General features: G+C 70.5%; 40 protein-coding genes. 15 read left to right on the forward strand and 25 right to left on the reverse strand.

The annotated features are described in order from the left end of the window. Nucleotides 1–278 precede the first annotated feature (278 nt). The 6 genes from secA to HV824_RS15780 all read left to right on the forward strand — a co-directional run bounded on the left by secA (nucleotide 279) and on the right by HV824_RS15780 (nucleotide 8,587). Entirely contained in the window at nucleotides 279–3,101 is a 2,823-nt protein-coding gene (gene secA / locus HV824_RS15755; protein ID WP_176419216.1) for a preprotein translocase subunit SecA, read from the forward strand. 378 nt (nucleotides 3,102–3,479) lie between these two features. Continuing rightward, nucleotides 3,480–4,478: a 30S ribosomal protein S2 gene (gene rpsB, locus HV824_RS15760; RefSeq protein ID WP_176419217.1), complete on the forward strand. Its 999-nt coding sequence runs from the start codon at nucleotides 3,480–3,482 to the stop codon at nucleotides 4,476–4,478. A gap of 158 nt (nucleotides 4,479–4,636) precedes the next feature. Next, entirely contained in the window at nucleotides 4,637–5,290 is a 654-nt protein-coding gene (tsf, locus tag HV824_RS15765) for a translation elongation factor Ts (RefSeq protein ID WP_176419218.1), read from the forward strand. Nucleotides 5,291–5,508: 218 nt separating this feature from the next. Continuing rightward, the gene (pyrH, locus tag HV824_RS15770) at nucleotides 5,509–6,261 is read left to right on the forward strand and encodes a UMP kinase (protein WP_176423639.1); all 753 of its coding nucleotides are present in this window, start codon (nucleotides 5,509–5,511) and stop codon (nucleotides 6,259–6,261) included. Nucleotides 6,262–6,299: 38 nt separating this feature from the next. After that, nucleotides 6,300–6,857, forward strand: coding sequence for a ribosome recycling factor (gene frr, locus HV824_RS15775; RefSeq protein WP_176419220.1), 558 nt, complete (start codon nucleotides 6,300–6,302; stop codon nucleotides 6,855–6,857). Beyond that, complete coding sequence (locus HV824_RS15780; RefSeq protein WP_176423640.1) at nucleotides 6,854–8,587, forward strand: diguanylate cyclase; 1,734 nt, start codon at nucleotides 6,854–6,856, stop codon at nucleotides 8,585–8,587. The genes frr and HV824_RS15780 overlap by 4 nt, the downstream gene beginning before the upstream one ends. Here the strand turns inward: HV824_RS15780 and cyaY are convergent. Next, complete coding sequence (cyaY, locus tag HV824_RS15785; protein ID WP_176419222.1) at nucleotides 8,575–8,907, reverse strand: iron donor protein CyaY; 333 nt, start codon at nucleotides 8,905–8,907, stop codon at nucleotides 8,575–8,577. The two genes, HV824_RS15780 and cyaY, sit on opposite strands and share 13 nt — an antisense overlap. A 13-nt stretch (nucleotides 8,908–8,920) precedes the next feature. Next, nucleotides 8,921–9,418 (reverse strand): histidine phosphatase family protein, encoded by a 498-nt coding sequence (locus HV824_RS15790; RefSeq protein WP_176419223.1) that lies wholly within the window; start codon nucleotides 9,416–9,418, stop codon nucleotides 8,921–8,923. Between the two features lie 189 nt (nucleotides 9,419–9,607). Between HV824_RS15790 and HV824_RS15795 the strand changes: the two genes are divergently transcribed. Beyond that, a complete protein-coding gene (locus HV824_RS15795; protein ID WP_176419224.1) occupies nucleotides 9,608–10,273 on the forward strand; it encodes a hypothetical protein in 666 nt (221 codons plus the stop codon). A gap of 22 nt (nucleotides 10,274–10,295) precedes the next feature. On the opposite strand, the gene HV824_RS15800 is transcribed toward HV824_RS15795, so the two are convergent. The 4 genes from HV824_RS15800 to HV824_RS15815 all read right to left on the reverse strand — a co-directional run bounded on the left by HV824_RS15800 (nucleotide 10,296) and on the right by HV824_RS15815 (nucleotide 18,157). Continuing rightward, nucleotides 10,296–14,075 carry an FAD-dependent oxidoreductase gene (locus HV824_RS15800; RefSeq protein WP_176419225.1) on the reverse strand — a complete coding sequence of 1,260 codons (3,780 nt, stop codon included), beginning with the start codon at nucleotides 14,073–14,075 and terminating at the stop codon, nucleotides 10,296–10,298. An 88-nt stretch (nucleotides 14,076–14,163) separates the two neighbouring features. Continuing rightward, nucleotides 14,164–14,982 (reverse strand): dolichyl-phosphate beta-glucosyltransferase, encoded by an 819-nt coding sequence (locus HV824_RS15805; protein WP_176419226.1) that lies wholly within the window; start codon nucleotides 14,980–14,982, stop codon nucleotides 14,164–14,166. A 152-nt stretch (nucleotides 14,983–15,134) separates the two neighbouring features. Continuing rightward, entirely contained in the window at nucleotides 15,135–15,920 is a 786-nt protein-coding gene (locus tag HV824_RS15810; protein ID WP_176423641.1) for a hypothetical protein, read from the reverse strand. After that, nucleotides 15,917–18,157 carry a glycosyltransferase family 4 protein gene (locus HV824_RS15815; protein WP_176423642.1) on the reverse strand — a complete coding sequence of 747 codons (2,241 nt, stop codon included), beginning with the start codon at nucleotides 18,155–18,157 and terminating at the stop codon, nucleotides 15,917–15,919. Before HV824_RS15815 ends, HV824_RS15810 begins: the two co-directional genes overlap by 4 nt. A 47-nt stretch (nucleotides 18,158–18,204) precedes the next feature. Between HV824_RS15815 and HV824_RS15820 the strand changes: the two genes are divergently transcribed. Both HV824_RS15820 and HV824_RS15825 read left to right on the forward strand, forming a co-directional pair. After that, nucleotides 18,205–19,290, forward strand: coding sequence for a glycosyltransferase family 1 protein (locus tag HV824_RS15820; RefSeq protein WP_176423643.1), 1,086 nt, complete (start codon nucleotides 18,205–18,207; stop codon nucleotides 19,288–19,290). A gap of 8 nt (nucleotides 19,291–19,298) precedes the next feature. Further along, nucleotides 19,299–19,859: a hypothetical protein gene (locus HV824_RS15825; protein WP_176419230.1), complete on the forward strand. Its 561-nt coding sequence runs from the start codon at nucleotides 19,299–19,301 to the stop codon at nucleotides 19,857–19,859. Nucleotides 19,860–19,862: 3 nt separating this feature from the next. On the opposite strand, the gene HV824_RS15830 is transcribed toward HV824_RS15825, so the two are convergent. Further along, the gene (locus HV824_RS15830; protein WP_176419231.1) at nucleotides 19,863–20,384 is read right to left on the reverse strand and encodes an NADAR family protein; all 522 of its coding nucleotides are present in this window, start codon (nucleotides 20,382–20,384) and stop codon (nucleotides 19,863–19,865) included. A gap of 84 nt (nucleotides 20,385–20,468) precedes the next feature. On the opposite strand from HV824_RS15830, the gene HV824_RS15835 reads away from it, so the two are divergent. Then, entirely contained in the window at nucleotides 20,469–21,209 is a 741-nt protein-coding gene (locus HV824_RS15835; protein ID WP_176423644.1) for a hypothetical protein, read from the forward strand. Here the strand turns inward: HV824_RS15835 and HV824_RS15840 are convergent. Next, a complete protein-coding gene (locus HV824_RS15840; protein WP_176423645.1) occupies nucleotides 21,188–22,045 on the reverse strand; it encodes a metallophosphoesterase in 858 nt (285 codons plus the stop codon). The genes HV824_RS15835 and HV824_RS15840 overlap by 22 nt on opposite strands. Before the next feature lie 66 nt (nucleotides 22,046–22,111). After that, complete coding sequence (locus HV824_RS15845; protein ID WP_176419234.1) at nucleotides 22,112–22,903, reverse strand: hypothetical protein; 792 nt, start codon at nucleotides 22,901–22,903, stop codon at nucleotides 22,112–22,114. 271 nt (nucleotides 22,904–23,174) lie between these two features. Between HV824_RS15845 and HV824_RS15850 the strand changes: the two genes are divergently transcribed. Continuing rightward, complete coding sequence (locus HV824_RS15850) at nucleotides 23,175–24,611, forward strand: hypothetical protein (RefSeq protein ID WP_176419235.1); 1,437 nt, start codon at nucleotides 23,175–23,177, stop codon at nucleotides 24,609–24,611. 96 nt (nucleotides 24,612–24,707) lie between these two features. Then, nucleotides 24,708–25,394, forward strand: coding sequence for a hypothetical protein (locus HV824_RS15855; protein WP_176419236.1), 687 nt, complete (start codon nucleotides 24,708–24,710; stop codon nucleotides 25,392–25,394). A gap of 12 nt (nucleotides 25,395–25,406) precedes the next feature. On the opposite strand, the gene mtnK is transcribed toward HV824_RS15855, so the two are convergent. The 13 genes from mtnK to gmd form a co-directional block, all read right to left on the reverse strand. Continuing rightward, nucleotides 25,407–26,699 carry an S-methyl-5-thioribose kinase gene (gene mtnK, locus HV824_RS15860; protein WP_176423646.1) on the reverse strand — a complete coding sequence of 431 codons (1,293 nt, stop codon included), beginning with the start codon at nucleotides 26,697–26,699 and terminating at the stop codon, nucleotides 25,407–25,409. A 3-nt stretch (nucleotides 26,700–26,702) separates the two neighbouring features. Next, the gene (locus HV824_RS15865) at nucleotides 26,703–28,427 is read right to left on the reverse strand and encodes an FAD-dependent oxidoreductase (RefSeq protein WP_176423647.1); all 1,725 of its coding nucleotides are present in this window, start codon (nucleotides 28,425–28,427) and stop codon (nucleotides 26,703–26,705) included. Nucleotides 28,428–28,429: 2 nt separating this feature from the next. Next, nucleotides 28,430–29,494, reverse strand: coding sequence for a glycosyltransferase family 9 protein (locus HV824_RS15870; RefSeq protein WP_176419239.1), 1,065 nt, complete (start codon nucleotides 29,492–29,494; stop codon nucleotides 28,430–28,432). Nucleotides 29,495–29,512: 18 nt separating this feature from the next. Further along, nucleotides 29,513–30,838, reverse strand: a complete 1,326-nt coding sequence (locus HV824_RS15875) for an aspartate aminotransferase family protein (RefSeq protein WP_176423648.1) — start codon at nucleotides 30,836–30,838, stop codon at nucleotides 29,513–29,515. Nucleotides 30,839–30,846: 8 nt separating this feature from the next. Beyond that, on the reverse strand, nucleotides 30,847–31,422 hold the full coding sequence (locus tag HV824_RS15880; RefSeq protein WP_176423649.1) for a hypothetical protein: 576 nt from the start codon (nucleotides 31,420–31,422) through the stop codon (nucleotides 30,847–30,849). Then, nucleotides 31,419–32,270, reverse strand: a complete 852-nt coding sequence (locus HV824_RS15885; protein ID WP_176419242.1) for an inositol monophosphatase family protein — start codon at nucleotides 32,268–32,270, stop codon at nucleotides 31,419–31,421. The genes HV824_RS15880 and HV824_RS15885 overlap by 4 nt, the downstream gene beginning before the upstream one ends. Further along, nucleotides 32,260–32,919 carry an SIS domain-containing protein gene (locus HV824_RS15890; RefSeq protein ID WP_176419243.1) on the reverse strand — a complete coding sequence of 220 codons (660 nt, stop codon included), beginning with the start codon at nucleotides 32,917–32,919 and terminating at the stop codon, nucleotides 32,260–32,262. The genes HV824_RS15885 and HV824_RS15890 overlap by 11 nt, the downstream gene beginning before the upstream one ends. Further along, nucleotides 32,920–33,483 (reverse strand): HAD-IIIA family hydrolase, encoded by a 564-nt coding sequence (locus tag HV824_RS15895; protein WP_176419244.1) that lies wholly within the window; start codon nucleotides 33,481–33,483, stop codon nucleotides 32,920–32,922. Continuing rightward, nucleotides 33,474–34,700, reverse strand: coding sequence for an FAD-binding oxidoreductase (locus HV824_RS15900; RefSeq protein ID WP_176419245.1), 1,227 nt, complete (start codon nucleotides 34,698–34,700; stop codon nucleotides 33,474–33,476). The genes HV824_RS15895 and HV824_RS15900 overlap by 10 nt, the downstream gene beginning before the upstream one ends. 3 nt (nucleotides 34,701–34,703) lie before the next feature. Beyond that, nucleotides 34,704–36,194, reverse strand: a complete 1,491-nt coding sequence (gene hldE, locus HV824_RS15905) for a bifunctional D-glycero-beta-D-manno-heptose-7-phosphate kinase/D-glycero-beta-D-manno-heptose 1-phosphate adenylyltransferase HldE (protein ID WP_176423650.1) — start codon at nucleotides 36,192–36,194, stop codon at nucleotides 34,704–34,706. Next, nucleotides 36,191–37,663, reverse strand: coding sequence for a hypothetical protein (locus tag HV824_RS15910; protein ID WP_176419247.1), 1,473 nt, complete (start codon nucleotides 37,661–37,663; stop codon nucleotides 36,191–36,193). Before HV824_RS15910 ends, hldE begins: the two co-directional genes overlap by 4 nt. Before the next feature lie 211 nt (nucleotides 37,664–37,874). Then, on the reverse strand, nucleotides 37,875–38,801 hold the full coding sequence (locus tag HV824_RS15915; protein ID WP_176419248.1) for a GDP-mannose 4,6-dehydratase: 927 nt from the start codon (nucleotides 38,799–38,801) through the stop codon (nucleotides 37,875–37,877). Continuing rightward, the gene (gene gmd, locus HV824_RS15920; RefSeq protein ID WP_163779986.1) at nucleotides 38,802–39,776 is read right to left on the reverse strand and encodes a GDP-mannose 4,6-dehydratase; all 975 of its coding nucleotides are present in this window, start codon (nucleotides 39,774–39,776) and stop codon (nucleotides 38,802–38,804) included. Between the two features lie 142 nt (nucleotides 39,777–39,918). On the opposite strand from gmd, the gene HV824_RS15925 reads away from it, so the two are divergent. The 3 genes from HV824_RS15925 (at nucleotide 39,919) to HV824_RS15935 (ending at nucleotide 43,625) form a co-directional block, all read left to right on the forward strand. After that, nucleotides 39,919–41,172, forward strand: coding sequence for a myxosortase-dependent phytase-like phosphatase (locus tag HV824_RS15925; protein ID WP_176419249.1), 1,254 nt, complete (start codon nucleotides 39,919–39,921; stop codon nucleotides 41,170–41,172). Nucleotides 41,173–41,217: 45 nt separating this feature from the next. Further along, a complete protein-coding gene (locus tag HV824_RS15930; RefSeq protein ID WP_176419250.1) occupies nucleotides 41,218–43,005 on the forward strand; it encodes a bifunctional UDP-sugar hydrolase/5'-nucleotidase in 1,788 nt (595 codons plus the stop codon). A gap of 221 nt (nucleotides 43,006–43,226) precedes the next feature. Then, nucleotides 43,227–43,625: a hypothetical protein gene (locus HV824_RS15935; RefSeq protein WP_176419251.1), complete on the forward strand. Its 399-nt coding sequence runs from the start codon at nucleotides 43,227–43,229 to the stop codon at nucleotides 43,623–43,625. 74 nt (nucleotides 43,626–43,699) lie between these two features. Here the strand turns inward: HV824_RS15935 and HV824_RS15940 are convergent, their stop codons facing one another. The 3 genes from HV824_RS15940 to HV824_RS15950 form a co-directional block, all read right to left on the reverse strand. After that, a complete protein-coding gene (locus HV824_RS15940) occupies nucleotides 43,700–46,477 on the reverse strand; it encodes an Hsp70 family protein (RefSeq protein ID WP_176423651.1) in 2,778 nt (925 codons plus the stop codon). 27 nt (nucleotides 46,478–46,504) lie between these two features. Next, on the reverse strand, nucleotides 46,505–48,367 hold the full coding sequence (locus HV824_RS15945; protein ID WP_176423652.1) for an Hsp70 family protein: 1,863 nt from the start codon (nucleotides 48,365–48,367) through the stop codon (nucleotides 46,505–46,507). A 61-nt stretch (nucleotides 48,368–48,428) separates the two neighbouring features. After that, on the reverse strand, nucleotides 48,429–48,851 hold a 423-nt coding region (locus tag HV824_RS15950), incomplete at its 5' end, for a DUF2760 domain-containing protein (RefSeq protein WP_176423653.1).

Raw genomic sequence — 48,851 nt, forward strand, 5'->3', positions numbered from 1 at the left:
GCCTTCACGACGACCTCCCTCCCGCCACCCGGGGCGCCCCGGGTGGCGGGAGGGAGGTCGTCGTGAAGGCCGGGAGGGGCCTCGGCGTTGATTTCGTGTGGGGGACATTGCGTGGGCCGGGTTCCGCTTTACTCTGAGCCGCTGCGTGGTGGGCGGCCTGCCGAGTGGAAGTTTCGGCGGACGCACGTGGTTTCCATACGTTTCTCCCTTACACCTCCAGGGATTTCCCTTCACTCGCCGCCGTCCTTCGAGGATTCTCCGGCGAGAGAGCCGACCGAATGATCGAATGGACGCTGAAGAAACTGATTGGGACCAAGAACGAGCGTGAGCTCAAGAAGGCTCACGCGAAGGTCGCCCGGGTCAATGAGCTGGAAACCCGCATGCGGGCCCTCAAGGACGAGGACTTCGTCTCCGAGACGAACCGCATGCGGCAGGAGATCCAGAACGGCCGTTCGCTGGACGACCTGCTCTTCGAGGCCTTTGCCATCACCCGCGAGGCGGCGCGCCGCGTCATCGGCCAGCGTCACTACGACGTGCAGCTCATTGGCGGCATGTTCCTCCACGAGGGCTGCATCGCGGAGATGCGCACCGGTGAAGGCAAGACGCTGACGGCGACGCTGCCCACCTACCTCAACGCGCTGTCCGGCCGGGGCGTGCACGTCGTCACGGTGAACGACTACCTGGCCCGCCGCGACGCGGAGTGGATGGGCCGCGTGTACCGCTTCCTGGGCATGACGACGGGCTGCGTGCTGCACGAGCTGAACGACAAGCAGCGGCAGGAGTCGTACCGCTCGGACATCACCTACGGGCAGAACAACGAGTTCGGCTTCGACTACCTGCGCGACAACATGAAGTTCCGCCTGCAGGACTACGTCCAGCGCGAGCTGAACTTCGCCATCGTCGACGAGGTGGACTCCATCCTCATCGACGAGGCCCGCACGCCGCTCATCATCTCCGGCCCCACCGAGGACAGCACCGACAAGTACTACCGGGTGGACCAGGTCATCCCCGGGCTGGTGCCGGACCAGGACTACACCCTGGACGAGAAGCACCGCTCCGTGTCCCTCACGGATGACGGCATCGAGAAGCTCCAGAAGCGGCTGGGCGTGGGCAACCTCTACGACCCGGGCGAAATCGAGATGCTGCACCACGTGGACCAGGCCCTGCGCGCGCACACGCTCTACAAGCGCGACAAGGACTACGTGGTGAAGGACGGCGAGGTCGTCATCGTCGACGAGTTCACCGGCCGCCAGATGCCGGGACGCCGCTGGTCCGACGGCCTTCACCAGGCCATCGAGGCCAAGGAAGGCGTGAAGATCGAGAACGAGAACCAGACGCTCGCGACGGTCTCCTTCCAGAACTACTTCCGCATGTACTCCAAGCTGGCCGGCATGACGGGCACGGCGGACACGGAGGCGGAGGAGTTCGCCAAAATCTACAACCTCGACGTGCGCGTCATCCCCACCAACCGTCCGCCCATCCGCAAGGATCTGCAGGACGTGGTGTACAAGACGGAGCGCGAGAAGTTCGAGGCGGTGGCGGCGGAAATCGAGGAGCTGCACAAGGCGGGGCAGCCGGTGCTCGTGGGCACGGTGTCCATCGCCAAGAGCGAGGTGGTGGCCAGCTTCCTCAAGAAGCGCGGAATCCCCCACAACGTCCTCAACGCCAAGCAGCACCAGCGCGAGGCGGACATCGTCGCGCAGGCCGGCCGCAAGGGCGCCGTCACCATCTCCACCAACATGGCCGGCCGCGGGACGGACATCCTCCTGGGCGGCAACGCGGAGGTCCTGGCCAAGTCGTCCATGGGCCCGCCGCCCGAGCCGCCCACGTCGGCCCCGGACGGGCAGCCGCTGGACCTGACGGCCTACGAGGCGGAGCTCGCGGCGTGGCAGCAGAAGCTCGCCGACACCCAGGCGAAGCTCGAGGAGCAGACGAAGAAGGAGCGCGAGGAGGTCCACGGCGCCGGCGGCCTCTTCATCATCGGCACCGAGCGCCACGAGTCGCGCCGCGTGGACAACCAGCTGCGTGGCCGCGCCGGCCGCCAGGGTGACCCGGGTGGCAGCCGCTTCTTCCTGTCGCTGGAGGACGACCTGATGCGCATCTTCGGGTCCGAGCGCATCCAGGGCCTGATGGAGCGGCTGGGCATGGAGGAGGGCGAGGTCATCGAGCATGTGTGGCTGTCACGTGCCATCGAGGGCGCCCAGAAGCGGGTCGAAGGCCACAACTTCGACATCCGCAAGAACCTCCTCGAGTACGACGACGTGATGAACCAGCAGCGCCGCACCATCTACAAGCTGCGCCGCCAGGTGCTGGCCGCGGGCGCGGGCGTGCCGCTGGTGGAGTACGAGGAGGATCCGAAGACGCGCATCAAGACGCGCTCCGAGCGGACCATCAGCTGGGCGGACTTCCGCGAGCTGATTCTGGACTCGATGGAGGACGTCATCGTGTCCCTCACCGACACCTACGCGCCCACCCGCGGCGTGGAGGGCTGGGACATCGCCGCGCTCCAGCAGGGCGTGAAGGAGACCTTCAACCTCGAGATGAACTTCGAGGGCGTGGGCAACCGCGAGGAGCTCCAGGAGCACATCTACAAGGCGGCGGAGAAGATCTTCCAGGCGCGCGACGAGGAGTTCGGCGAGAACTTCATGCGCTTCCTCCAGTACAACTACCTGGCGACCATCGACCGGCTCTGGAAGGACCACCTGCTGGCCATGGACCACCTGCGCCAGGGCATCGGCCTGCGCGGCTACGGCCAGAAGGACCCGAAGCAGGAGTACAAGAAGGAGGGCTACCAGGGCTTCATCCAGATGCTCTCCGCCATCAAGGCGCAGTTCGTCACCCAGCTCATGCACGTGCAGCCCCGCTCCGCCTCCAGCGCGGCGGAGGAGGCCGCCCGCATCCAGCGCCAGCTCGCGCAGCAGCAGCAGAAGGCGGTGGCGGGGCGCGCCACGGCGGACGGCAAGCTGGATGAGGGCTCGGTGGCCGCGGCGGCTCGCCCGGCGGGGGCCAGCAAGCCGGCGGTGGGCCGCAACGACCCCTGCCCCTGCGGCAGCGGCCGGAAGTACAAGAAGTGCCACGGCGCCTCGGAGGCCAGCGTCTAGGACGCGGGCTGTCTGACAGGTCACCGTGCAGGACGCCGGCGCGGCGCCACCCCCTGGGGAGGCACCGCGCCGGTGCTGTCCTGGCGGGGTAAGAGGGCCTCGCTGGGACGGGAGGAGGGCAGGGGTGCGGCGGGTGCCGTCCCTGCCCAGACGGGCGGTGCGGCGAAGCTTGCGCGGCCCGGAGGGGTTCTGTTAAGGACCCCCCGCCCCAAGGTATGGGGTCGGGGGGACGTCCACCCCAGGCAGTACCCACTACTCACACGTTCGTGCCGGTCGCCGGTGCTTCCGTGGGTGAGCGCCTCTCTTCGGAGAGGGACTCCCCCGTGGTCGTTTCGGCCGGAAGGTTTCTCGAGCGTGGCGGAACAACCGGAGAGACACATGGAAACGCAGGACACGCAGACGCAGCAGCAGGCGATGGCCGCCGCCGGTGGCATCACGATGAGGCAGCTCCTGGAGGCCGGTGTTCACTTCGGCCACCAGACGAAGCGCTGGAACCCGAAGATGAAGCCGTTCATCTTCGGCGCCCGCAACGGCATCTACATCATCGACCTGCAGAAGACGGTCGTGATGGCCCGCTCGGCGTTCCGCTTCGTGGCGGACATCACCGCGCGCGGTGGCTCGGTGCTCTTCGTCGGCACCAAGAAGCAGGCGCAGGACGTGGTCCGCGAGGAGGCCGCGCGCGCCGGTCAGTACTTCGTCACCAGCCGCTGGCTGGGTGGCACGCTGACCAACTTCAAGACCATCAAGCAGGGCATCGACCGCCTGAAGACGCTGGAGAAGATGTCCGAGGACGGCACCTTCGAGCGCCTCCCCAAGAAGGAAGTCGCCCTGCTCGAGCGTGAGCGCGAGAAGCTGGAGAAGAACCTGGGCGGCGTGAAGGAGATGTCGAAGCTGCCTCGCTGCGTCTTCGTCATCGACCCGAAGAAGGAGCACATCGCCATCCACGAGGCGAGCCGCCTGGGCATCCCGGTCATCGGCCTGGTGGACACCAACTGCGATCCGGATGGCATCGACTTCGTCATCCCGGGCAACGACGACGCCATTCGCTCCATCAAGCTCTTCACCTCCAAGATCGCCGAGTCCTGCATCGAGGGCGCCGCGCGTTACCGCGCCTCGGGCGCCGCCGAGCGCGACGAGCAGGAGGAGCGCGAGGGCCATGACCGTGGTGACCGCCGCGACGACCGCCGTGGCCCGCGCCGTGGTGACCGTCGCGACGACCGTCGCGACCACCGGGGTGGTGACCGTGGTGGCGACCGTCGTGGCCCCCTCGTTGAGATGAGGACCGCGGCCCCTGTCGCCGCTGCCCCCGAGGCCGCTGCTCCCGAGGCCGCGGCCCCCGAGGCCGCTGCTCCCGCGAGCGAGACGGCGGCCGAGTAGCCGTCCCTTCCTCACGTCAGTGCCGAAGCGGCCGGGTGGCGCCTGTTCGGGCCAGCTCCCCGGCCGCCTCTGTTTCCCTGGTGCCGCAGTATCCCCTTGAACTTGCAATGCTTCGCCCGGCGCAGTGCGCCCTGGAGTGGCGGAGGCAGGAGACGACGATGGCCGAAGTTAGCGCCCAGATGGTGAAGGAGCTCCGCGAGCGGACCAACGCGGGCATGATGGACTGCAAGAAGGCGCTCGCCGAGTCCGGTGGCGACTTCACCAAGGCCGAGGAGTGGCTGCGCAAGAAGGGCATCGCCAAGGCCGCTGGCAAGGAAGGCCGCGTTGCCGCCGAGGGCGTCATCGGCACCTACGTTCACGGTGGCCGCATCGGCGTCATCGTCGAGGTGAACTGCGAGACGGACTTCGTCGCTCGCAACCCCGACTTCCAGGAGCTGGTGAAGGACGTGGCCATGCAGGTCGCCGCGGCCAGCCCCAAGTTCGTCCGTCGTGAAGAGGTCCCCACGGACAACCTGGACAAGGAGAAGGACATCCAGCGGGAAATCCTCAAGCAGCAGGGCAAGCCTGAGGCGATGCTGGAGAAGATCCTCGTCGGGAAGATGGAGAAGTACTACGAGGGCGTGTGCCTCGTGGACCAGCTCTGGGTGAAGGACGACAAGAAGAAGGTCGGCGAGATGATCTCCGAGCGCGCCGCGAAGATTGGCGAGAAGGTCTCCGTGCGCCGCTTCGTCCGCTACGAGGTGGGTGAGGGCATCGAGAAGAAGAAGGACGACCTCGCCGCCGAAGTCGCCAAGACGCTGGGCCAGGCGTAAGGCCTCCGCGGTCCCCATGGGGCCGCGAGCCTGGACGCAGGGCTGACAAGGGCCGCGCGCACCGGAATCACCCCACACGGGGCGTCCGGGCGACGCGGCCCTCGCTTTTTGCGGGTCTGATTGGCCCCTCCCCGTGCGACCGCCAGCGGACGATGTCGGGCGGGCCCACCGACTCCAGCGTTGATCCCTCGCGGAGCGGGGGATAGAAGCGGTGGCGCATGTCCTCCGACACGAAGAAGCCGCTCCCGTATAAGCGCATTCTCCTCAAGCTCTCGGGCGAGGCCCTGATGGGGGAGGGGAAGTACGGCATCCATCCGCCCACGCTGATGGGCATCGCCGAGGAAGTCATCGAGGTGGCGCAGGCCGGCGTGGAGGTCGCCCTGGTGATTGGCGGCGGCAACATCTTCCGCGGCGTCGCGGGCGCCACGGAGGGCATGGACCGCGCCAGCGCTGACTACATGGGCATGCTGGCCACCTGCATCAACTCCATGGCCATGCAGGACGCGCTGGAGAAGAAGGGCCTGCACACGCGCGTGCTGTCCGCCATCAAGATGGAGCAGATCGCGGAGCCGTACATCCGCCGGCGCGCGGTGCGCCACCTGGAGAAGGGCCGCGTGGTGATTTTCGCGGCGGGCACCGGCAACCCGTACTTCACCACCGACACCGCCGCCTCGCTGCGCGCCATGGAAATCAACGCGCAGGTCATCCTGAAGGCGACCAAGGTGGACGGGGTGTACAACGCGGACCCGAAGAAGGACCCCACCGCGCGACGTTACCGGTCGCTGACGTACATGGACGTGTTGAAGCAGAATCTCAACGTCATGGACTCCACGGCCATCTCGCTGTGCATGGACAACAAGCTGCCCCTCATCGTGTTCGACCTGACGCAGCGGGGCAACATCCGCCGCGCGGTGCTGGATGGCGGGGACATTGGTACGTTGGTGGGTGGCAACGAGACGGTCTGGGCCTGAGCCCCGACCCACCGGCAAGCACTCAAGGAGAGAACGCAATGAGTGGAGACGTCGTCGCCGAACTGAAGGGCCGTATCGACAAGTCGCTCGAGGGCCTGCGCACGGACCTGACGAAGGTCCGCACGGGCCGCGCCAGCATCGCCATCCTGGATGGCGTCCGGGTGGACTACTACGGCACGCCGACGCCGCTGTCAGGCGTGGCCAGCGTGAACGCGCCCGAGCCCCGGCTCATCACCATCAAGCCGTGGGAGAAGAGCGTCCTCAAGGACATCGAGAAGGCGCTGCGCGAGGCGAACCTGGGCATCAACCCGATGAACGACGGCGAGATGATTCGCCTGCCCTTCCCGCCGCTCACCGAGGAGCGCCGCAAGGACATCGCCAAGCAGGTGAAGAACAAGGGCGAGGAGTTCAAGGTCGCCATCCGCAACCTCCGCCGCGACGCGAACGAGGCGCTGAAGACGCAGCTGAAGGACAAGAAGATCACCGAGGACGACCACAAGCGCGTCACCGAGGTCGTGCAGAAGCAGACCGACGCGGGCATCACGCAGGTGGATGAAATCGTGAAGAAGAAGGAGAAGGAGGTCATGGAGGTTTGAGGTCCTCCATTGTCCTCGCCGAGCCCTCCGCACCGGTGGCGGGCGCTCTGCGCCGCTACCTGGAGGCCGCCGGTCACGAAGTGTCCTGGGTGGGCAGCGTCGACGAGGCGCTGCGCGCGGTGCGGGAACGCACGCCCACCGTCCTGCTGGCGTCCGGAACGGGCGCCCTGGACGGTGAGGCGCTGTGCAGGAGTGTGCGGGCCGAAGGCCTCGCCGCGCCGGTGTTGCTGCTGTACCCGCCGGAGGAGGAGCAGGCGGACACGCGTGCCGCCCAGGCGGGCGCGGACGGGTGCCTGGTGGGGCCGCTGAAGCGCCCCACGGTGCTGACGTGTGTGTCCCTGCTCGTCCAGCGCGAGGAGGCGCTGCGGCGGGTGGCTTTCGTGGGCACACCGCCGCCGCCCCCTCCGTTCGCTGGGGCCTCTCACGAGGGCGGACCTCCGCCGCTGCCGGGCGCGTTGGGCGGGCGGATGGTTCCGCCACCGCCGCCGCTCGACGACGTGGGGGTGCCCGTCGAGCGCGCGGAGGCGCGGGGCGTGCCCCCTCCGCCGCCGCTCGCCGAGGAGGCCCCGGAAGCCGAGAGCGCGCAGGCGCTGGTGGTGTCACCTCCGCCCGAGGCGGATGCTCCGTTGCCCGAGGGTCGCGGCGCGGAGACCGCGTCACTGCCACCCGAGCTGGACGAAGAGCCCATCACGTCGCCGTCCTCCGGGGCGGGCAGTACGGCCCCGGATGTGGGCGCGGCGCCTGCTTCGGCCGCTGCGGAGTCGCAGGCTGTCGAGGAAGACGACCTACCGCTGCTCCACGCGGAGCCCGCGGACGACGAGCCGGGTGACGCCGGGCAGGCGTCCGAGGACAGGCCCGTGGCCACGGAGGCCGTCGCCGCGCCAGGAGTCGGTGCCGAGACGTCGCCCGAGTCGACGCGCCTGCCTGAAGCGACGACGGGTTCAGCGCCGCGGTCCGCGGACGCGGTCGCTCCAGCGGGGGACGAGCGACCGGCGTCGTCCGCGCCGGCGTCACCGCCCGAGGCCGCGGCTGCCTCGGCGACGAATCCCGCGGACTCTGGCGCCGCATCCACGCGCGTGCCTGACGCCTCCACCGCGACGCCAGCGGCCAGTGCTCCGCCTCCCTCGGTGGGGGCCCGGCACTCCGGCGCCTTCCCCGCGCTGGCGCCCACGCCTGTTCCGGGCGGCAGCCGCATCAGCCGGTCCGACCTGGCGGCGATCGGCGCCTCTCCGGACTTCGAGTTCCTCAAGCGGCTGATGTTGATGGAGGTGAAGCGCAGCCGGCGCTACCGCTACCCCATCGCCGTGCTGTTGGTGGACATCGACAAGTTCGCGGAGAAAGCGGCGCCCCTGGCCCCCGCCGCGCGGAAGCTCGCGCTCGCCGAGGCCCTGGGCCTGCTCGTGTCGGGCGTGCGCGATATCGACGTCGCCGTGCCCTTCGCGGACAGCCGCTTCGTCGTCTTCCTGCCGCACACGCCGCGCTCCGGCGCGCTGGTGGTGGGGCAGCGTCTGCGCGAGCTCATCAAGTCCCTGACGGCCTTCGAGGGCGCCAGCGCCTCCGTGGGCGTCGCTGTCTCCGAGCCCCCGCCGGGTCGTGGACCCGTGGCGGGCGCGCTGACTCAGGTCAGCTTCGGCAGCCTCCTCAAGGAGGCCGGTGAAGCCCTGCGCCGCGCTCAGGCCGCGGGTGGGGATTGGGTGGAAGCCGCGAGCGGAAGGACTCAGCCGGGGTAGACGAAGTCCGCGCCGGCGATGCCGCGGACAACGTCCGCGACGAACGACATCAACTCCAGGCCTCGGCCCTTGTCGTCCTTCCAGGTGCCGGTGGCCGCGTCGTAGTCGAAGTGGATGCCCTGACCCCGGCCCGCCACCCAGACCTGCCGAACGGCGCGCTGGGTGTTGACGATGCACTTCTCCCGCGAGGCCGCGGTGAGCGTCACCATGTCGCCGGTGCTGTCGGCTTCCAGGATGTCGGGGTCGATGGCATCCGCCGCGCCGAGGATGCGCTTGAACGCGGCGGAGACCAACTGGTTGTAGCGAGCTTCGTCCATCATGGCCGCGACGGCCTCACTGGATGATGTCGAGCACCTGCTGACCCGGGGCGGCGTAGAACAGGAACTTGAACGACGGTGAAGATTCCCCCTCCGCGCGCTCCAGGCCGATGACGGTGCCCGGGTTGACGGGCTTGGGGAAGGACTGCATGCCGAGCAGATGGGCCGCCAGGGCGCCCATGGACGGCTGGTGACCCACGAGGACGAGGTTCTCGTCGGCGTACTCGGTGAGCACCGGCTCCACCGCGCCCACGGGCATGTCGGGCAGCAGGCAGCGATGCACCTTCAGCGGGCCCTCGAACCTGGCGGAGATGGAGAGGATCTGCGCTGTCTGCACCGTGCGAACCAGCGGGCTGGTCAGGATGCGCCCCACGGGACCAATGCGCTCGGTCAGCGAGGCGAAATGCTGGGCGGTGCTGGCGCGAGACTTCGCGGTGAGGGCGCGTGCCTCGTCACCGAGACCCTCGGGGATCTCCGCGTCCGCGTCCGCGTGCCTAACCAGGAAAAGCCTCAAATTCCCTCCACCGCTTTCGACAGAACCGCGGTTCGTACACGAGCGCGGCGGGGTTGGTCAAAGGTAATGCGGCGATTGTTCAGTGGCCGGAACAACCCCACCGTGACAGACAGAGGCGGGACGCCTCTCACCGCCCAGGTTGCAGGAGCATACATGAGGGGCTGACATGTCTCGTCTGGAGGAACGCGCGTGCGCAAGCTGCTGTGGGGACTGTGGGTGCTCGTGGCCTTCTCGGCCTGCAAGAAACCCGAGGACGCCTCCGGGTCGCCCGCCGGGGTGGTGGACGAGCAGGCTCCCAGCGCCGCCGACAGTGTCGTGGAGGCCGGCCCCTACCCGGTGACGAAGGAGAAGCTGGACGCGTACGTGGGCTACCAGCGGCGCATGCTGGAGGTGTACGGCTCGCTGATGAAGGGCCTGCAGAACCTGGGGGCGCTGGTGGACGCCGGTACCCCGGAGGCCATGGCCGCCGCGCGCGAGGGCCTGAAGGTGGTGGAGGCCAAGGCCAAGGCGGAGGCCGAGGCGCGCCGCGAGGCCCAGCTCTCCGAGGCGGACGTCAACGGCATCGCCGAGGTCGTCACCGCCGTCATCAGCCAGCGGCAGCTGGGGCGCACGCTCCAGTACGAAGAGGAGCTGAAGAAGCTGGAGGCGCTCCAGGCGAAGCTGCCGCCCGAGCAGCAGCAGGGCATGGCGCCCCAGGTGGCGTCGATGCGCGCCCAGGTGGAGGCCTTCCAGACGCTGGCCGACGCCCGCAGAGCGCATGGCGATGCGAACGTCGACGTCGTCCTGACGCGCGAGGAAGACCTCATCCAGAACTATCAGGAGATGATTCGCGTCTTCACCGGCACGCGCCGGTGAAGACGGGCACGGCCCGCTTGCCTCAGACGCGCTTGAGGTGCGGGGCCTGCTTGAAGAGCTGCGCCAGGTAGACGTCGGCGACCTTCTCCATGACGGTGTTGCCGCGCAGGCGCTGCCGGAGGTTGACGAAGTCCACCTGGTCCAGCCGCTGGTCCTGGTTGTAGCAGGAGAACACCCACGTCTCCTTGCCCGTCACCGGGTCCACGTGCCGCTGGAGGCACTGGGCGCAGATCTCCTTCATCATGCACTGCATCGGCGAGTTGATGGAGCCGATGGCCTCATGCCCCGGCTTGAGGTGCGGCTGGAGGACGCCGTGCCGGGCCTCGGCCACCGCGCGCATCATTCCATCCGAGCCAATGGCGATGATGCGGTCCACGTCCGCCAGGGGGACGACGGGCGCGGGGCCCAGCTTGCCCTCCGCGTAGGCCACCATCGCCTGCACCACGTTGCCCCGGAACGTCGAGTCCTGCGGCCGGCGCGGCGCAATCGTGTCCCCGGTGTCCACGGACCACACAATCTGGTCCGTGCCGGCCTCGATTTCGTCGTGCTTGAAGGAGTCCGACTTCTGCCGGTAGCCGGCGAAGTACACGACGCGGCAGCCGGCCGCCTTGAGCGAGCGGGCGATGGAGAAGAGCACCGCGTTGCCCAGGCCGCCGCCCACGAGCACCACCGTCTCGTCGTGGCCAATCTCCGTGGGCGCGCCGGTGGGGCCCATCAGCACCACGGGCTCACCGGGCTTGAGCGCGGCGCACAGGCGCGAGGACGAGCCCATCTCCAGCACGATGGTGCCCATCAGCCCCTTCTCCTTGTCCACCCAGGCGCCGGTGAGGGCCAGGCCCTCCATGGTGAGGCGCACGCCGTCCACCACGGGCGCGTTCCGCTCGAAGTTCTGCAGCCGGTAGAACTGGCCGGGGGAGAAGTGGCTGGCCGCGAAGGGCGCGCGCACCACCACCTCGACGATGGTCGGCGTCAGCCGGTTGACGGCCACCACGGTGGCGGTGAATGCCTCGTCCAGCTTCGCGAAGTGCTCGGCGCGGCGCGCGTCACGCGCGGCCTGGGCCCCCTCGTCGGTGAAGTCGAGCGCGGCCACTTCCTTCGCGTACAGCCGCGCCACCTGCGGGTGCCCGTCCTTCGCGCTGGCCATGGCCTTCACCACGTTGCCCGCGTAGGTCGGGTGGTTGTCGCCGTAGAAGGAGATGAAGCGGCCGTCCTGCTGGTACGACGTGAAGAAGCCCGTCTTCGCCGCCGGGTCCTCCTTCGCCTTCACGGGCGCCAGCGAGAAGCCGTCCTGCGCATCCACCAGCTCGTGGCTCTGGAAGTACTCGCCGCGCGCGTCGAGCTGGAAGGTGCCCGGGTATTCCTTTTCGTAAGTGACGTTGGGGGACGTGCCGGCGGCGACGCACACCGTGCGCGCGGGCAGCTCGAAGAACTGGCCGCTGCCCTTGAGCTTGCCGTCCACCGTCACCATGCGCTCGAAGCGCAGCGCGCGCACCGCGCCGGAGGCGTCCGGCAGGGCCTCCACCGGGCTCATGCGCTCGATGAAGCGGATGCCTTCCTCCAGCGCCTTCGACACCTCCTCATGGTTGAGGCGGTAGGCGGGGGACTCGGTGAGGCCACGGCGGTAGACGAGGCTGACGCCGCCCCACGCGCGCACCAGCTTGATGAAGTCCGGGTCGCGGCCCAGGGCCTCCGCCTTCTGGCGCTCCTCGCGCACGGCGCGGCCGTGCTCCAGGAACGTCTGGTAGGTGACGCGCTCGTCCGCGTCGAGGCGGGCCAGCACGGCCTCCTCGCCCACCTGGGACACCAGCTTCTCGTGGCGGGCGAGCGCCTTCTCCACCTGCACCGGGTAGTACGCCATCAGCTCCGTGGCGGTGTCGACGCCGGTGAGGCCGCCGCCGATGACGATGGCGGGCAGCTGCACCTGGAGGTTCGCCAGCGAGTCCTTCTTGAACGCGCCGCTGAGCTGGAGCGCCATCAGGAAGTCACTGGCCTTGCGGATGCCCCGGATGAGGTTGTTCTTCATCCCGATGATGGTCGGGCGGCCCGCGCCAGCGGCGATGGCGATGTGGTCGAAGCCCAGCGCCCACGCGTCCTCCACCGTGAGGGTGCCACCGAAGCGCACGCCGCCGTGGATGCGGAAGCTCTCCCGGCGCGCCAGCGTGAGGTGGATGAGCGTGAGGAAGTTCTTGTCCCAGCGCACGGTGATTCCGTACTCGGACACGCCGCCGAAGCCCTCCAGGATGCGCTCATCCAGCTCGGTGGTGAGCGCGGACCAGTCACGGATGGGCCGGAGCGCGTGGCCGTTGCGGCCCACGAGCGCGTCGGGGAAGGGCTCAATCTTGAGGCCGTCGATCCCCGTGACGCCGAAGCCCTCGTTGAGCAGGTAGTGCGACAGCGTGTAGCCGGCGGGGCCCAGGCCCACCACCAGCACGTTGCGGCCCACGTAGGGCAGCGCGTACGGGCGGCGGACGTTGAGCGGGTTCCACCGCGTGAGCAGGCCGTAGATTTCGAAGCCCCACGGCAGGTTCAGCACGTCCGTGAGCGTGGCCGTCTCCGCCAGGGGGATGTTCACCGGCTCCTGCTTCTGGAAGATGCAGGCCTTCATGCAGTCATTGCAGATGCGGTGACCGGTGCCGGGGCACATCGGGTTGTCGAGCGTCACCATGGCCAGCGCGGCCACGGAGTTGCCTTCCCGCTTGAGCAGGTGTGCCTCGGAGATGCGCTCGTCGAGCGGGCACCCGTTGAGGGGGATGCCCAACGGGTTCTTCTTGTAGTGGTGCCCCTCGGCCACCGGGTCCTTGGCGGGGAAGCCCTTGGTGCACGAGTCCTTCTGCCGCTCGTGGCAGAGCACGCAGTAGTCCACCTCGTTCATCACGTCGCGCGAGGTGCCCCGGCGGTCGGTGAGCTTGAACCCGTCGCGGTGGCGCAGGTGGTGCTCCAGGCCCTCGGTGGCCTCGGGCAGCGCGTTGTCCGGACGCTGGAGGTGGACGAGCTGGTCGAACACCAGCGGCTTGGGAATCCGGTGGGTGGGCCAGGCGTGGAAGAGGTCCTTCGTCTCCGGGTGGAGCGCCCGCGCGTACGTCCAGCGGTCCGCCAGCGACAGCAGCGCGCGCACCGACTGGAGCTCCGCGGCGTCATCGCCCTGCGTGACGAGGCTGGAGCCGAAGGCGTCCTGGCCCTCGGGCGTGGACAGCAGCACCTCACGCAGCGCGGACCAGCGGGCGCGCAGGGCCTCCGCCTCCCCCTGCCGCTCGGCGGGCAGCGCGTTGGAGAACAGGCGCTCCAGGTCCATCAGCGATAGGACGGACTCCGCCAGGCCCCGCTCCAGGTCCCCGGTGGCCAGCGCCTCCGGGAAGCCCAGCTGGAGCATCAGCCGCATGCGCGCGTCCAGCGAGGGGAACTCCGCCAGCGCCGGGCGGTCCGCGGCGCCCTTCTTGAAGACGCGGCGGGTGATGAACTCGCGCTTGAAGTCGAAGAGCGGCAGCTCGCCCTTGAGGCGGCCGGACAGGCGCTCCAGCTCCTGCTCCACGCGGAAGAGGCGCGAGACGAAGCGCGACACGTGGCGCGACACGCGGACGAGCAGGTCCGACTCCGCGGCGCCGCTGACGCTCTTGCCGCCGGACTCGCGGTACGCGGCGAAGGCCTGGAAGAGCTCGGGCTCAGCCTCGGCGAGCTGCGCGTCGAAGCGCTCCGCCAGCCGGCGCAGCCCAGCGGGGCGATACAGGTCCTCGAAGACAAAGCCCGGCAGGCCCAGGGTCAGAGGAGGGGTGGGGTCGGAGGGCAGGTCAGTCAAGGCGCGCATGTCACGAACAGTGTGGGAGGAACCTGGGGAAACAGCTTCCAGGCGGGACCTATTTCGCGGGGTGCCGTCCGGAAATCAAGCGGGCTTGTCACTGTACGTGAGGCTCGCCTTCGGGCAACGCGTCCCGGTGGGTAGGCAGGGACACACGCTCCAGGCGCTGACGCAGCTGCAGCAGTCCCCAGAACATGCGCGCCGCGTCGAGCCCCGGGATGACCTTGGAACCCCCGAAGTCCTCCCAGTCGATGGGGACCTCCAGGAAGCGCGCGCCCTGGCGCTTCAGCAGCACCAGCAGCTCCACGTCCAGCAGCCAGCGCTGCTCCTGGAGTACGTCCAGGAGTGGCCGCAGCAGGTCCGCGCGGATGAACTTCACCCCGCACTGGGTGTCGTAGAAGTGGAGCTTGAAGTTCGCATCCGTGAGCGTGGCGAAGACGCGACCCTGTAGGTGCCGGTGGAGGCTGCGCACGACGCGGCGTCCGGCCATGAGGATGCGCGAGCCGGCCAGGACGTCCACGTTCCGCGCCATCTCCGAGGCGCTCAGCGCCACCAGCCGGTGGAACTCCTCGGCGTTGATGGCGCCATCCGCGTCCAGGAAGGCCAGCCACGTGACGCCCGCTGACGCGTGACGCCAGCCGAGCCGGATGGCCGAGCCCTTTCCCTGGTTGCGAGGCGCCGCCACGTAGGTGAACTGGTGCCGTGCCCCCGTGCTGGCGAGGTGGGCCTGGGCCGCCTCTACGCTGGCGCGCTGGCGTTCGGCGTGCTCGGGCGCGCTGCCATCGTCGACGACGACGAACTCCACCGGCGGGGCGCTCCGCTCGAGGAACACGCGCGTGAGCTCCGCGACGAAGCGAGGCAGCCGCTGGCCCTCGTTGTAAGCGGGGATGACGACGCTGACGGAGGGCCCATGCACGCGTTCGATTGAGCACAGGTGCGGATGAGCCGTCAATGCAGGGGGGCGGCATATCCCCGCCTCGCACGCACCAGCTCACACGGCCCGCCGTCCGGGCGCGCGCCCTGTTCTGGCGGCCTGGGGCAGGCGCCGTGCCCCTCATGGGGGTGTGCTCAGTGGGCCTTCTTGCCGCGGCGCTTCTTCTGGCCGGAGGCGTTCCGGCGCGGCGAAGCCTCCGCCGAGGGCTGTGCGGGAGCGGAGGGCGCGGCCTTCTTCGCGCGGGCCGTTTTGCTTCGGGTTGGCGCACCCGCGGCGGGCGCCGGTGCCTGCGCGCGGGCGGCCGGCGCACGGGGCGCCGAGGTCGAGTCCACTTCCGGAGAAGCCGCGCCCACTGGCTGCTTCGGCCGCGCTGGCTTCCGTGGATGGGCCTGGGGGGCACGCGGCTTGGGCAGCACGGTGTCGACCGCGGTCGCCGGCCGCGCCACGGGGGATGGCGTCGCTTCGTGCTCGCGCCGCTGTGCGCGCTCCTGCTGCCGCGGCGGCACCGCCGCTTCGGCGACCGCGGGGACTGGACGTGCCCGGAGCGCCTCCACCTCGCGACGCAGGCGGAGCACCTCGGCGGACAGCTGCGCGTAGGAGTCGCGCACGTGCCCGTTGAATACGCGCTGCCTGCCGAGCGCCTCGTTGATGAACACCTGGCACGACTTGCGGAAGGCCCACTTGGCCAGCAGGACGACTTGTCCCACGCCACCCCGGTGGGTGTGCAGGGGGAGGGCGCGCGTGGCGTCCGCGTATTCCTCCAGCGCATGCAGGTTGAACGTCAGCGGCTCCACCCGGGGCTCCACGCCTTCGGCAGGCAGCTCCACTTCCTCGGAGGTGGGGAGGCCGCGCGTGCGCAGGCGCTCCTCGATGCGGGCAATCAGCTCCCGCGCGGGGATGTCCCGTCCCAGTAACTTCATTGGCGCTTCTCCTCGAGGATGCGTTGCATTTCTTCCCGGTAGGCCGCCACCACCTGCGGCCAGCCCTGCTTCTTCACGTACGCCAGGCCCCGCTTGCCCATGGGCCCACGCTCCGAGCCCACCTCGCGCAGGCCCTGGATGAACGACTCCAGGTCCGTGTACGCGCGGCCCGCGCCGCTGCGCTCCACCTGTCCCACCAGCACGTCCGAGCGCCCATTCACCAGCACGGGGGTGCCCTGGGCGAAGGACTCCAGCGTCAGCAGCGACAGGCTCTCGTAGCGGGACGGCACCACCACCGCCAATGCCCCCGCCAGCGCGTCGTGTTTGTCCTGCTCGTCGATGCGGCCCAGGTAGCGCACGCCCTCGCCGGACAGCGCCATGTTGGTGTCTCCCGCGAGCACCAGGTCCGGCGCGTCCTCGAACCGCTCCTTCAGGGCCTGGTGGTACCCCAGCAGCTCGGGCACGCCTTTGCCCGGCTCCTGCCGGCCGATGTAGAGCAGGTAGTGCCGGTGGAGGCCGTGCTTCTCCTTGAAGCGCGCGCCGTCCGCCCGAGGCCGGTCCACGCCCACGCCCACCACCCGCGTGGGCGCGTGATTCGGGAAGAGCTTCTCGATGAGCGTGTGCTCCTCCGGCGTGAGGCAGAGCAGGGCGCGCGGGCGCTCGAAGACGTCCCGGTACACACCGAAGCGGACGGGGGCCTCGTCATGCGTGGTGGGCACCAGCAGGGCCCGGTCCGCCACCAGCGGCAGTCCCCACACCGTGGGCGCGTAGAGGTAGGTGAAGAAGAGATAGCCGTCGTAGGCGTCGCGCTCGGTGGCCAGGTGGTGCAGCAGGCCGGGGCACATGGGGCCCTGCTCGGCCACCCACTGCTCTTCGCGCAGCCGCTCGTTGCGCTTGTCGAACACCTGCCGCGACAGGCCGTTGAAGCCTCGGATGTTGCGCACCCGCGTGGACGGGAAGCGCAGCACGTTGATGCCGTCCACGACGTCGGGCCCGGGGGCAAAGGCGTTGTCCCACTCGAGGTGGTTCTTCGCGCAGGTCGTCAGCACGGTGAGGTCCCAGTGCGGCGCCAGGTGCTCGGCCATCTGCGCGGCGAGCTTCTCCGCGCCGCCCGTCACCTCGCCGTAGCGCTGCACCACCAGCGCCACCCGGGGACGCTCGGGGACCTTCCGCGGCTTCGTGGGCGCGGGGCGGGGGAGCACCGTCTCCAGCGCCTTCGTGAAGGCGGTCTGCACGGAAGGCGCGGAGAAGTGCTCCAGCCGCCGCGTCTGGCCGGCGATGACGGGGCCTCGCAGGGCCGGGTCCTCGCTCAGGTCCACCGCCAGCTCCGCGAGGAAGGCGAAGCGCTTCTGGTCGAAGGCCACGCCCGCGCCGCCCAACGTCTCCGGCACCGCGGCGGCCGCGTAGGCCAGCACGGGGACCTCGGCGGCCATGGCCTCGATGAGGGGGACGCCGAAGCCCTCATGCTCGCTCATGGAGACGTAGACGGAAGCGGAGCGGTACGCGGCCACGAGCTGCGCGTGGCTCAGGCGTCCCAGGAAGCTCACGCCGCGCAGGCCGCGCGCCTCCCGCTGGAGCATGCGGAAGTACCGGCTGCCGGGCTCGTAGCCGCCCACCATCAACAGGCGCGCCTGGGGCCGCAGCCGCAGCACTTCGCGGTGGAGCGCGAGCAGGTCCTCGAAGCGCTTGTGCGGCATGACCCGGCTCACGCCGAGCAGCACGGGGCCTGGACCCTGAAGCCGCTGGAGCAGCTTCGCGTCCGCGCTGGCGCGGGAGAATCGCTCCGGTTCGATGAAGAGGGGCACCGTGTGGACGTTGCGGTAGCCCGCGGCGCGCAGCTCGGCGGCGTTGAAGTCCGACACGCCGATGGCCACCTCCGCGAAGGGGGCCATCGCGGCGAGCTGGGCCCGCCCCGCCACCAGCGCGTCCGCCAGCGGCAGCCCTTCGTAGAAGCGTGCGGGGCTGATGTTGTGGAAGACGACGCCGCGACGGCAGGGCAGGTGCATCAACCGGCTGCTGAGCGGAGAGGCGATGCCATGGTGGTAGAGGACCAGGTCACCGGGTGCGGGGCGCAGCGCGGACGCGGGGCTGGCCAGCCCTTCGAGCCCCGGGCCCACCTCGTCCGCGTACAGCGCGCCCGCGTGCCCCATGCGGCGCAGCAGGAGCTGCAGGTGCAGCGCGGCCTGCCCGGTGGCGTCGCCGGGGACAAAGCTCGGTATCAACTGGTGGATCGCCATGCGGGTCCTGCCTATCACACGCTCGTGGTATGAGGCGCACCGTGTCCATGAGCCCCATCGCCTTCGACGCGACACTCTGGGACGAGCCGACCACCGGCATCGGCCTGTACACCCGTTGCCTGGCCTCCGCCCTGGAGGCGCTCGGCGTCCAGCTCATCCGCATGGGGGCGCAGTCCTCTGGCGAGGCGCCTCGCGCGAAGGCCGGGCGCACCGCCTGGACGCTGGGCGGCTTGCCGCGCGTGCTCCAGGGCTCGGACGCGCCGCTGTACCACGCACACGGCAACTTCAACCTGCCCCTCATCCGCGCGCCCGGCATGAAGTACGTGCTGACGGTGCACGACTTGATTCCGCTGCTGATGCCGGAGACGGTGTCGTCCGCGTTCCGCTGGCAGTTCCGCCTGTGGCTGTCGCGCAGCCTGATGGTGGCGGACCAGGTGGTGTGCGTGAGCGAGCGCACGCGGCAGGACCTGCTGGCTCGCTACCCGGAAGCGGAGTCGCGCACGGTGGTGGTGCCCAATGGCGTGGACCACGTCCATGCGCCAGCCCTGGACGACACCAGCAAGGACTTCCTACGCGCGCTCTCCCTGCCGAAGGAGTACGTGCTCTACGCGGGCTCGCTCGACGTGCGGAAGAACGTGGACCTGGTGCTGGACGCGTTGGAGTTGCTGCGACCGCGGGGGCGGCCCGTCTCGCTGGTGCTGGCGGGGCAGCGCTGGTTCGGCGCGGGTCGCGTGGAGTCGCGCATCTCCCGGATGCGCTCGGAGGGGTTCGAGGTGCGCTCGCTCGGCTATCAGTCCGACGCCGTGTTCTACGAGCTGATGCGCCGCGCGGCCGTGTTCGTGTTCCCCTCTCGCTACGAGGGATTCGGACTGCCTCCGCTGGAGGCGATGCGGCTGGGGACGCCCACCATCGTCTCCACCGCGGGCTCGCTGCCGGAGGTCTGTGGCGACGCCGCGCTGAGCGTGGGGCCCGACGACGCGAACGGGCTCGCGAGGGCGTTGGACCGGCTGCTCCACTCGCCGGAGGAACGGCGGGCGCTCGCGGAGCGAGGAAGGGCGCAGGCCGCGAAGTTCACCTGGAAGCGGACCGCCGAGGGCACCTTGGCGGCGTATGAGGCCGCGCTGCGGCGATAAGGAGACGTATGCGAACGCTCGTCTGGAGTGGGGTGATGTTGTGCGGACTGCTCGCGGGCTGCGCGAGCCGGCAGGAGATGGGCACCGCTCCGGTGGAACCGCCGTCCACCGAGGCCGAAGCCGGGGCCAGCGCCGGGGTGCCAACGCCGGCCCCTGAGGACACGCAGGCCACTCCGACGTCGCCTGCCGGGGACGGCGAGGCGAAGGCCGCCGTCCAGCCGTTGGTGGTGATGCCCAAGCCCGAGCCGAAGGACCCCATCAACATCCGAAGCGCCCAGGTGGACGGCGGCATCCTGTCGCTGGCCGTGATGCATGGCGGAGGCTGCGCCGAGCACACGTACACGCTGGCCTGGGACGGAACGCTTCAGCCGGGCGCGGACGGGACGCCGGTGGCGAACCTGGTGCTGGTACATGACGGGAACAATGACATGTGCAAGGCGCTCCTGCGGGCCACGCCTCGCTTCGACGTGTCCTCGGTGTCGCAGCGCTTCGGGGCGCAGTTCGGGAAGACCTCGGGCACGGTGAACCTGGTCCTGCCGGACCAGGCTCCCCTGCGCTACGACTTCTGAGCCCTACGCTTCAGCGGGGGACGCCTCGGTGACGCCCTCCGCCAGCAGGTCCTCACGCAGCTTCGTGAGGACCTTGCCCAGCAGATTCAGTCCTCGCCACTTCGCGGGGTGATGGATGCGCGGGTCCTCCGCACTCAACCCCACACCCCAGATGCGATCCATGGGGCTGGCTTCCACCAACTCCGTGCCCGCGGTGACCAGGAGCGCTTTCAGCAGCGCCGGGCTCTGGGTGAACTTCGCGCGGTTGCCCTCGTAGACGATGCGCTCACGCGCCTTCTCCCAGCGCACGTTGTCGAAGTCTCGGACCTTGCGGCCCAGGGCCTTGTGCGTCTTGGGCGACCTCGATGACAGGATGCTCGCCAGCGCCTCGTTGTCACCGAAGAGCCGCGCCTTGCCCGCCATCATGTACTGCTCAGCGCACACGTAGCGCGCGCCGTCCACGACGAAGTCGGAGCGGTGCCACTGCGAGAAGGGGGAGTGCGCCTGCCAGAAGAAGGTGAACCGCTGCTGTCCTGCTTCACTCATGGGCGACCTCAGGAATGGTGTTGATTGTACACTAACGATGGTGGCCCGGCGACCTGACAAACGTCGCTACACTGCCCTACCTTCATGACGCTCTCCGACGCCCTGGCGCTGCTGGAACACTGCTTCACCGGGCTCGCGGAAGGCGCCCCCCGGCTCCGCGAGCAGGAAGACGGCCGCTTCGCCCTCCGCCCCAGCGCCGTGTGGCTGGAGTACCGCTGGTACGTCCATGAACGGGGGATGGCGGAGGTCTTCCTCAAGTGGCCTCGCGTCTCCACCGAACAGCGTGTCGCGGCCGAGGCCACGGTGCTGCGCGTCCATGTGCTCGGCGTGTCACCCACGCTTTCCGAGCGAGCGGGGAAACTGCTCGTGGGTGGAAAGCCATCGAGAGATCGCATCATGGACCTCTTCGGTGATGACGGCGTGCGCCGGGAGTGCGTCTGCGTGGGCCGGACGAACGTCACCGTGGAGCACTGGGAGCCGCGGCCCGGCCCGCGCCCGCTGCTGGACGATGCGCGCTTCACCGCGCTGGCCGAGGCGCTGGAGGCACCGGACGCCACGCCCGAGGCACGTCATGAGGCGGTGCAGCGGCTGGCCGACGAACGAAGCCCCCGCGTCGTGGCGGTGCTGCTCGCGCTGGTGGCGCGCAAGTCCTCGCTGATGGCGCTGCGGGTGTTGTCGGAGTGGGGCGTGATCGAGGCGCGCGGGGCACTTCAGCGGGACCTGGCCCTGGTGCGGCCCGACAACCCCGCCGACCTGTGGACCTTCACGGCGCTGGAGCGGCGGCTTCAGGCCTGGGCGGCCCTTCAGGGGAATGGGGGGACCTGAATCGTCCCTCCCGTCACCTGTCCGCTCTCAACGTCGATGAGCCAGTAGCCTTCACGGCCCGCCTGCGTGGAGGAGCCGGCGCCGAACACGTGGGGGTGCTCGGCGGTGGCCGGGTGGTGGAAGCGGTGGTGGATGTGGCCGTGCAAGATGGCGTGACGGGGCCCGCGGAGCAGCTTGCAGAGGTCGGGGCCGTCACTCAATCCCCAGGGCCCCAGGGCCGCCGTGCCTTGGGGCTTCAAGGGCGCGTGGTGTACGACGACGAGGAGGGCCCGGCTCGCGAGCCGGACGTCGCTGACAATCGCCGCCAGTCCGTCCAACTGCTCGGGGCCGATGACCCCGCGAGAGAGGCCCGGCAGCGGTGGCACCCGGGCCGAGCAGAGGCCAACGACGGCGGCGTCCTCGCCCACGAGCCGGACGAAGGGAAAGGCACCTTCCCGTTGGTGCTCGGGCAGGTCGCTCTCCAGCAGGTGCCCGAAGTAGCGCTCGAAGCGCCTGCCGCGAGCGCTGCCCGGTGTGTACACGTCGTGGTTGCCGGGGATGACGGTGCAGCGGCCGCGGTCCTCCGCCAGCGCACCCAGCGCGTCCCGTGCCCCCTGGAACTCGAGGTCGAGCGCGCAGGCCGTCAGGTCTCCCGAGAGGATGAGATGGTGCGCGCCGTGTGCCGGCATGGCGCGCGCGATGGCGGAGAGCGTGCGAGGCGCTTCGTCGTAGGCGCGCGCCCGCCCCGCTGCCAGCAGCTCTGGCAGCGCCAGCCAGCGCCGCCAGCCCAGCCGGCGCAGGGGCAGCGCCCGGTAGTCGGCGGTGACGTGGACATCCGAGCAATGAAGAAAGCGCATGGCGGGCGCTGGAGGCGATGCCGGGACACCACGGTCATGAACCGGCACCGCCGTGTCAGCCGGTGATTAGAGCGCCTGACAGAGGGCGTTGCCGAGGGTGCGCGTATCCCAGTAGCGGATGCCGCAGCCGTAGCCCGGGCCGTCCATGGCGCCGCCACCCGCCAGACGCGCGACGTCCCACGTCCCCAGCAGCGCGCAGACCTCGCTCTGACGGGCCTCGGCCTCGGTCGGCGCCAGCAGGGCCGTCCCCGGGGCGCACGGCTGGTCTCCCACGACCTCGACGAACGTCAACTGCGCGCAGAGGGTCTCCCCCATCGAGCGGGTGTCGACGTCACGGATGCCGCAGCCGTAGCCCGGGCCGTCCATGGAGCCGCCGCCAGCGAGCCGGACGATGTCCCAGGTGCCCAGCTGCGAGCAGATGTCGCTCTGGCTGGCACGGGCGACCATCGGGCTGACCACCGTGAGCCCCGCCGGACAGACGCCGTCGCCGGTGACCTCGCTGAACTGTTGCACCTGCTTGCAGAGGCTTTCGCCCATGCCGCGCGAATCCACCGTCCGAATGCCGCAGCCGTAGCCCGCGCCATCCATGGAACCGCCGTTGGCCAGTCGCACGATGTCCCACGTGCCGAGCATGGCGCACAGGGTGGATTGGTTCTCCCGCGCCTCTTCGGGAGAGGCCAGCGTGTAGCCCGAGGGGCACGCCGTGTCGCCCAGGACGTTGTAGACCTGCCCGGCGAGCGACGCCTGCGCCTCCTGGGTCGTGTCCGCGGGCGTGTCCTGCGCGGGCGTGCCGCATCCGGCAAGAGAAAGCGCCAAACCAAAACCAGACAACAGGACGGAGATTGCGCGCTGATTCATATTGACCTCGTGAAGGGTGGTTGCATGCGGAGCCCGGGGATGTGCCTCGGGGTCCGGGGCGCCGACATGAGCAAGACTCATACCGTGAGTGTGTTGCTGTTTGTCTTGGGAGCATGGGCCTGCGAAGTCTTGAAGTGGATGGCGGGCGCGTCCGTGGGGGACGCAATCGCGTTCTCCGGGAACGCCTCATGTATGGGGTTTCCCGTGCAACGAAAGACAGAGTGCGCGCGCACGGTTCGTGAAAGGAAATCTCCCAGGACAGGGGGAGCGCATGCGGGTGCGGCACGTCGCCATTGGGGCGAGTCATGAGGTGTATGCATCGGGAGAGGCCGCGCTGGCGGCAGCCGTCACCCGGCGCGTGGGGGACCGGTTGGCGCGGGAGCGTCAGGCGCGGCTGCCCCCGCGCTATCGAAGATGGCGGGTGTTGGAGACCACGCCCCTGCTGCGTTCAATGGAAGGCGGGCTGGATGACACCAAGTTCCTCTACCCGGTGCTCGACAACCTCCCGCTCATCGTCTTTCCGCTGCTGGCCCATGCGCTGACGGGGGGCCAGGTCAGCGTCCATGGGCCTCGTGAGGTCTGTCACGTGGTGGAGGTGGTCCGCGACTTCCTCCTGGAGGAAGGCCACATCGACGAACGGAGCCGCGTCGTGGCGGTCCAGGAGGACCTGGGCGATATCTCCCTCTTCCGCTCACTCCAGCGGTCCACCGAGGGCCTTTCCGCCAGCGCCGAGGCGCCCCTGCTCTGGTCCGCCGGAGACCTGGTGCTGGCGTACAACGCCTATCCCTGGCTGAGGGACCGGCATCTCGCCAGTCATGCGCTCATCCTCAACCTGAACGCGCGCCAGGTCGTCTTCCCTCCGAGCCGCGCGGAGCTCTTCGCGCGCAACTATCTGGACCGCATGCGGCTGGACGACGGGAAGGAAACCCTCGTCGACGTGAAGGAGCCCAACCTGCTGCTCTTCACCGGCGCGGGGCTCCAGGGGCTGGCGAAGGTGGACGGCTTGCGCAAGCCACCACCCGGAGAGACCTATATGAAGGTGCTGCTCCGCGGTGTGGGCAGGGTGGGGTGTCACGCGCCTCTGCGGGCGACGCTGGCCTTCCTCCGCTATGGCCTGAAGCGGGTGAAGGACAGGCTGGACGACGCGGAGGGCGTGTCACAGCGCCATGTCACGGCGCTTGCGAGCGCCTTCTTTGGCGTGCCCACCGTCGTGAAGGCGGAGAACACCGACCCCTTCTCCGTCAGGGACGGGGACAGCCTGGAGGACGTCTTCGGGTACTACCGCGCCTTCCTCCAGCCCATCGTGGACTCCAGGCCGACGAAGGAGGCGGGGTACCGCGAGCTGGCGCACTACCACCCGCACGCGGAGCTGCTCTACCGGCTCTCCCTCCGGCTCCGTCCGCTTCAGGCCGAGCTCCCGCTCTGGAGGCAGTGGCCGGAGCTCATCCGCGACAAGTGTGCCTCGCTGAACCAGCGCCTGGTCGCGGAGTTTCGGGGGCTGGGGTTGGCGGATGCGACGCCGCTCGTGCCTGAGTACTTCGATGCGACGGGAACCTTCCGGTGTCATCCCTTGCCTTCGGATGACCTGCGGGCCACCGGAGCCTTTCTCAGACAGGTCTACCTCCCTGCCTATGAGAGAGACAGGGCAAGCGCTCCGGGGCCGCGGGGAGCGCGCTTGCGGCTCGCACGCAGGCGCGTCGCGGGATGACGCGGGCAGGGGTGGGAAGGGCGGTATGTCCAAGCCCGCATGCTCGGACGGATTGTGAAGCGTGGCTTGGTATGCGGACTGCAATGCCAGCTGGTCATGGCCTTCAGAAAAGACGTGTTGACCCAGATTGCTGGCAGCTACTCGAATTTCTCCGAGCACCATAAAGACATCCGTTCGTTCTTCGAGATTGTCGGCGTCCGGTTCGCCATCCGCGAGTATGGCGTCAGCTTGAAGTGCCTCGCGGGCAACAAGCTGTTCTCCAACGCGAGCGGCTACCTGCTGTCGGATGACAGCTCGTATCCGTTCTACCTCTGGCTGCCGTCCTGGCTTGGCCGCTTCTATGTGGACCCGCTCCACGTCCCCGCGGGCACCGCGGTGGATGACAGCCGGGCACGGGACGTGAAGCTGCTGGCCTTCATCTGGATATGGCTGGGCTTCAATGACGCCTACGTGAGTGACGCCGCGGGGCCGGAGTGCTGGTTCGGCGTCGCCGAGCCCCGTCCCGAGGACCCGGACGAGCCGGTCGTCTGTACCGCGGACAAGATATGGAAGTACTTCCGCATCGAGCGCACCAGCCAGGGCGAGAGTGACGGATGGCTGAGCGGCGGCTTCCAGAAGAACGCCATCGGGTGTGACCTGAATGGCCGTTGGCACATGCGGCGCGTCCCGTTGGAGCAGCTCTCCAGCTACTACGCCATCGAGAAGCACGTCATCCGGCCGCTGGGGGAGAAGTTCAACGAGCTGTCGGGCGCCCTGGCCCCCATCGCCAAGACGGGGACGTGACGGGCGCCGCGCCTACCCGCGACGTTTGGGTCGGAGGTGCTCCGCGAGGTCCCTCGCCACCGTGGTGACGTCGGTGATGGCGCGGTAGCGCCCGGGGGTGAGGAGGAGGGCCCGTCCCAGCTCGACGCAAGCGCGCTCACAACCGGCGCGGCGGTCAGGGTCGGCGATGCTCTCCAGGTCCAGGTTGTGCGCGAGCCCGAAGATGCGGCGGAGCATCTTCGCGCCCGCGAACGCCAGGCTTTCACTCAGCAGCCCCTGGAGCCAGCGCCGGCGCTCCTCGGTGAGCGCGCGCCGGTCGGCCGGTGAGGTGAACAGCGCGGAGGGATAGGCGTCGCCGCGGCCGTGCGCCTCCCAGAGCGCCAGGAACCCGTCGTGGAAGCCTGACCACATGTCCTCCAGCGTCTCCAGGACCCAGGCCTGATAGGGGGCGCGCGGCGCCGCATCGGTGGTGTGGCCCTCCTGGCAGAAGTAGTTGATGAGCAGGTTGGCCATCAGGGCGCCCACGTCGAACCCCATGGGGCCGTAGAAGGCGAACTCCTGGTCGATGACCCGCGTGTCCTCCTGCGTCACCATGATGGAGCCGGTGTGGAGGTCACCGTGGATGAGCGCCTCTGCCCGCGTCAGGTACTGGTGCTTGAGGCGGGACGCCGCCAGCTTCAGGTCCACGTCCTCACGGACCTCGGCCGCGAGGCCATCCAGCTGGGGCGAGGTCCACCGGTTGCGCGGGTGAAGCTGGTAGGGCTCCGTGAAGACCATGTCCTCCATGATCTGGCACATCGCGCTGTTGGCACTGAAGGTGGCCACCCGGCGCCGCTTCTCCGCCGCGGTGAGGGCCAGGTCGGAGGAGAAGAACAGCGAGCGGGCCAGGTAGTCCGCCAGGTGTCCGGCGAGGCGTGGGTAGCAGACGCCGGCGGTCATCCCCTTGCGGAGGATGATGTGCGGCGTCAGGCATTCGAGGACCAGGACATATTGCCTGGCGTCATGGTGGAGGACCTGGGGGACGCGCCCAGGGACATGGCGGCCGTGTTCGAGCAGCGCCTGATGTTCGAAGTGGATGCGCTCCAACGTCAGGGGCCAGGACTCACCCACCAGCCGGACGTAGGGCAGGGACTGCTTGACGCAGACGCTGCCGGCGGGGCCGTGGACCAGGAACACCTGGTTCACGTTTCCGTCGCTCACCTCCTGCGTGTGCCAGTCCGTCGCGCCGCCTCCCAGTTGCTTCGCGAGGTGGGGGTGGCTGGAGAGGTAGTCGGGCAGGCTCTGTTTCTGGAGAGGGCGGTAGCCCTCGGGCACGCTCAGCGCCATGGTTCAAACGCCTCCTCGTGAGGGGATTCGCTTCGCTGTCCCGCGCGGACCCAGGCGGGTGCCTTCGTGCCGGAGCCAGCCGGGCCAGCCGAGGCCCAGGTGGTCCTGCAGGGTGCACTCCGCGGTGGCCAGCGTGCCGTGCACCGAGCCCGGGTCATGGGACCAGCAGTCGCTGACGATGAAGACCTGCTCATCGGCGAGCGGCTTGCGCATCGCGGGGATGATGTCACCGGAGACGTGGTGCTCCCGCCAGACGTGCCAACCGCCTCCGTGGGGCGCGTCGGACCAGTCCTGGCAGCGCGCGGCGACGGGCCAGGGGGCGTCCTCGACGCCGTGGAACTCCAGCAACATCGCGTGGGCACGCTCGACCATCTGACGGCTGGCGGGCGCATCGGCGGGCAGGGCCGGCGCCTCCAGCGGCCCCTTCGAGTCCGGATACAGCTCGCCCGCGCGGAGGCGGCTCCAGTACGCCGCGTCGGTGCCGCTGGTGTACGACGCCAGGAGCACGGCGGGAGGGTGCCGCGTGTCGCCGCCGGCCCAGTACCAGAGCTGACGCAGTGGCAGGTCGGTGGTGCTGCGCCCTCGGGAGACGCCCGTCTGCTCCCACCAGGGAGACGGGTACGCGAGGAACAGCTTCACGGCCGGGACGGCGCGCACGCCGCGGAGGTTGCGATTCAGCGCCGCGTCCTCGAAGAGGAAGCTGTCCGGGTCGAGCGACTCCAGGGCGTGCTGCGGTAGCGCGAGCAGCACGCAGCGCGCCTTCACCCGGCGCGACCTGCCTCCCTCCGGCGCCGCGAAGCGCAGCGTGTAGGCGGGCATGTCACCGGCGCCCGGGTGTCTGTCGAGCCGGCGCAAGTGGTGGTGCGGCCACGTGGTGCCTCCCGCCGCCCGGTAGCGCGCGTGTAGCGCCAGGGGCAGGGCGTCGAAGCCGCCCCGGAGGCGCCGGTAGCGGCCGTCGATGGGGGCGTGGAAGAGCACGTCCAGCCAGTCCGCGATGTTCCCGTTCTCGGCGAGGTTGTCGTAGCCACCCGCATCCTTCACCAGTTGGATGGCCTCCTGTCCGAGCACCTGTCCGAGCAAGGTTCGCCACGACAGCGCGTGCAGCGGTGCGCCGTCGATTCGGGCGGCGGCCTTGCGTTGGGTGTACTCCCGCTCCGAGGCGGTGACGTCCTCCCAGGACTGACGCTCGAAGGCGGCGTGGTAGCGCGCGCGCAGGCCGCTGAAGCCGGGCAGCGCGGTGTCGGTGACGTGTTGCTCCAGGCCCGACGGCCCCAGGAGCCGCTCGGCCGTGCGCAGCCGGTAGGGGAGGGGTGTGGTGCTTCGCGCGAGCGCCGTCGTCTCCAGCTCCCGTTGCCGGAAGCGCTTGCCCCGCAGGTACGCGAAGTTCTCCGGCTGGCCGAACGAAAAGTCCGTCACCTGGTCCGCCAGCCCCAGGTGCTGGATGAGGTCGGCCACGAGGTGCAGTTGGTCGTGGAAGCGCATGCCTCCGAGGTCCGCGGCGACGTCCGGCAGGCCGGGCAGCCGGACCGACCACAACCGGCCTCCAAGGCGCCCCGTGCTTTCGTACAGCCCCACCCGGAGCTGCTCCCGGCCCTGGCGCAGCGCCGCGAGGGGGGAGTGCCCGTGGGGCGTGACACCTGCGAGGAGCCGGTAGCCGAGGTAGCACCCGCCCACGCCACCACCGACGATGGCGACGTCCACCTCATCCTGGGGGGCGTCGGGCGCCACGTTCAAACCGCTCCGACGGCGCGGAGAATCTGCTCGGGGGACAGCAGGTCCATGCAGTCGCGCTGGACGCAGCCCGCATCGAAGTCCTGCTTGTAGCACATGAGGCAGGGCACCTCCGGTTCGAGCACCGTGCCCCGGCCATACATGTAGAACTCGTGCCGGTTGAACGTGTTGTTCAGCAGGACGATGCGCTTGCGCAGCCCCACGGCCGCGTGGAACGCGAACGTCACCGACGTCACCACCACGTCGGCCAGGCTCAGCAAGCCGATGAAGCCGTCGAAGGGCTGGACGCCGAAGTAGCGGACGCCGGCCCGCGCCGAAATCTCCAGGTTGCGCTCGTGCTCGTCGGGCCCGCCCACGAGCACGACCTCGCGGCCCGTCTCCTTCAAGCGCCTGGCAAGCGTCGCCCAGTTCGCGGGCGAGTAGAGCCGCGGCTTCCATTGGCTCCCAGCGCCTGTGTTGAGCATCACCACCTGCTTGCCCGGCTCGAGCTCCACCTGGGGCGGGGTGTAGTCGGGCAGGATGTACTCCTCGCCCTGGAAGGCGAAGCCGCAGATGTCGAACAGCTCCTGGACGTAGTGCCGGGTGTTCGCCTTCATCAAGTCGTCGAAGACGCCCGTGCGCCACTTGCGCTGGCTGTCCCCGTCGAAGGGCAGGATGACGCCGTCCTTCTGCGTGAAGCCCTTCTTCACCCGGCCGTCCACGCGGTTCGCCAGCGCGCACGCCTCCACGTCCTTGTCCAGGGACAGCACGAGGTCGAAGCGCAGGTCGAGCACCGTCGTCACGCCCGCGAGGTCGTAGCGCAGCACCTTGAAGACCTCTCGCCGGGGCACCAGCTCCGGGTAGTGCGTCAGCCAGAAGATGCGCGCCCCCGGGTGCCGCTGGCGGATGGCGTGGAGCAGCGGCGTGTTGCGCACCACCTCGCCCGCGGCCTGGAGCTTGATGATGAGCACGTTGCCGGTGGCGGGTTGGTAGTCGGCGCAGCCGTCGCAGTGCGTCCCTCGCGCCTTGTGCGGGCCGCAGGGCTTGTAGCCGTTGAAGTGCTGGCAGTCGGTCCGGATGTCCATGGTGGCTCGCTCCCGGGGCTACGCGGCCTGCCGAGCCAGGGACTGGGCGTCGGCGTCCAGCTCCGCGAACGTGTCGCGCAGCACGGCCACCATGGCCTCCAGCTCCTCGGGGGTGACGGTGTAGGGCGGCATCACCAGGATGGAGTCGCCGCTGCCGTCCGGCAGGTAGCCAATGGAGAAGTAGAAGTTGCCTCCCCGCCGCATGGCCCGTTGCAGCACCTGCTCCGCCAGCCGCGCCGTCCTGGGAAAGGCGCGGCGGGTGCGCTTGTCGGCGACGAGCTCGAGGCCGCAGAAGAGGCCCAGTCCGCGCACGTCGTCCACCCAGGAGAAGGCGGTCAGCTCCCGCAGCTTCGCGCGCAGGGCGTCCCCCTGGCGTTGGACGTTGTCCAGCAAGCCCTGACGCTCGATGACGTCGAGCACCCGCAGGCCCACCGCCGCGGAGAAGGGGTGATTCGTGAAAGTGAACCCGTGGGCGAAGTTGGCGCCATCCCGATGGAGGCCGTCCACGATGCCGCGGCTGGCATAGACGGCGGATAGCGGAAGCAGCCCCGCGGCCATCCCCTTTCCCTGGACGATGATGTCCGCCTGGACGCCTGAGTGCTCGGACGCGAACCACGTGCCGCAGCGGCCGAAGCCGCACATCACCTCGTCGAAGATGAGGGTGACGTCGTGACGGTCGCAGATGTCCCGGACGCGCTGGAGGTAGCCTGGTTTCGGGACGCTGACGCCCATGGAGGCGCCAATCACCGGCTCGACGATGAAGGCCAGACAGCTCTCGGGACCCTCTTCCAGAATCTTCCGTTCCAGCGCTTCGGCGCAGGCCTCGCCGGACTCTGGCCGGCGGTAGGCGTCCGGCGCGGGGATGAAGCATTGCTCGCGCAGCAGCCCGTCGAACAGCAGCCGGTCGCGAGGCTTGCCCGTCACGGCCAGGGCCAGACCGGTGGCGCCGTGGTAGCCCGGCTCGGTGGCAATCACCTTGTGCTTGCGCGGGCGCCCCGTCTTGCCCAGGTGGAACTGGTACGCGAGCTTGATGGCCGTCTCCACCGCGTCGGAGCCGCTCCCCATGAGCAGGACGTGGGAGATGTTGGCCGGGGCCAGGGCCACCAGCCGCTCGCCGTAGGTCTCCAGCTCGGGCGTGGTGAACTGCATGCCGTGCAGGTAGCTGACGTGCCGCATGGACTCGGCGGCCTGCCGCGCCAGCTCCTCCAGGCCATGTCCCAATACGGCGACGCCCGCGCCGCCCACGGCGTCCAACCAGGCGTTGCCCGCGTCGTCGTACAACCTCGCGCCGCGCCCGCGGACGATGCGCGGATAGCGGTGCTCGAAGCGTCGGTGGAAGAGCATGGCGACTCCTAGGCGTCCAGGACGTACTCGAGGGCGCGCCTGGCGCAGGCCTCGGGGGAATGGCGGAACCACGTCTCGATGACCTGATGGGGAACGGGCGGAGGCACGAAGCGCGCCTTCACGTCGAGGTACTCTTCCAGCGTCGTGCAGCCGCCGCAGTACCCGGCGCGGGCGCGTTGACTCAGCAGTCCTTGTACGGCCTGGGGGGCGTCGTCCGCGGGGCGGAGCCAGAGCACCTTGAGCCGCGCCTGCGCATGGGGCCCGAGCACGCGCAGGAGGTACTCCCAGCTCGAAGGCCGCGAGTAGGTGGTGACCGCCACGAGCGAGCGCGGGGGCCGTGCGACCTCCAGGTGGATGCGCACGGCCTGGTGGAACAGCTCATAGGCCATGGTCATCCGGTTCAGGTTCCGCTGCCGTCCCGCCTCCGTGGCCTCCCAGTCGGGCTCCGGCGGACCGATGCCCGCTCGGGCGAGCACGTCGATGTCGATGACATGCGCTCCCAGGGGCGGGCCCAGCAGCGCGGCCGTCTCGCTCTTGCCGGAGAGGGGCCAACCACACAGCACGGTGACCGTGGCCGCCATCACGTCTCCCTCCGTGCCAGGCCCGCGTCCGCCAGGTGCGTCAGGAGGGCGGCGTGCAGGTGCCCGTTGGAGAAGAGCAGCTCGGTGCAGCGCGTGAGTGACCAGGGCGCGCCGTCGAAGCACGTCACCTGTCCACCGGCCTCCTCGATGAGGCCAACGGCGGGCAGGTGGTCCCAGGGCTTGTTGTCGATGGCCAGGACGGCGTCGATGCTGACGGGCAGGTGATGGCCGCGCGCCAGCCGCGTCCCCGCCCAGCAGAAGGCGCCGAAGTTCCGGATGCGCGTCACCCCGGCGACCAGGGGCGGGTGGTAGAGCCGCCCCACCGTGGGCGTCGTCCCGTCGACGGCGATGGAGGCCCGCGCCAGTTGCTCCACGGAGGAGACGCGCAGTGGGATGGCCGTCTCTCCCCGGAGGATGACGATGGCGCCCTGGCCGCGCCTGCTGACATGGAGGCCCCCGCCGCCCAGCCGCTCTTCGGTGGGCAGGAAGATGACGGCCTCCTCGACACGGCCTCCCACCACGCTGGCGAACTGCAGCCCGAAGAGGGGCGCGCCCAGGAGGAGGCTGTTGGTGCCGTCCACCAGGTCGACCACGCAGCAGTCACCCTGGGGCGGCCATGGGGACACCCCCTCTTCGTTGATGGGCAGGCCGGGGTATCGCCTGGCCAGGAACGCGGACGTGCGCTCGCGCAATTCGTCGACGACGCCGTAGACGAGCCGGTCATCCGCGCGCGCGGTGTGCGCCCCCACCGCGCCCTCGAGCAGCCGGGTCCAGAGGGGCCGCAGGTCTCCGGCCAGGAACTGCCACAACGTGCGCGTCTCCACGTGGGGGCCCGCCGCGTCACTTCTCATGGCGAGCGCTCCAGTCCGTCCCGGCCTCGGCGAGGACCGCCCATTCCCGCTCCACCAGCATGCACAGGACGTGGGCCAGGGTGATGTGACACTCCTGGATGTGCTGCACGTTGCCGCTGGGCACCCGGATGCAGACGTCACTCAGCCCCAGGAGCTTGCCTCCGCCGCTTCCGGTGAGCGCCAGGGTGCGGATGCCCAGCAGCCGCGCGCAGCGGAAGGCCCGGACCACGTTCTCGGACTCGCCGCTGGTGCTGATGCCGAGCAGCACGTCCCCGGGGCGCCCCAGCGCCTGGACCTGACGTTCGAAGATGTGGCTGAAGCCGAAGTCGTTCGCGTGGGCGGTGATGAGCGAGGTGTCCGTCGTCAGCGCGATGGCGGCCAGCCCCGGCCGCACGAGGTCGTGGCTCAGCGCGCTGACGAACTCCGCCGCCAGGTGCTGGCAGTCCGCGGCGCTACCGCCGTTTCCACAGAGCAGCACCTTGCCGCCTGATTGCAGCGCCTGCGCCAGGAGGTTCGCCGCCGCCTGGATGTCCTGCTCGCAATGCTCCAGCAGCCGCTGCTTCGTGTCGATGCTGCCCTGGACGTGCTGCCGGACGAGGCGGGTGCCCGGCTCGCTACGGTCCTCTACTGCCTTCAGCGCTGTCTCCATCTACATCCTCCCCCGCTGGTGAATGTGCCGTTGGACGAACTCCGAGGCGTGAAGCAAATCGTCGACGACGTGGTGGGCTCGGGCGCCGGGAGCGCCCTCTTCCGCCGCGCCATGGCCCGTGCGGACCAGGAAGGTCATGGCTCCCAGGTGCAGGCCCCAGGCGATGTCGCTGCGCTTGTCCCCGATGACGAAGCTGCGCGACAGGTCGATGCCCAGCTCCGTCGCTGCCCGCAGCCCCAGCCCGGGCCTGGGCTTGCGGCACGCGCAGCCCGCGTCGGGCAGGTGGGGGCAGACGTAGATGCCGTCCAGGTGCAGGCCGTCTCGTGCCAGCCAGGCCCGGAGCCGCTCATGAATCGCATCGAGGGCCTGCTGGTCGAAGTAGCCCCGGGCCAGTCCGGATTGATTGGTGACGAGCACCAGGCCCAGCCCCAACGCACGGAACCGGCGCAGCGCGGCCAGGGTGTTGGGGAGCAGCCGCAACCCGTCCGGGCCGCGCAGGTAGTCCCGCTCCTCGATGAGCGTGCCGTCACGGTCCAGGAGGACGAAGGCCCGGGTCAGTGCCATGCCGTCACCTCGTCCCAGGGCGACAAGCCCACGGTCGGACGTGGCCAGCGCCTCGTATCGAGGAGGAGCTGGTGGCCGGGGCGCACGCCTCGCTGCGCGAGCCGGGCCGCCACCTGCTCCGCCACGAGCGGCGCGAAGGCCAGCTTGGTGGGCCAGAGCTGCGTGACACCATCCGAGTGGTGGAGCACGGGCCCGTCGGGCCGGAGCCCGGCGGCTTGCCGCCCCTCGGCGCGCTCCACATCCAGGACCGCCAGCGCGCACGCGGACAGGTCCACACCTGGAAGCTGCGCGGCCAGCGCGTCCCGTGCCGTGCGTGCGTGGGCGAGCGGCTCACGGTCCAGGCCCGCTTCGGCCAGCGCTCCGCCCAGATACCAGACGGTGCGGCCCACGCTGTCGCGGTGGCTGGTGACGGTGACGCGTGGCGTGGCGCCTGCTCCCAGCCAATGCGCGTAGAGGTCTGGCAGCGCGCCTCGGAGCATCACCATGCGCAGGGGCCGGCGCTGCATGGGGGCCGCGCCGGTGGGCATCAGCCGCCCGAGGGCCTCATTCCCGGCGCCCGCGCACAGCACGACCTGCTCACACAGGACCTCCAGCCGCTGCCCGCTGGGGCTCTGGACGTCCACGCCCGCGACGTGCCCGGCGGCGTACCGCAGGCGGGTGGCTTCGGGGTTGATGGCCAGCAGGGCCTCGTGGTTCGCGTGGGCCAGGGCCTCGAGCACGGACGGGACGTCCACCACCGGCTCCTCGAGCTGGTAGACGGCATGCCGCGCGGACGGGCCGAGCGCCGCGGCGAGGGGCTCCGGGATTCGCTCCGCGTCGAGCGCCGCCACGCGTCCATGGAGCAGCTTGCTGGCGAAGAGCCCCGCCAGCCGTGAACCCCACCCCTGACCGGCGACCAGATACTGGTGCCGCGACAGCAGGCGGGCGCCTCGCAGGTCCGGGGCGTGCTCACCTTGGAGGGACGCGCGCCATCGGGCGGGCATGGCGGTAAGGGCCTGGCTCGCCGCGCCGAGGGCGCCGTCGAGGGCGTACTTCAGTCCTCCGTGGATGATGCCCTGCGCGCGGAGCGTCTGGCCCATGCCCAGCTTGCCGCCCTCGCACAGGATGGCGGCGTACCCCTGGGCGCGCAGGTGCGCCAGCGTCCAGAGGCCGCAGATGCCACCCCCCAGGATGGCCACGTCGGCGCGAACCTGTTCGATGGGGGCGGGGCCGGCCATCGCTCACCCTCGCTCCTGGGACGCGGGGGCCGCCGTCTTCGCGCCGCCGCGCTCGTGGATGCGCGCCACCAGCCCGCTGGTGGAGCACCCCTCCATGAAGTCGAGGATGCGCACCTCTCCGCCCGCTTCGCGGACACAGCGCTGGCCGGGGACCTGCTCGGGGCGGTAGTCGCCGCCCTTCACCAGCAAATCTGGCAGGAGCCCGCAGACCAGCCGCTCCGGCGTGTCCTCGGTGAAGGGCACCACCCAGTCCACGGACGAGAGCCCGGCGAGCACCTGCATCCGCTGCTCCACGGGGTTGAGCGGCCGGGCGGGGCCCTTGAGCCGGCGCACCGAGGCGTCATCGTTGACGGCGACGATGACCCGGTCCGCCAGGTCCGCGAGCTGCGCCAGGTAGGTGACGTGACCGGCGTGGAGGATGTCGAAGCACCCGAGCGTCAGCGCCACCCGCTCGCCTCGCGCCTTGGCCTCGCGGACCAGGTCCACGAGCCGTGCCTCGGTGACGACGCCGCGCGGTGGCTCAGCCGGGCCGGACAGCGCGCGTTCGAGCTCCGTCACCGACAGCGCGCAGGTGCCTCGCTTTCCAATGACGATGCCCGCGGCGGCGCTGGCCAGGGCCACGGCTTCCGGCAGCGGCACGTCCACCGCGAGCGCCGCCGCCAGCACCGCGATGACGGTGTCCCCCGCGCCCGTGACGTCCCGGACTTCCGTGGCCGACGTCGGCACGTGCAGGGGCGGGTGTCCTTCGCGCAGCAACGTCATGCCCTCGGCCCCGCGGGTGATGAGCAGGGCGTCCAGGGACAGCGCTCGCAGCATCGCGAGCCCGCGGGTGGCCAGCGTGGCGTCGTCCGCGCAGCGGCCCGCCACGGCCTCGAACTCACTCCGGTTGGGGACGAGGACGGAGGCGCCCCGGTAGCGGGTGAAGTCCGTTCCCTTCGGCGCGACCAGCGTGAGGCGGCCCTTCTCCCGGGCCCGTTCGATGAAGCGCCAGGGCTCCTTCAGCGTTCCCTTGCCGTAGTCGGACAGCACCACGACGCGCGTCTGCGCGAGCTGGGGTTGGAGCCGCTCCAGGAGCGGCTCGTCACAGCTACCCGAAAGGCCGTCCTCGAAGTCCATCCGGAGGAGCTGCTGCTGGCCGCCCAGCACCCGCAGCTTGGTGATGGTCCTCGCGCTCCGCACCCGCACCAGGTCGGCGCGCACGCCCGCCGCCGCGAGTTGCACGTCCAGCGCGGCTGCGTCCGCGTCCTCTCCGGTGACGCCGAGCAGGCTGACCGCGGCCCCCAGCGCCGCGGCATTCACGGCCACGTTGGCCGCGCCTCCCGCGCGCGACTCGTCGCGGTTCACCAGCACCACGGGGACGGGGGCCTCGGGAGACATGCGTGTGGCCTCCCCATGCCAGGAGCGGTCGAGCATCACATCCCCCGCGACCAGGACCCGGGCCTGGTGGAAGGGAGGCAACCGGCGCTCGCGGGGAGGCGTCTTCGCGGCCGTCATGACAGGCCTCCCTGGACCGCCGCCTGGAAGGTGGCGCGTCCTCGCTGGAAGCGGGGCAGGTAGACGTCGCGGAGGAAGGCCCGTGTGCCGGGGAGGTCGTCGCCCGGGGCTGGTGCCTGCTGGAAGGTGCCGTCGGCGGCGAAGTACTCCGGCACGGGCGGCGTGCCGTCATGCAGGCCTTCGGCGCGCAGGGCCTCCGTCAGCCGGCGGTTGCAGGTGGCGACCTTGTCGCGGATGAGCTCGGTCCAGTGGCGCCAGAGGGGGAGCTCGTGCCAGAGCGGCTCCAGGCGGCGGGAGAGCGCCAGCAGGTGCTCCGCGTGGGGATGGTAGCGGGCGAGCTTGTGGTAGCCCTCCTCACGCGTCGCGCCCTCATCGACGATGCCCTGGAGCAGTCCCCGGTAGAAGCCGAACAGGTCCTCCAGGTTGTCGCAGTCCTTGAGGACGAACGGGTCGACGGTGTCCGCCTTGAGGCACGCGCGGACGCCGAAGAACGCGGACGCGAAGTCACTGGCGTGGTCCTGGCGCAGGCCCTCACCCGGGGGCAAGGAGCCGCGTTGGCGCCGGAGGCCGTAGTGGAGCGTGCTCAGGCAGGCGCGCCCCCTGGCGCTCGCGAGGGCTCGCCAGGCGGTGCGCAGGAAGACGTCCATGTAGGCGCTGGAGTCCTTCGCGCCGCGCAGGTCATCCAGCCGGGACAGGCCGCGCAGCCCCGCACGCGTGAAGCCGAGCAGGTTCGGGTCCTTCACATCGAGCGCTCGCGCGTCACCGCCGCGAGGGATGAGCGTCTCGTAATAGTTGCCGAGGAACAGCTCGGGCTGCCCGTCCGGGAAGACGCGCTGCTTCGCGCCGACGTTGAGCACGAGGTCGTGGGGCCCGAGCTCCGGCTCCATCAGCCAGGGGAAGACGTCGTAGGCGAGCACGATGTCTCCCGCCGACCAGACGAGGGTGTCCGCCGCCTGGGCGCCCAGGGCCTCCGAAGCGCCTCGGATGGAGTGGAAGAAGGAGCGGTGTCTTGGGTCCTCCGGCACGTAGAGCAGGTGCTGGGCGTCCGGGAGCACCTTCGCGGACACGAGGTAGTCGCGAAGCACCTCCACCACCTGGCCGACCTCGGGCGGCCCATAGACGCTGACCTGCACGCCGCAGGTGGCGAAGTGGAGGATGGGGAAGGCGATGGCGGGGATGTTGTCGAGCAGGGGGTAGAGGAACTTGAGGTCGTCGACCCCACCTTGCAGGGTGCGCTCCATTCGCGTCGCGGCGATGCGCACCGGGGCGCGGAGCGTCCGGCCGTGCTGCTGGTCGCGCATCCGCCGGTGGGCCACGACGCGCTTCTCGACGATGCACGCCAGCGCGGCTTCTTCGGAGGGGAACAGCTCATGGCTCGCCGAGATGGCGACGTGGCGCGCGGGACGGGCATGGCCGGCGCCCGCTCGCACGCGGGCGCGCGGGAGGCTCCACGACTTCTGCGAGGACATGGCGCACTTTCCGGGAGGTGGGTGGCGTGCCGCGAGGACGCCCCGACAGGCGCCCCCCACGGCACTTCAGCAACCCCGGTGCCACTGTCCGGAAGGCGCCCGCGCCTTCATGTTTCGAGCACTTGCGCGCGGAGTCCTTGCGCACCCGCACTCATGGCGTCATTTCGCGACGCGCGCGCGTCCTGGGGATACGCGCGCGCTGCCGCTCCACTCACGCCGCGCCGGGCACGCGGGGGCCGAGCACGTCGCGCAGCGCGTCCGTCACGGTCAGCTTCGGGGCCCAGCCCAGCGCCTTCAGCTTGTCGGGGGCGCCGACGAGGCTGGGGATGTCGGAGGGCCGCAGGCGCGCGGGGTCCAACTCGATGCGCGCGTCGACGCCCGCCAGCGACAGCATCTCCTCCAGCAGGCTGCGGATGGTGCGGCCCTCGCCGCTGCCGATGTTGTACGCCTGCCCCGGCTCGCCCTTGTCGAGCAGCAGCCGGTAGGCCTCCACCACGTCGCGGACGTGGGAGAAGTCGCGCACCGCCTCCAGGTTGCCGGTGCGCAGCACCGGGTCCACCGTGCCCAGGCCAATGGCGCGAATCTGCGCCGCGAACGAGGGCACCACGAAGGTGGGGTCCTGCCCCGCGCCCAGGTGGTTGAAGGGCCGCGCCATGACGACCTCCAGCCCGTAGCTGCGGTGGAACTGCACCGCGGCCAGCTCCGCCGCGGACTTGGAGGCCGCGTAGGGGCTCAGGGGCACCGCCGGGGTGTCCTCGGTGGCGCGCGTGCCCTCGGGCACCGGGCCGTACACCTCGCCGGAGCCCACCAGCACCACGCGCGCCTTCGGGACGCTCTCGCGCACCGCGGTGAGCAGGTGCACCACGCCCATGGTGTTCACCGCGAACACCCGGGACGGGTTGTGGTGGCTCTTCGCGACCGAGCTGAAGCCCGCCAGGTGGATGACGCCCTCGGGCTTCACCTCGGCCAGCGCCGCCTTCACCGAGGCCTCGTTGGCCACGTCGAAGTGCAGGGCGTTGCTGTTGATGCCCTCACCGCGCGGCCCATGGGCCTCCACGACCTCGTCGCCAGCGGCGCGCAGCAGGGCGCACAAGTGCCGGCCGACGAAGCCATCCGCGCCTGTTACCAGAATGCGCATCTACCGCTGCCCCGCCTTCACGCGCTCCAGGTCCGCGTCCACCATCATCTCCACCAGCTCCTTGAAGCGCACCTTGGGCTCCCAGCCCAGCTTCGTCTTCGCCTTGGCCGGGTCACCGATGAGCAGGTCCACCTCCGCGGGGCGCACGAAGGCCGGGTCGATGAAGACGTGCTTCTCCCAGTCCAGGCCCACGCGGCCAAAGGCAATCTCCACCAGCTCGCGCACGGTGTGCGTCTCGTTGGTGGCCACCACGTAGTCCTCGGCCTGCGGCTGCTGGAGCATCCGCCACATGGCGTCCACATAGTCGCCCGCGAAGCCCCAGTCGCGCTTGGCGTCCAGGTTGCCCATGGGCAGCTTCTCCTGGAGGCCCAGCTTGATGCGCGCCACGTTGTACGTGACTTTGCGCGTGACGAACTCCAGGCCCCGGCGCGGCGACTCGTGGTTGAAGAGGATGCCGCTCACCGCGAACAGGTTGAACGACTCGCGGTAGTTCACGGTGATGTGGTGGCCGTAGGCCTTGGCCACGCCGTACGGGCTGCGCGGATAGAAGGGCGTGTCCTCCGTCTGCGGAACCTCCAGCACCTTGCCGAACATCTCGCTGGACGACGCTTGGTAGAAGCGCGCCTCCGGGCGGGTGTGGCGGATGGCCTCCAGCATCTTCGTCACGCCCAGCGCGGTGAACTCACCGGTGAGCACCGGCTGGTTCCAACTGGTGGGGACGAAGGACTGCGCCGCCAGGTTGTAGACCTCATCGGGCTTCGTCAGGCTCAGCAGCGCCGCGAGCGAGAACTGGTCCAGCAGGTCGCCCTGGTGGAGCTGAATCTTCCCGTGCAGGTGCTGGATGCGCTCGAACTTCTCCTCCGACGAGCGGCGCACCATGCCGTGCACCTCGTAGCCCTTCGAAAGGAGCAGCTCCGCGAGATAGCTGCCGTCCTGCCCCGTGATGCCGGTGATGAGTGCGCGCTTGGTCGCCATGGTCTCTTCTGTGTTGGCTGGAGGACGCACTTTCTAGCCGACGCCGTCACCCGTCGCCAACCGTTCCGGGAGGCTTCCCACTTGAAAGCCTGACACCTCGTGCCAAGTTAGGGCGTTCCAATCGCTCAACCTCGAGGCGGTCATGCGCAACCCAACCCCCCTGGCCCTGGCGGCGTTGCTGCTGGGCACTCCGGTGTCCGCGCAGGTCGCCGTGCCGCCGACGTCGCAGTCCGAGCCCGACCCGTCCATCACCGGAGGGGTGCTCCAGGACGTGGCCCTCTGGGTGAGCCCCGGCGCCCCCGGCAGCAGCCTGTTCCTCACCGCCTACAACAGCCCCAACTCGGGCCTCGTCACCTTCGGCGTGGGGGGCGAGCAACTGGACGCGGAGCTCCCGGATGGGCCGATGTCCGCCGTGGCCGTGCGGGACGACTTCCCGCTGTCCGGGGTGCAGCAGACCCTGGCGGTGGCGGCCAGCATCAACCTCAACGGGCTGGTGGCCTACACGGTGGACCCCGACCGCGCGGACCGGGTGGTGCGCGTTGGCGCAGGCGCCTTCGTGACGGGGACGCAGTTCTCCGCCGTGGCGCTCCATCAAGACGAGGACTCGGGCCGGTTCCATGTCTTCGCGGGCACGCCCACGGGCGTGCTCCAGCAGTACGAGCTGGCCGGGGACACGGGGAGCGTGACGGCCACCCTGGTCCGCACGCTCACCACGACGGGGCCCATCGCGGGCCTGGCGGTGGACGAGGCGTCGGACTCCCTGTTCGTCACCCAGCAGGGGCAGGGCCTGTGGCGCTACGCGGCGTCCGCCGACGCGGACGTCACCGGGCAGCAGCTCGCCATCCAGGGCACGGGCGGGCTCTCCAACAACGTGGGCCGGGTGGCGCTGTACCGCGCGCGCGGCGGGGAGGGGTACCTCCTGGTCGCGGACACGGGCGCGGATGCGTTCGCCGTCTACGAGCGGCGCGCGAGGACCTTCGTGGGCGCGTTCCGGCTGGCGGACGACGATGGGGGCGTCATCCGGGCGAATGACCCGGTGGCCCTCGCCGTCTCCGCGTCGCCGCTGGGCACGGCCTACCCCGAAGGGCTCTTCGTGGGCAGTGATGCGTTCTCCAATCCTCAGCGCTTCCTGTATGCGCGCTGGCCAGCGGTGGCCGAGGCGTTCGACCCCGCGCTGCGAATCGACACGCGGTCCGACTCGGATGGGGGGACGGACGGGGGCACGGACGGCGGCTCGGGCGACGGAGGTGGCACCGGTGGTCCGGGGCCGCTGCCTCCTCCGGGGGTTTCGCCTCCGGCTGACTCCGGTTGTTCGTGTGCTTCGGCCTCCGTGCCGGCCACCGCGGCGTTCGCGTTGCTCGCGCTGGTGCGGGTGGGGCGCCGCCGCCGCGACTGAAGCGCGTTGCCAGCGGGCGCGCGCCGCGCTGAAGTGCGCGCCCTCATGCGTTCCTTCCGACTCATCGCCCTCGCGTTGGTGTGCGGGGCCACCCTCTCGTGCTCTGGCGCCCGGACTCGCGGCGCGCCCCGCGAACCCATCCGCATCACCCTGGTGGGCATCAACGACTTCCACGGGCAGGTGGAGCCCCACCGCACGCCGTTGAAGGACGGCCAGGTGGTGGAGGAGGGCGGCGCCGCCACGCTCGCGGCCTATGTGGCGCGGCTGCGCGCGGACAACCCGGGCGGCGTGGTGCTGCTGGACGCGGGCGACATGTTCCAGGGCACGCTGCCCTCCAACCTCACGGAAGGGGCGGTCGTCATCGACGTGTACAACCACCTGGGGGTGGACGCGGCCGCCATTGGCAACCACGAGTTCGACTATGGCCCCGTGGGGCCGGGCTCCATGGCGCGGCGGCCCGGGGATGACGCGCTGGGGGCGCTCAAGGCGCGCATCGGCCAGGCGCGCTTCCCCCTGTTGTCGGCGAACCTCCGCGACGCCGCCACCGGCGCGCCCCCCGCCTGGACGGGCAATGACGGCACGTCCCTGCTGGAGGTGAAGGGCGTGAAGGTGGGCCTCATCGGGCTCTCCACGGAGGACACCCCCAAGGTCACCAACCCCGCCAACGTGACGTCCCTGCGCTTCCTGCCCCTGGCGCCCGCCGCGCTGGAGGCGTCCCGCTCCCTGCGCGCGCGCGGCGCGGAGGTGGTGGTGGCGGTGGCGCACGCGGGCGGCAAGTGCGCGGACTTGAGCAACCCCCGCGACACGTCGAGCTGCGACCTGGGCGACGCGGAGATTCTGTCGATGCTGGAGCGCCTGCCTCCAGGCACGCTCGACGCCGTCGTGGCGGGGCACACCCACCAGACGATGGGCCACTTCTTCGCCCAGGTGCCCATCATCGAGACGACGGGGCTGGCGCGCTCCCTGGGCGTGGTGGAGCTGTTCGTGGACCCGGCCAGCCGCCGCGTCCTGCCCGAGCGCACCCGCATCCAGGCCGCCATTCCCCTCTGCGCGAAGGTGGACGCCACCCAGGGAACCTGCGATGGACGCCGCCTGCGCAACGCGCCCCAGGTGCGCCTGGAGCCCGCGTCGTTCATGGCCGAGCCGGTGGTGCCCGACGCGCAGGTGGCGCCGCTGCTGGCGCCGGCGCTGGCGCTGGCGCGGGAGGCGCAGAATCGTCAACTGGGACTCATGGCGGCCACGCCCCTGGCCCGCGGCTACACGGAGGAGGGCCTGCTGGGCAACCTGGTGGCGGACGTGCTGCGTGCGTCGGCCAACGCGGACGTGGGGCTGATGAACCCGGGCGGCGTCCGCGCGAACCTGCCCGCGGGGCCGCTCACGTTCGGTCAGGTGTTCGAGGCGCTGCCCTTCGACAACACGGTGGCTGTCATCTCCCTGACGGGCCCCGAGCTGGCGCGGCTGCTGTCGCTGGCCTATGGCAATGACATGGGCTCCATCTTCGCCGTCTCCGGCCTCGAGGTGACGCTGGAGCGCTGCCCGGGGCACGGGCGGTTCTCCAAAGTCGCCCTCACCGGAGGACAGCCGCTCGTGTCCGACGACCGGACGCTGTACCGGGTGGCCCTCCCGGACTTCCTGGCGCGGGGCGGTGACGGGCTGGAACCCCTCCTGCGCACCGTGCCGCCGGAGCGCATCGAGATGGCCCCCGTCAACGGGCTCGACCTGCGCGAAGCGCTCATCGCCTACGGGAAGGCCCGAGGCGGCACGCTGGACGCCCCGGCGCTGGGGCGGGTTCACTACAAGGGTGTAGCAAAGTGTCTGCCAGCGGCGCGCTGAGCGCGTCCCGGCTGAAAATTCGAACGACGGCTGATCCGCTGGGGTTGAACGAGAGGACTCAACCCAGCGGAAGGACACTGAAACCGCGCCGGGGGCCGATTTTTCGGCCTGGGATCAGTTTCCAACGGGAAGCGGAGGTCCTACTCTAGTCCCTGCGAGTGTCCACTCCGAGGTGGCCCAGGGCCTGCGTGGGTGGACTCCCGTGAGCTGGAGGAACCGACATGCTCTACAAAGTGACCCCGATGATGGCGCCGCCTGCGCCTGACAAGGCGAAGCAGCGTGAACCGGGGCAGGGCCAGCCGCGCAAGCGTCGCAAGTCCGCCGTCTACGACGCGGATGGTCAAGAGGTGCTCATCTCGCTGATGTGCATCAAGTGCAGGACGCTGAAGCCGCTGGCGCAGTTCGGCCTGCGGAAGATGGCGGATGGCGCCATCCGGAATCAGCCTTGGTGCCGCACCTGCCGCTCGGGCGCGGGCAGCAAGAAGCCCAAGGCGGGCAAGGACGCCGCCGCCGCCGCGCCGGTGGAAGAGGCGGCCCCGGTGCTCCAGGTGGTGCCGGCCGCGGCGCGGCCCGAAGCGGGTGAAGCGCCCGCCGAGCCTGTCGCCGCCGTGCAGGGCTGATCCACCGCCCGCTGTCCCGACCTCGGGGGCTGGACCTTCCTGGTCCAACTCCCGCGGGAGCATTCCTTCCAAACCTACGAGAGCCGCAGCCCGGCGGGGAGCGTATCCCCGAGCGCGCGAGCCTCGTCCGCGGCTTCCAGCGCCACCACTTCGCGCACCATGCGCACCCACGTCTCGGAGGCCTTCGCCGCCAGCAGGGCCTGGGCCGTGCGCTCGCGCAGCTCCGGGTCCAGGTCGCGCGTGCGGTCTCCCGTGAGCCGCGCGAGCTGCGCCGCCGCGAAGGACGCGCCGTCAAGCTTCCGCAAGTCCAACTCCAGCAGCAGCGTGAGCCAGGCCTCGGCCGTGTCCACGTCCACCACCTTGTGGCTGCTGCCGTAGAGGGGCACTCGCGCGCCCAGGCGTCCCAGGGACCAGGCCCAGGGGCCGCCGGACTTCGCCTCGGCCTTCAGCCGCGCGGCAATCCACCGGCCCAGCTCCGCCTTGTCACCCGGTGGCAGGTGCTCCAGCGAGGCCGCGGTGCGGACCATCTCCTCCAGGCCCTCGGGCTGGATGCCCTTGAGCTTCCCCGGCGGCGGCGCGTCCGGTGGCACCTTCCGCGCCAGGTGGGGCTGGAGGTACGCGTACAGCTTCTGCTGCCGCGACTCGTCCAGTCCGCCCGCGATGCGGCGCCACATCACCCAGAACTCCGTCCACACCGCCTTGTCGGTGTGGTGCTGCACCAGCGCGTCGAAGAGGCCGAAGGTCTGCTCCGCGCGCCAGCCGTCCAGCGGGTAGCCGAAGCCCGGCCGCAGGCTGAAGCCGGTGAGGCTGTAGAAGACGCGCTCGTGGTCGTCCGAGCGCCGGCGCTTGCTCGCGCCCGCGAAGAGGGTGCTCCACATCTCCCGCAGCACCGGCACGCGCCACGTCTCACGAGGGCCCAGCGCCTTCTCCAGCGTGCGCCCGAGCTGCTTCACGTCCTTGGGGCCAATGGGCAGCGGCTTGTTGCCGTAGACGCGCTCGATGTTGTCCTTCGCCTCGACGAAGCGCGCGGGCATGGACTCGGTGACCGTCAACTCGTGCGCGCCGCCGGTGCCGCGCAGCTCGAACTCCAGGCGCCACCGCTCGTCCGCGATGTTGGAGACGCAGTACAGCTCCAGCGTGCCAATCTCCGTCAGCGCCGCCTGGAGGTGCACGGGCACCTCGGCCACCTTGTTGGAGGCGCCCTTGAGCAGCGTGTGGATGGGCGGCAGGGGCTTGAGGTCCTCCACCAGCGGCACCAGGTCTCCGGGCTTGTCGATGCGGTCGCTGGTGGTGGAGTAGAGCTGGAACTGCACCGGCCGGCCCAGGGTGAGCGAGAAGGGGCGCTCGCCCAGGTCCACCTTCTGGCCCTCCTCGAAGCCGCGGGGGATGAGGCACAGCGCGGGCTGCTCGGCGCTGTCCGCCGCGCGCTGCAGGCCCACGTAGTAGGCCCGCGCCGCGCCGCCGCCAATGCGCAGGCCGTGGCCGCGCCGCACCAGGCCGTAGTACGCGGCGCCTCGGGCCACCGCGAGCTCCAGGGACTCGTGCCGCAGCAGGGGAATGCGCGGCGCGCCTGGCCACCACGCGGAGAGGGCCTCCACCAGCCGCTCGGAGAGCTGGGGCGAGTTGAACACGCCGCCGTTGAGCAGGATGGCGTCCGGCCGGGGCAGGGCGCCCTCCGCCGGCGCCGGCTCGCCCAGCGCCGCGAAGCCCGCCGCCGCGTGCTGCGCGAGGAAGGCCGCCAGGTGCCGCGTCACCGCCGCGTCCTGCACATAGGGCAGGCCCAGCTCCTGGAGCGCCATGCGCGCGGCGCGGCGCGGCCTGTCGGTGGGCGCGGTGAGGGGGAAGAAGCCGTCCAGCACCAGCGCCTGCGCCTCGTCACGCGACAGGTCCGTGGACAGGGTGCCGCCCAGCAGCTTGCTGCCGCCACCCACCAGCGACACGCCGTGCTTCTCCGGCGGGGCGAGCCCGAGCAGCGCCTCCTTCGCGGTGCGCGCGGCCTGGATGGCCTGCGTCCACTGCGTGGCGGACAGGCGGCGGCCGTCCGTGAAGAGCTTCTCCTCCACCCGGCGCGCCAGCGCGGCGTCCATGTTGTCGCCGCCCAGCATCAGGTGGTCGCCCACGGCCAGCCGCCGCAGCATGGGGCCTTCGGGTGACACGCCCGCGTGCACCAGCGTGAAGTCCGTGGTGCCGCCGCCCACGTCCACCACCAGCACCAGCCGGACGTGGGACAGCGTCTGCTCCAGGTCCGCCCGGTGGCGCGCGGTGTAGTCGTAGAAGGCCGCCTGCGGCTCCTCCAGCAGGGTGAACTTCTCCAGCCCGGCCTTGCGCGCCGCGCTCACCGTGAGGGCGCGGGCCGCTTCGTCGAAGGAGGCGGGGACGGTAATCACCACCTCCTGCTTCGACAGGGGCGCGTCCGGGTGCGCGTAATCCCACGCGCGGGCCATGTGCGTCAGCAGCAGGGCGCTGGCGTCCACCGGGGACAGCTTCTGGATGTCCGCGGGCGCGCCCCAGGGGAGGATGGGCGCGGAGCGGTCCACGCCCGGGTGGCACAGCCAGCTCTTGGCGCTGGCCACCAGCCGCCCCGGCACGCGCGCGCCCTGCCAGCGCGCCAGCTCCCCCACCACCCACGGACCGCCATCATCCCCCCAGGGCAGCGTGAGCGAACCCTCCGCCAGCTCGTGGCCGGCGGGCACGTAGACAGTGGAGGGCAGCAGGGCCCGCGGGGCCACCTCGCCCTGGCGGACGAGCTGCGGAAGGGCGAAGTCCTCCACGGGGGCACCTGCGCCCCGCGAGGGGTCCACGGATGCCACGGCGCAATGGGTGGTGCCCAGGTCGATGCCAACGATTCGCATGACGCCTCCGATTTGACGGATGGCTTTCTACTCCTTCATGCGGACGTTGAGCTCCAGCTTCCAGCGTCCGGGGCCTTCCTTCTCCAGGCACCGGAGCTCCAGCGTGCCCACCTCCGTCACCGCCGCCTGGAGGTTGACGGGCGTCAAGTCGCTGAAGGTGGAGGGCTGGCCGGGCATGGTGGTCTCGATGGGGGCCAGCTCCTCCAGCCCGCCGCTGGCCAGCTCGGTGTCGACGTCCTCCAGCATGACGCCCACCTTGTCGTCGCGCCGCAGGGACGAGGAGAAGAAGCGGAAGCGGGTGGGCTCACCGGTGACGAGCCCGAACTCCTGGGGCGGGACGTCCGCCTGCGTGCCTTCCTCCATGCCGAAGGGGGCCACGCAGAGCGCCTTCACGGGCGGCTCCATGCCGGGCACCGCGGGCATCGCCGTCTCCACGCCCACGTAGTAGGCGCGGGCCGTGCCGCCGCGGATGCGCAGGCCGTGGCCCTGGCGCACCCAGCCGTAATAGGCGGCGCCGCGCGCCACCGCGAGGTCCAGGTCCGCGCCCTCCAGCTCCTTGGCGGGCTCGCCGCCATCCGCCGTGAGCCAGCCGTTGAGCACCTCCATGACGCGCGCCTTCAGCGGGCCGGCCTTGAAGACGCCGCCGTTGAAGAGCACCGCCGTGGGGTGGAGGAAGGCCTTGCCGCTGACGTCCACCGGCGCGTCCGGGCTGGTCGCCAGCGCCTGCGCCTGCCGCGTGAGGAAGGCCGCCAGGTGCCGGGACACGCCGGCGTCCTGGGCGTAGGGCAGCGCCATCTGCGCCAGGCCCGTGCGGCGCGCGGTGCGCGGCAGCTCGGTGACGGGCGTCACGGGGAAGAAGCCGTCGGTGAGGACGCGCTCCAGCTCCTCGCGCGTCAGCTCCGTGCGCAGCGTGCCGCCGATGAGCGACGAGCCCCGGCCGGGGATGGAGATGGGCGCGCGCTCCATGGACGGGTCGGCGTAGAGCGCCTCCTTCGCCTGACGGCAGCCGTAGGTGAGGGCGTTGAACTGCCAGGCGTCCAGCTTCTTGCCCTCGGCCGTCATCCGCTGGTTCAGCGTGTGCGCCAGCGCCAGGTCCATGTTGTCGCCGCCCAGCAGGATGTGGTCGCCCACGGCCACGCGCAGCAGCTCCAAATCACCCGCGCTGTCGCGCACGGTGATGACGGAGAAGTCGGAGGTGCCGCCGCCCACGTCCACCACGAGGATGACCTCGCCGGGCTGCACCTGCCTGCGGAAGTTCTCCCCCATGGCCTCCAGCCACGCGTAGAGCGCGGCCTGGGGCTCCTCCAGGAGGGTGATGTTGGGGATGCCCGCGGCCTTGGCGGCCTCCAGCGTCAAGTCGCGCGCCGCCGCGTCGAAGGAGGCGGGGACGGTGACGATGACGTCCTGCTCGGACAGGGCGTTGCCGGACTCCTCGCGCTCGCGGGCGAAGGTGTGGTCCCACGCCTCCTTGAGGTGGCGGAGGTAGCGCGCGGACGCGTCCAGCGGCGACACCCGCTGCACCTCGTCTGGAGCCTGCCATGGCAGCAGCGCCGCGCGCCGGTCCACGCCGGGGTGGGACAGCCAGCTCTTGGCGGAGGACACCAGCCGGGTGGGCACCTTGGCGCCGTGCGTGCGGGCGAACTCACCCAGCAGGGTGCTGGCCTCCGGCTTCCACGGCAGCGCCAGGCTGCCAGCGGGGAACTCCTGCGCGGAGGGCAGATAGAGGAAGGAGGGGAGCAGCGGGCGGGCCTCGACGGTGCCGGGCGCGGTCAACTGGGGGACGGGCAGCATGGACTGCGCGCCGCCGCGAGCCTTGCCCTCCTCCAGGTTGAAGTAGGACACCGCGGAGTGCGTGGTACCCAGGTCGATGCCAATGGAATAGCGGGCCATATCGGACGAGAACTCCTGGAAGACGCGGGTTTGTTCGCGCTGTGAATCCGTGGTGGCCGGCTCAGGGAAGCTCGACCTCCGCGGGAGCAAGCACGCGCGGGTCGATGGCCGGGCTGACGGTGGGCAGCTTCACCGCCGTCGTCATCCAGCCGTGGTGACGCAGGACTCCGTTGTAGGGCGGCTGGCCCGCCACGTTGCCGGTGAGGCGGATGCGCTGGGCGTCGAACCCGACGGGCACCGGCACCGCGTCCCCTTCCGACTGGGGCAGCACCCGCTCCAGCGTCAGGTACGTCTGGGCCACCTTGCGACAGCCCTCATGGACGATGCGCGCCGCGGCGCCCACCTCCGCGTCGGAGAAGGCGGAGACGTTCTCCTGCAGGAAGTCCACGAAGCGGCCCTCGCGCTGGAGCATGCCCAGCAGGGACAGGGCGCTGGCGTGCTCGCGCTCGGGGGCGAGGGCCGCTTCGTGGACTTCCTGCAGGAG

The sequence above is a fragment of the Myxococcus sp. AM009 genome (assembly GCF_013372605.1).
In the GTDB taxonomy this organism is placed as follows: domain Bacteria; phylum Myxococcota; class Myxococcia; order Myxococcales; family Myxococcaceae; genus Myxococcus; species Myxococcus vastator.

Excerpts from the sequence above, each read along its gene's own strand:
- HV824_RS15945 (WP_176423652.1), bottom strand. The coding sequence starts at position 48,367 with ATGGCCCGCTATTCCATTGGCATCGACCTGGGTACCACGCACTCCGCG.
- HV824_RS15840 (WP_176423645.1), bottom strand. The coding sequence starts at position 22,045 with ATGCGCTTTCTTCATTGCTCGGATGTCCACGTCACCGCCGACTACCGG.
- HV824_RS15850 (WP_176419235.1), top strand. The coding sequence starts at position 23,175 with ATGCGGGTGCGGCACGTCGCCATTGGGGCGAGTCATGAGGTGTATGCA.
- HV824_RS15930 (WP_176419250.1), top strand. The coding sequence starts at position 41,218 with ATGCGTTCCTTCCGACTCATCGCCCTCGCGTTGGTGTGCGGGGCCACC.
- HV824_RS15925 (WP_176419249.1), top strand. The coding sequence starts at position 39,919 with ATGCGCAACCCAACCCCCCTGGCCCTGGCGGCGTTGCTGCTGGGCACT.
- HV824_RS15870 (WP_176419239.1), bottom strand. The coding sequence starts at position 29,494 with ATGGACATCCGGACCGACTGCCAGCACTTCAACGGCTACAAGCCCTGC.
- cyaY (WP_176419222.1), bottom strand. The coding sequence starts at position 8,907 with ATGATGGACGAAGCTCGCTACAACCAGTTGGTCTCCGCCGCGTTCAAG.
- HV824_RS15910 (WP_176419247.1), bottom strand. The coding sequence starts at position 37,663 with ATGTCCTCGCAGAAGTCGTGGAGCCTCCCGCGCGCCCGCGTGCGAGCG.
- HV824_RS15800 (WP_176419225.1), bottom strand. The coding sequence starts at position 14,075 with ATGCGCGCCTTGACTGACCTGCCCTCCGACCCCACCCCTCCTCTGACC.
- secA (WP_176419216.1), top strand. The coding sequence starts at position 279 with ATGATCGAATGGACGCTGAAGAAACTGATTGGGACCAAGAACGAGCGT.
- HV824_RS15885 (WP_176419242.1), bottom strand. The coding sequence starts at position 32,270 with ATGAGAAGTGACGCGGCGGGCCCCCACGTGGAGACGCGCACGTTGTGG.
- pyrH (WP_176423639.1), top strand. The coding sequence starts at position 5,509 with ATGTCCTCCGACACGAAGAAGCCGCTCCCGTATAAGCGCATTCTCCTC.
- HV824_RS15855 (WP_176419236.1), top strand. The coding sequence starts at position 24,708 with ATGGCCTTCAGAAAAGACGTGTTGACCCAGATTGCTGGCAGCTACTCG.
- HV824_RS15940 (WP_176423651.1), bottom strand. The coding sequence starts at position 46,477 with ATGCGAATCGTTGGCATCGACCTGGGCACCACCCATTGCGCCGTGGCA.
- HV824_RS15815 (WP_176423642.1), bottom strand. The coding sequence starts at position 18,157 with ATGGCGATCCACCAGTTGATACCGAGCTTTGTCCCCGGCGACGCCACC.
- mtnK (WP_176423646.1), bottom strand. The coding sequence starts at position 26,699 with ATGGCGCTGAGCGTGCCCGAGGGCTACCGCCCTCTCCAGAAACAGAGC.
- tsf (WP_176419218.1), top strand. The coding sequence starts at position 4,637 with ATGGCCGAAGTTAGCGCCCAGATGGTGAAGGAGCTCCGCGAGCGGACC.
- HV824_RS15915 (WP_176419248.1), bottom strand. The coding sequence starts at position 38,801 with ATGCGCATTCTGGTAACAGGCGCGGATGGCTTCGTCGGCCGGCACTTG.
- HV824_RS15830 (WP_176419231.1), bottom strand. The coding sequence starts at position 20,384 with ATGAGTGAAGCAGGACAGCAGCGGTTCACCTTCTTCTGGCAGGCGCAC.
- hldE (WP_176423650.1), bottom strand. The coding sequence starts at position 36,194 with ATGACGGCCGCGAAGACGCCTCCCCGCGAGCGCCGGTTGCCTCCCTTC.
- HV824_RS15890 (WP_176419243.1), bottom strand. The coding sequence starts at position 32,919 with ATGGAGACAGCGCTGAAGGCAGTAGAGGACCGTAGCGAGCCGGGCACC.
- rpsB (WP_176419217.1), top strand. The coding sequence starts at position 3,480 with ATGGAAACGCAGGACACGCAGACGCAGCAGCAGGCGATGGCCGCCGCC.
- HV824_RS15835 (WP_176423644.1), top strand. The coding sequence starts at position 20,469 with ATGACGCTCTCCGACGCCCTGGCGCTGCTGGAACACTGCTTCACCGGG.
- HV824_RS15895 (WP_176419244.1), bottom strand. The coding sequence starts at position 33,483 with ATGGCACTGACCCGGGCCTTCGTCCTCCTGGACCGTGACGGCACGCTC.
- HV824_RS15935 (WP_176419251.1), top strand. The coding sequence starts at position 43,227 with ATGCTCTACAAAGTGACCCCGATGATGGCGCCGCCTGCGCCTGACAAG.
- HV824_RS15820 (WP_176423643.1), top strand. The coding sequence starts at position 18,205 with ATGAGCCCCATCGCCTTCGACGCGACACTCTGGGACGAGCCGACCACC.
- HV824_RS15845 (WP_176419234.1), bottom strand. The coding sequence starts at position 22,903 with ATGAATCAGCGCGCAATCTCCGTCCTGTTGTCTGGTTTTGGTTTGGCG.
- gmd (WP_163779986.1), bottom strand. The coding sequence starts at position 39,776 with ATGGCGACCAAGCGCGCACTCATCACCGGCATCACGGGGCAGGACGGC.
- HV824_RS15810 (WP_176423641.1), bottom strand. The coding sequence starts at position 15,920 with ATGAAGTTACTGGGACGGGACATCCCCGCGCGGGAGCTGATTGCCCGC.
- HV824_RS15875 (WP_176423648.1), bottom strand. The coding sequence starts at position 30,838 with ATGCTCTTCCACCGACGCTTCGAGCACCGCTATCCGCGCATCGTCCGC.
- frr (WP_176419220.1), top strand. The coding sequence starts at position 6,300 with ATGAGTGGAGACGTCGTCGCCGAACTGAAGGGCCGTATCGACAAGTCG.
- HV824_RS15900 (WP_176419245.1), bottom strand. The coding sequence starts at position 34,700 with ATGGCCGGCCCCGCCCCCATCGAACAGGTTCGCGCCGACGTGGCCATC.
- HV824_RS15825 (WP_176419230.1), top strand. The coding sequence starts at position 19,299 with ATGCGAACGCTCGTCTGGAGTGGGGTGATGTTGTGCGGACTGCTCGCG.